This is a genomic window from Pseudomonadales bacterium, from assembly GCA_024234615.1.
GTDB lineage: Bacteria > Pseudomonadota > Gammaproteobacteria > Pseudomonadales > IMCC2047 > JAJFKB01.
This window is the reverse complement of sequence record JACKNY010000001.1, coordinates 115,344-173,014: the sequence shown is the minus strand read 5'-3', so window position 1 is coordinate 173,014 and position 57,671 is coordinate 115,344. Positions and strand designations below refer to the sequence as shown.

The following is a 57,671-nucleotide window of genomic DNA, read 5'->3' as shown; positions in this document are numbered from 1 at the left end:
CGATGATATGCACTTGATGCGCAAGTGCCCTTGCCCAGTTTGGTTAATTAAGCCGCAGGCGCCGGATTCTTACCAACGCATTCTAGCGGCAGTCGATGTCGATGATGCCTATCCCGCCAAAGAGCTTGCGGCACGCCATCAACAGAGCATCCAAATACTTGAAATGGCAACTTCTCTGGCTCTATCAGATTCAGCCGAACTACATGTAGCCCACGCCTGGGAAGCCATCGGCGAACAATCCCTGCGTAATGCCCTCGCCCATACGCCAGAAGACAAAATTGCCGCCTATGTGGCGCAGGTAAAACAACATCGCAAAGAGGGTTTAGCTAAACTGCTAAACGAGGTAACCAAAAATCTCGGCAAAGATGCGCTGGACTATTTAAAGCCACAAAAACATTTGGTCAAAGGTTGGGCGCGCAAGGAAATTCCGTTGCTCGCGAAACGCATCAAAGCTGACTTAGTCGTTATGGGTACTGTCGCGCGCACCGGTATTCCAGGATTTTTGATGGGCAATACGGCGGAAACCATACTCAATCAAATTGATTGCTCCGTTTTAGCGATTAAGCCACCAGGATTTGTGACGCCAGTTACAGTGAGGAGTTGAACGTGAACTCTGTCTATCGCAATGGCGTTATTACTTCTGTTAGGTCTACGCGCAGCAAGCTTGGCTAGCAGCACCTCCCTGGTAAATCTATACACACGATTACGCTAAAAACATGTTCAAATCACTAAATATTGAAAGCAAGATTTGCGTCGTTCCTTAGATGGATATCCACATAGATCCGCTATATTTTTAGATGTAATAGATCAGCACGTAGACACTCAGCAATAACGCAATCCAAATTGCAGCAACACCTATCGGCCAAGGTCTTGCAAATATTCCATTCATACCTAAGCACTGTTTAAGCCAACCATGTAACATTCCAAGCAGACAATCCATACTGCGCTGGAGAATTTTTCCACTGCGTGCGAACGTTTCAAACAGGCTACCCCCTAGTCGAATGAAGCACACCCGCCAAAACCAATCAAAATCCAGCGTAATCGTTAGCGTGCGTTTCATCGCTGGCAATAAAAGGAAAAAGGCAAGTCCTGAGAACAAGAGTAACTGTAAATAAAAGACCACTTTACCGGGTACATAAGCATCATATTCCAATGGATAGGGTAAAAGCGCATGCAGCGGCTGCGGGTAGACGCCAATAAAAATGCAAAGGATCGCGAACAACATCATTGCCAACGCCATGTTCCAGGGTGCGTCTTTGGGCCGGAGACCCGAATCTTTCTGGAAATATACGAACCATGGAAATTTTATGCCCGCGTGCAAGAAAACCCCGGCGGATGCGGCTGCCAACAGAAAATAGATCAGCGCAAAGCCTTCGACGATAGCTGCTTCTGAGATCAGCGTCTTTGTGGTAAATCCAGAGGTCAATGGAAAGCTAGAGATGGATAACGCGCCAACAATACCGCAGGCACAAGACAAGGGCATGGTGCGAAAAAGGCCACCAAGATCAGTGCACTTTCGCTTACCCGTTCGGTAAAGCACAACTCCTGCGCTCATGAACAACAGCGCCTTGTAAACGATATGAGCCACAGCATGGGCAGCAGCGCCATTAAGCGCAAGCTCGGTGCCGATACCAATGGCACACACCATGAACCCAACTTGATTTACAATCGAATAAGCAAGAATACGCCGCGCGTCATTTTCCAGTAGCGCATAGATAATCCCATAGAAAATCATGTAGATTCCAACGCCGATTAATATCGGGTCACCGGGAAAAAGCAAAATTAGCGCTAATACCGCCGTCTTGGTGGTAAACGCAGATAAGAACACCGCCCCCGAGGGAGTTGCCTCCGGATAGGCGTCCGCAAGCCATGCCGAAACTGGAGGCGCCGCCGCATTGACCAGCAAACCAATTAAAATCAGCCAGGTGGAAAAGTCCTCGGCCTGGAGGGCTCGAATGTCGATGGAACCCGTTTGAATGGCTACTCCTGCGATACCTGCCATCAGGATAACACCGCCCAGGACATGCATAATGGCATAACGCATGCCTGCCCGAGATGACGAAAGCGTGCCACCGCACCAGACGATAACTGTGGAGAAAATGGCCATCATTTCCCAGAACAGGAACAGCGTTATGAGATCACCGGCAAACGCCACCCCGATTGCCCCGGCAGCATAGGCGTACGCCGCGCTCAGCTCAAGGCGACTGGCCTGGCGGAACGCATAAATTCCGCCCACAAACGCCATCGTCGAAAATATGAGGGCAAACAACCTTCGTACCGCATTACCCTCGATTGGCTCGATCTGATAGTTGATGAAACTCATGGACAATGTAACGCCTTCTGGAACTTGCCACACAGCCCAGATAGTGATCAGTGGCGCCAGCAGTACGATCGCATCACGAAGGTAACCACGGGTAAGGCCGACCAACCCTGCCCCAACCAATAATATGATAGCCGGTGGCAATATCTCAATCATCGTAGTAGTACTCCCGACGTTTCAAGAGCCAGCCGAGGACTTTAGAGATTAATACCATTGCAAGACAGGCGAGGAATCCAAAGGCAGCACCGAAACCAAACCAACCATCAACGCCAAAATAGCCCTTAATAGGGATCACCTGTTGGAGCAAAACCGTTAGAGCCAGCACAATACCAAATACAATCCATAACCACCGGATCGTGCGCGGGCGTACCAACCAGTGATTAGGTTTGTCCTTAGTCGCCATATGCGGCCCCAACTAGTTGTAAAGCGAGATCGAGTACCGATTGATTCATAATAAAAAACAGCAGCGTGAGGACCGACGTCACTGTCAGCGCAATCACAATCGCGCGCGGAGCTTCACCGTGATCGGTAGAGGTAGTGACATCAACCTCTCGTAACCAAGCCGCAAACACAATGGGTAGAAAATACATCGCGTTAAGCAGTGTGCTCGCAAGAATTGTGAAGATTACCACATAATTAGTGGACTGAAAGGCGCCGGTCAAGATGAACCATTTGGATACAAAACCGGCGGTAGGTGGCATGCCGATCATGCTTAAGGCACCGATCGTAAACGCTGTCATAGTCCATGGCATGCGTCGACCGATACCGCGAAGCTGATCGACTTCTGTCAATTTTGCCGCCGTGTAGAGGCTTCCTGCGGCAAAAAATAGAGTGATCTTGCCAAGCGCATGCGTCACCATGTGAACCACGGCACCGACTTCAGCTAATGGTTTGAGGATTGCCGCTGCCATAACAATATAAGCAAGTTGCGCGATCGTTGAATAGGCCAACAACCGTTTGAGATTTTTCTGGCGTAATGCCACCACGCTTGCCGCCAGAACGGTGAATGCAGCGGCGTAGAGCAGCCAGTCAGCACTCGGCTCAGCGAATAAAAAGTCGATACCAAAAATGTACACAACGACTTTCATTATCGTAAATACACCCGCTTTCACCACCGCAACCGCATGCAGCAAAGCACTCACGGGGGTGGGGGCCACCATCGCCGCCGGTAACCAGCGATGTACGGGCATTAGCGCCGCCTTACCCACACCAAATACGTACAGTGCCAGCAATAAACCAACGGCTGGCCCCGCGAGCTTGCCCTCCAGTATTCCACCTGACGTAAACTCCAGTGTCCCCGTGACCCAGTAGGTCCAAATAATGGCTGGTAGCAGTAGCCCAATCGACGTGCCTAATAAAACGCCAAGATAAACCCGTGCGGAAACAACTGCCTTTCGATTACCTTTGTGTGCAACGAGAGGATAAGTAGAGAGCGTCAACACTTCGTAAAAGATAAAAAGAGTCAATAAATTAGCGGCAAAGGCAATGCCCATCGCCGCCGATAGCGCTACAGCAAACAACACGTAAAAACGGGTTTGATGCTGTTCGTTGTTGGCGCGCATATAGCCGAAGGAATAGAGCGAGTTTACGATCCACAACAATGACGCTAGCGAAGCAAACAATATACCGATCGGTTCCACCCGAAATTCGATCGCCAACCCAGGCATCAGGTCGGCTATGAGCACCGATGGGCGATCCCCGGCGGCTACGTCCGGCAGCAGGGTCCAAACTAATACTGCCAAAACGACGGAAGTCACGAGGGTGACCGCTTCTCGACCGTTGGCGTGACGTTGTCCGAGTAGTGCGATACCTATCGCGCCGAGTAATGGCCAAAAGATGGCGCAAAGAATGTGCAATTCGATAGTCATGGTAAATGTTGCAACAATGCCGACGCGGCTTCACTGGAAAGCGTCATCGGCAATGAAGGGTTGACCCCAAACACGACATTTGCGAGCGCTGAGACCCAGAGCACCAGTAGCATCCACACAGGTGCTTCGCTAAATTTCTCGTGAGCCGGTGCATCCCCAAAATAAGCCACCTCGACAACGCGCCAGATGTAAACAACTGCCATCAGCGAACTCACCAGTATGGTGCCAACCAGCAAAAAGCCTAAGCCCCCTTCCTCCAGAGCAGCTGTGATCAACAGCCACTTACTAATAAAACCCGCCGTACCCGGCACCCCAATTAAACTCAATCCAGCCAGCACAAAAGCGGCCATAGTCCAGGGCATCTGCCTACCAGCGCCAGCAAGGTTCTCAAGTCGCAATCGCGAAAAACGCATGGCGAACGCCGCTACCGCTAAGAACAATGTTCCTTTCGCCAGCGCGTGGTTGAACATATGCAGTATCCCGGCTGTCAAGCCCGATACGCTAACCAAGCTGGCACCGAGCAGAATATATCCCACTTGGGCAATTGATGAGTATGCAAGCATTCGCTTCAAGTTCCTCTCAAACAGCGCAACACCCGATGCCACCAAGATCGCTATTACAGCCAGAGGCATGAGGAAAAGAGCAAACTGCACGTCGTGCGCCAACAAATTTTGTTGAAACACCAGAAAATCGAAACGTAAAAGAACATATAACGCGACTTTTGTTGAGCAGGCGGCAAGAAAGGCAGTAACCATGTGCGGAGCGTAGGTGTAACTCATCGGTAACCACAGGTGCAACGGAAATACTGCAGCTTTGAGCGCCAATCCGAGAGTAATGAAGCCCGCAGCCACCAGAATAGGCCTCAGTTCACCTACCTCATGAATGCGTGCCTCCATATCCGCGAGGTTAAGTGTGCCCGTCATCATGTAGATCAAGCCAACACCGATCAGGTAGAAAGTCGCGCCAATGGTACCCATGATTAGGTAATTGAACACCGCGGGCAAGGCTCGCCGGTTGGGGCCCGCCGCAATCAGCACATAACTTGCGAGAGAGGCGATCTCCATAAACACAAAAATGTTGAATGCATCACCCGCGACCACTATGCCCGTGAGTCCCGCAAGAGCCAGCAGCCATGCCGCGTAAAACAAGGATTGGCGTTCCTGGTCAATTTCCGAATTGATGCTGTGTCTAGCAGCCAACAGAGTGAGCGACGACGACGCTGTCACGATCAACAACAGTAACGCGCTAAATGCAGTAACCTGTAATTCTATGCCGTAGGGTGCAGGCCAAGATCCTAACAGGTAGCTAATACTGCCGCGGTCAAGAACCGATTGAGTGAGGCCAACCGCGATGGCAAATGCAAAGAGGCTTGAGGCTGTTGCTGCAGCCCACGGTAACCCACGCACACGCAAGAGAATTACCAGCGGCGCAGTCAGCATGGGCACCACAACTTGCAACACGGGTAGATGAGGGATGAGGGTCATGAGTCATGATCCAGGTTTTGGATCTCGTGCTCTTCAATTGTGCCGTAAGATTCTTTAATGCGTACTATAATCGCCAGACCTAGTGCTGTAGTAGAAATGCCGACAACGATCGCAGTGAGAATGAGCACCTGCGGTAACGGATTGGAGAAAACCTGATCGATCACGCCTTTTTGGATGATTGGTGCGGTGCCACCGTCCACCTTATCCATCGTGATGTATAGCAGAAAGACTGCAGACTGAAAAATCGATAGGCCAATGAGCTTCTTAATAAGGTTGCCCTTGGCGATAACCGCATAATAGCCAATCATCAAAATGATGGCGAATACCCAGTAATTATAGAGGCCAAACAACTCCATTAGCGATATTCACGAGCGGCAAACGCATAAAAAATTAGTAACAGCGCACCGCACACCGTCATGCCCACACCTACTTCGATCAGCAAAATACCCAGCTGCTGCCCTGAAACCGAGTTTTTGAGGAGCACAGAATAGTCAAGAAAATTCCCTCCAAACGCAATTCCGGCGATACCCATAGCGCCATAGAGCATTGTTCCCCCGACGAGCAACCCCAGGAGGGCTGACCTTGGAACAGCAGACATAGCCTGAGTTTCTCCTTCTAGGAGCGCGTACAGAATAATACCTGCGGCAATAATTGCGCCGGCTTGAAAACCGCCCCCGGGCCCATATTCACCGTGAAACTGTACATAGAGTCCAAACAATACGATGAAGGGTATGAGGAGGCGCCCAACTACGCGCGGAATAAGGTGATGGCGCAAACCCTGAGTCTTGCGAGGAGGACTGCTCGTGGAAACCGATGAATGCTCACCAGACCTAGCGCCCAAGATAAACAGTACACCGATACAGGCCGTAAAAACCACAAACACCTCTCCCAAAGTGTCATAACCACGAAAGCTTGCGAGTACAGCCGTAACGACGTTGGGAATATCAATTAACTCAGGCGTTTTCTCCAAATACCACGGCGCTACGTGTTGGTGAACTGGCGCATCGGGATCGCCAAGTCTCGGTTTATCAAACGTTGCATAAATCAAGACTAGGGTCGTCAAGACAACAACACTGATCGAAACCCACCGTCCGGCCGGAACTGCTTGCTCGTGCTCGGCAGTCAAAGCCAGTGCGCCAAGAAACAACACTGTGGTGATCCCTGCGCCAACAGCAGCTTCCGTTAACGCCACATCTGCCGCGTCTAGGATAAAGAAGTTAGCGGCCATTAGCAGGCTAAAAATGCCGCTTAGCATGACCGCAACGAATAGATTCTTCGTGCGCACGATCGCAACTGCGGTGAGAACCAGCAACGTCAAAAGAAACACAGCAAAAAAAATGACCACGAATTAGCTCCTTCGTAGTATCTGCGGTACTTCCGGTTTAAGCCCCGACAATAACGCGGCGTTGGCCAGTGCATACGACGCAGTTGGCCCCGTCAGGAGCAGAAACCCGAGGATAGCTGCCAGTTTAACGGTGGCGAGTGACAATCCGGCTTGTAGCATTATTCCTACAAGTATAAGGATCGTGCCCATGGTATCGGTGAGACTTGCAGCATGCATGCGGGTGTAGAAGCTGGGCAGACGCAACGCCCCAAGTCCACCAATAAATACGAAGGCTCCTCCAGCCACCAGCAAAGTCCAACTGAGCGCATCAACAACGGTTTCCATCATCTAGGCTTCATCCAACGGATCAGGTGTTTCATGAGTCGCACGATTTTGAAAAAATTCGAGTACAGCCAACACCCCAACAAAGTTGATTAAGGCGTAAGCCAGCGCCAAATCGAGAAAGTCTGGCCGACCGAACAGTAACGCAATCACCGACAACAGTAACGCCGTCTTCGTACCAAACATATTTACAGCCAACACGCGGTCATACACGGTCGGACCACGAAACGCTCGAATGAGCGCAAGACCCATGGTGACTAATATGGCGATTGAGACGATATAGTACACAGTTAGTCCTTCATCAGCTCGGTGACACGGCGGTTAAATTCGCCACCCAATAGCGCATCAGCGCCTTGTTTGGTCAAACAGTGTACCTGCACCCGGCCGTCGTGCACGTCCAAGGTGACAGTCCCAGGCGTCAACGTAATTGAGTTACCAAGTATCGCTTGCCCCACGGAATCAGAGGTTGAGGCATCAAACTCCACCAGAGTGGGACTGATCGGAAGTCGGCGATGGAGGATGATGCGGGCGACGTCCAGGCTCGACTTGACAACTTCAACACCCAACCACCCCCAATATCGGAGTAACCGAGGTATCAGGTGCAACGAAAACACATCGCGATCAAAAAAACCAATGCGTTGTGCTAGATGAACACTTAACGCGCATGACACCGCTCCAAGGCTGATTAGTAGCGGCGTATAGATTCCCGACCACAACAACCAAGCGGCAACCAAAACAACAAGCAATGCGATCATGCGACGCCAAGGCTTAGGCATGCTGCGCACCATCCTCAGTGAATACATTCATGACGGATTCCATGCTCCACCGCCAAGCTCTTCGCAACACATGGTCACCGGGCCGCTTTGTTACACGGATAGTGTTTACGCAAGGAGGCGTAAACGAATTCTCGTGCCGCAAGCTTAGGTGCAATGCGTTCACGCCCAGTCAAATCCGCTACCACTTTCTCGACCACTTCTAATAGGGGTAAAGGATCGCCTAGACAGAACTCGGCATAGCCCGCCGCTCGCTGAAGATCAGGACCCCGAACCCGCATGGCACGCTCACTGAAAGTTTCTTTGTGTGCTAATTCCGCCTCAAGGTTCATCATGACGCGAACATCGGTTGCAACCGCCCCATCAATAAAACCTTGTATATAGCGAGTGCAATACTGTCCATCCGCGCTCTCGCGGTCAACCGACAGAACTTTGCAGTGCAGCGCTAGTTCTTGAGCAGTCAAGACTTCCACAGCTCGAACTCCGTTGAAAGGAAACCATGCGGTGACGATAATTAAACTGAGCAAAATTTGATGACGTATCATACAATCCTTCCTCGACCATCAGGTCATGTCACAGCTTAAAATGCTATCATTTTCAAAAAATTAAATATATGAAAACTGGTGGACAGCGATTTTTGCCAACTGCTAGTTCTGAAAAAACCCAAGGCTATCAAAAAAGGCAGTTAATGCTGTTTCCGGTCTTTGCCATTACCATCGAACGCTACGTTAAGGCTTACGCAGCTTTGTTTTTCCAGTAAAGCGACTGCCCCATGGCGCGTTATTTTTCCTGAGCAACACCCACACAGCGATACACAGCGAAACTCTGCTTACCGTTAACGATCTTTGAGGTCGCCACTATGGTATCCCCACCCAGATCGGCTGCGCTATTGCGCGCCAGAGTCTCCAGTTCCTTTTTCACTTTTTGCGGTTTTCGCTTTATGCCGACAACCTTGTCTGCGAGTGTCGCGGTGGTTGAGCCGAGGCTCTTACAGCTGGCGACTTCCTTGGCCTCCAAAACGCGAACTTTTTCTCCCTCGGCGGTTGGCTTGACCCAGGTACAACCAGCCAATATCAACAGACTGAAGGCTAGGAAAAATACCATTTTTTGGCTCATTGTTGACCCTCTTAAAATAACTGTTTGAAAAGCCAAATTGTAAGCAACAACCTGGCGTCAGTGATACTCATTTTTAATCTCTAGCTGAAAGCTTTGCTAATCCGCGATTTACCTCAACACATTCACTTTGCCTTTACCGGCGATAGCACCCATTTCATCCATTGTCAGCACAGTATCCAATGCGGTCTTTGCCAGCACATCACAGCTTTCTTGGACGATATGCGCCCAGGTTTGCTGATTGGCAAACTGCATACCAAAAACATCCAGTGTGCCGCCGCGATTGCGATAGCCCATAAAGCGGGTGTCTTGCGGCCCGGTATCCAAGCGCCTGAGTACGCCAGCCATGACTTCGGCATGGGTATGGCAGACGATCACGCGATGCGGCACCCTTGGAATAATTGTCTCTATTGCTTCAGCAGTATGCGCATACACCGATTCAAGTTCATCTCTGGCACCGCGAAAGCGCCCCGGTTCTAACATCGCCACCACCGAGCAGCGAATACCTTTTTCACGTAATCGTACAGCGGCGCGTAGCACCGCTTGTAGCTGATAGGCTCCGATTGCAATCAATTGTATTTGTGCGTCGGTATCATGACTCAGCAACAGCGCCCCCTGTTCTGCCGCCAGCTTGGCTTGCGCTTTGCTACAGACAACTTCCACCTTACCCTTAGCAATTACCGCTGTTGCCACTCTTCCCCTCTCGGCGTATAGCTTGGCCAAAACTGCCACCGCTGTATTGGCGTCAAAGGGAAAAACTACCGGGGCGACATCGGCCATTTCCTGTATCCAAGCTTCGCTCAGCGTCGGGTCTTGGTGAGATTGCTCATTTTTACCGTTTTCCCAGGTATGGGAAGTCACGATAATCGGTACGCTGAGCCACTCGACGCGGCGACCCGTTTCTATAAAGTGGCGGGCAAAGATCGCTTCCTGGCGCATCGCTCCTAGCATTTTTACTGCAAAGGCCTCATAACTCACCGCCAAATTAATACCTTGCTTATTCGCCAGCGCAGCCGAAACCACTGCCTCCTCATTCAAGGCAGTGATAACACTACCGAATAACGATTCGGCAATCCCGGCTTCCGGCGCGGCAACCCGGTGTAGTAGCGCATCCAATGATTTATTCATGCGATTGCTGCGCATTTCGTCGGGATTACCCACTCTGAATCGATGGCCTGGATTTGCTTGCACCAGGGCACAGAACCAACGATCCAATTGTTCCATTGGCGAAACCACCTGACCGACCGCCGCTTCGGTGTCCTCTGGCAACTGCGGTGCAGGCACCTTAAACTCGCGTAGGCAATGCGCTTTTTCCGCTCGGCGTCCGCACTCGTGATGGTTATTTAACAGTGCCACGCCTGCTTGCAACTCCTCGAGCGGCACATATAGCTGCTGCGCCCCCTGATTGAACAGGGCACGAATATCTTCCTGACTGGAGGGATTGCCAATGAGAGGGAGGTTATGTGCGGCATTGGTTCCGGCACCGAAAAACCCATAACCCTTGGTTGTTTCGGCGATGGCGTAGGGCAGTTCCAACGGATAGTGCAGTAGCCCTTGCTGTAAACTTTCATGCTTTTGCTTGAGATTATCCGCCATGTTGATAATAGCCCAGGCGAACGCTGCCGGATCTCTCCCGTCAATGTCGACCGGGGCAAAACCGTTCAGTTTCAAGTGGTCTCTGAACCATTGCACGCCGCCGGTCTGCGCCATGGTGGAACGCTGGTCAATACGGCGACCATTGGCAATCATGATTGGCATCACTAGCCCGGTATCCTCGCCGCGCCACCAACGCGGTGCCCAGTCGCTACCGCGCTGCTCTTCAAATGCGCCGTCACTTAAAAAGGTCACCAGTTGCTGTCCGGGCAATGGCATGTGCATGTATTGCAGCTCAGCAAAACCAAGATACCCGCCTTCGCTGATACCGCCGGCCGTATATGGATTAACGTGACTGCCTAGGGGAGCTGCTGGACGGCCATCGGCAGCAATCTCGTAGCTGTAAAAATCCTGGCAGAGCCGACTTAAACCCTGATCCGACAGTGGATAACGCTCTGCTTGTTCCAGCTCAAGATTGCCTATCAAAATGTTGGCCGCATCAATTGCCGCAACGCAGTGACCTTGCCCCATCATCCAGGCACGCGTATTCCCACTAAGTGCATTGGCAAGCAAATAGCCCACATAGGCAGGTACCATGTTCAGGGCACCACCGGTATGGCCTTCCGGACTGGTTTTAAAATCTTCAGCCGCGAGTGCGCGGCCGTCCAAATAGACATTTTTTGCGTAAGTCATGTGCACGGTGAGCCACATCGCCATATTGCAGAGCGAATCCGCAGCCCGCAACAGTGCGACGGCACGTTCTGACGTGCAGACACCCTCGGCTTCCAGCTTTTGAATCAACCCTAACACGCGTTGCCGGGTCACCTCCTGATGTTGAACTACCCCGCGACCCTTTGCCCATAACTCAAACCTAGCCGACATTTCCAACTCCCCTTTTTACTCTGTTCAAATAAGTAAACGCCTACCCTAATGGTTCTCGGGCTGACTTTTACGCGCCACGTGCTTTTCCATCACTTGCCAGGCTTGTTCTGCCGTTTCGACATAGGTAATGAGCTGCAAATCCTCAGGGTCGATCATACCCTCCTCAACCAGCAGCTCCAGGTTCAGCACTTTTTGCCAATAATCACGACCAAATAATAATATGGGGAAAGGTGCAATTTTTTCAGTCTGCACTAAGGTCAGAGTTTCGAATAATTCATCGAGCGTACCAAAGCCCCCTGGGAAAACCGCTAAGGCCCTGGCGCGCATTAAAAAATGCATTTTCCTCATGGCAAAATAATGGAAGCGAAAACAAAGTTCCGGCGTGATATAGGGGTTGGGATGTTGCTCTTTGGGCAAAACAATATTCAAACCAACCGACTTTCCGCCCACATCACTGGCACCACGGTTGGCCGCCTCCATGATACCGGGGCCACCACCAGTGATCACATGCAGACTCGGCACTTCATTACTCATGGATTTTTCAGTAATTATGCGCGCCAACGCTCTCGCCTCTTGGTAATAGCCGGCTTGCTTGAGCTGCCTTTTTGCCCGTATTTCTTGCTGCTGTAATTCAATGTCGTTTTTATTGCTCGACAACTGGGCTGCTATGGCGGATAACTCGCGCTGCGCCGTTTCCAGGTCAAGGGTACGGGCACTGCCAAACATCACCACCGTATTCCTGATATTGTTTTCGTTCAGTACTAACTCCGGCTTACTGAGTTCCAACAGTAGCCTTACCGGACGATTCTCATCGCGTAAAATAAACTCCTCGTCATCGTAGGCCAACTTATAGGCGGAGGAGTCGGTATAAGGGCTGCGCACGCCCGCTTTTTTTGCGTGTTTAACGTCATCCGCAGCGCTCGGAAAAATTCTTCGGTCAAATTCATCAAACTTTGGCATAAGCTGCTCGCTCCATGAAGTTGGTATTGTTCTTAATCATGCCCAGTTTAACCCGATAACCTTGCTAGTTTACTATGACATCTCTAGAATTTGGACTTTTGCCGCCCTCAAGCAATATCAGGAATCGTCATGAAACGTATTTTAGTGGTCTGGGAAAATAGCCGCAGTAGCGATAAAGCATTGCGTAAAGCGAACCTCCTCGCCAAGCATGCCAATGCTACAGTGAAGGTCGTCAGTTTTATCGGTACGACGACTGATGCCTCAACTGATGAACAGAAAATTACTGCGCTCAGTGAACAGCTTGAAAATAGCATTGACCATGTATTCGAACCTGGCATTGAGGTTTCCTGCAAGCTAGTGGACTGCGATGATATAGCCGATTGGATTTGTCAAACCTGCAAAAAAAGTGGTTTTGATCTCGTTATAAAATCCAAACACAAATCAAAATCCGTGCTGTATTCTCCCACCGACTGGAAACTGATCCGTCAACTGACCTGCTCACTGTTACTGATAGACTCTTCACCAAAAAAGAAAAGTAATCATCGGGTGCTGATCACACTTGATGTCAAAAGCACCAGTACGCTTCAGCAACAAATTAATACCAAGGTGCTGAGTACCGCGAAACAATGGGCGAATTATGATTACAGCCATTTGCACGCCACCTATATCATTCCAATTGCGAAAGCACTCGAAGAGCTCGTCATCGTCGAGGCGGGAGATGTTATTCACAAAAAAGGCGCTGCCGCCTATAAGAAAGTCCAAAATCTTCTACAAGAACATGCTATTAACGATGCTGAGATACATATTAGCGCTGGCAATCCGGCTATAGAAATCGCTAGCGTCGCCAGCAAAACCAAAGCAGACTTGGTGATCATGGGAAGTGTCGGCCGCAAAGGAATAAAAGGACTGCTTTTGGGTAATACGGCGGAGAAAATCATCAATAATCTGCATACAGATTTACTGGTGATAAAGCCTTAACAGGCAGCATTTAACTCCGGCGAGACCGAGCTCCCCGGTAGATGGCATAAATCATTGCAGCAATAAATACGACTAATGCCACGGCATTAAGCAACCCACCTAATGCGTAGAGCTTGGTCTGTAAACTCAACCCGCCAGTTACCCGCACCAAGAGCGTGCCATGCAGGAACACGAGCGGAATATAAAACAGAGGGGAATAAGGGATTTTCAATCGCGTTACGGCAGGAAAAATAATCAGCGCATGTCCCAGCACCATAGAAAACACAAAACCCAAAAACAGTGCGTGCAGAGGTGTATCGCGCACAACCACCATTACGCTAAGGTTGTTTAGCAGCAATAGCAGCGCGGCAACAAACAACCATCCGTAGCCCGCCAACATACAGAATGCGGTAAACCTTGGCAGACCACTCTGACGCACCGTGCGCCGGGCAATATCATAGCTAATTAACCAAAGCGCAATAGCTAAAATACCAACTGCAACAATTAGCTCTCCCAGCGAAAACCGCCAAATACCGATCAGCGCTCCTAGCCAAGGAAGTAAAGAGAGCACGGCTAACCCTTGCCGTTTTCTATCACTACGAATCGCCAAGCGACTCAGCTCAAGGCGCTCGCCAGCTATGGTCAGAACTAGATAGACCATCCACCATAACACTGATATCTGCATATGCACACCTAACAGCAACAGCAGGTTACCAACCACCAAACCGATAGCGCCACTCAGTAGAATCCAATTGTGAATCGCTGGCTGGATTTTCAATACCGCTACCGAGGCCGCCACAAAGATGACACTACCTAGCAGAATCAGACCAAAGCCGAGCTGTGGATCAAACCCCAACATTAAGCTGATGCCACCCAACCCGCTCAACAGGGGCGCGCTGTATGCCCAGCCTTTAGCAATGGCGACCGCGCGCTCCAAACCAATCACTGTGCCAAAAAAGGCGGCGACCATGAGCACCCCATGATGGGGTATCTGTGACAATCCAACCGGAGGCACTGACCAGCCCAGCCGGGCGATGCCGGCTAATGTGCCGACGACCAGCGATGCCATACCCAATACCAGTAATGGTACGCGTAAAAGATTGTGGAAATTCTGTTTCATCTCTCTTTCCTAACAGAAAACTGAATTCACCACCCCAGTATTTTCTTCGCTTCTGCTGACATCATGTCCGGTCGCCAGAAGGGTTCCCACACCAGCTCAATTGCTACCTCGGCACCCTGCGCAATTTTTTCTACCGCCTGCTGCGCCTCTTCAACGATCTGGTCACCCATAGGGCAACCTGCGGAGGTCAAGGTCAACGTAACGGATATTTTGGATCCCTCGCAAATCACGTTGTAGATCAGGCCAAGATCGACAATATTAACGCCTACTTCTGGATCGAAAACCTCCGATAGTGCATCGTAAACTGCCTTTATTTTAGGATTCTCTGTGCCGCTGTTCATAAAATACTCTCTGAATATCTATAAACCTGTTTAGGGAGGTTCTGATTAATTCTTTAGTTGTATCACGCCCACAGTTATATCATGGCCATGAACAGCATTGAACCCGGTTTAACTCAACCCGCTTGATCTAAATCATCTTGCTTCGTTTTGCCTGCCAATCAAGCCTGAGAACACATAGATCAAGATCCTTGAATGGGTAATAATGATTTTAAAGTAACTATCCAAAGGATTACTAAGTTAATGAGCTTCCTTAGAAAGCTGTTTGTTTTTTTCACTATTATTTTCGTACTTTTTGTTGGCGCAAACATTTACGTGGCCAACAAATCACAGACTTTTAAAACGCTACACCAACCTTTTGTTAACACCTTTATGCAGGATTTATCCCAAACTTGGCGCTTGCAAGATATCCAATCCCGCGTGGATGATGCCTTCTTAGAAAAAGCTTCAACCGATGAGGGCAAAGCCTATCTGGATCAATTCAGTACTCTGGGACTTTTCCAAGAGATGCAAGAAGTTGAAATGGGCAAATATTATTCCGGCTCCAAAGGCACCATGGGTGAATTTATTTTTAAGGCAAAGTTTGAACGCGAACTGGTACTGGCAAGGGTAACGATCAATGTGCTGGATGGCGACGTCCAAGTACTGGGTATCACCATCAACAGTATGGACGAAAAAGGTCACCCGATCGATTTTAAGCCCATCAATTGACGCCACGAATTAAAAACATGCTTCTCATTTTGCCTTGGACTGGCTGAGTTATGACAGCTTGGCAAGAGCGCCGCTACTATCCTATCAGCCAGTATTTTAAAAGCCGCTTTGGCGAGAAAGTCGGCAAGATTTCCGTGAGCGTCGCGGAAACCTGCCCTAACCGACAAAGCCCGAAAATGGCAGCCTGTATTTTCTGCGACGAATACGGTTCAGCAGCCTATCCCTTCGAGCGCGAAAACGACTTGGCGGAGCAAATCAGTAGTAATCGCAAACACGTTCAGCGACGTTTACGAGCGAACAAATTTCTGGTTTATTTTCAAGCCTACACCAACACGCTAGGCCGCATTTCAGCACTGGAGGAGCGATTCAAAATAGCTCTCGCAGAGCCCGATATCGTTGGGCTAGTGGTGGGTACGCGGCCTGATTGCTTGCCGGAGCGAATCTTTCCGTTATTCCGCGACACAGCAAAAAATAGCTATCTGATGGTTGAGCTCGGCGTACAGAGCTTTTTCGATGATCAGTTGGCCTTTTTACGTCGCGGTCATCATGCGGAATCATCACTCAAGGCAATTCAACGCTTGCATGAACAGACCACAGCGGATATCGGCATACATCTTATATTCGGCCTACCCAATGAAAGCGATGAGCGTTTGATTGCCACCGCGCGACAGATTAACCAACTGCCGATTGATAATGTCAAACTGCATAATCTGCATGTGTTAAAAAACACCCCGTTAGCAACGCTTTATCAGAACGGGGAATTTGCCACAATCGAACTCGATGAATATGCCCGCCGGGTGATTATTTTCTTGCGCCATCTCTCACCCCAGGTTGCCGTACAGCGGCTCGCCGCTGTCGCTAACCGCTGGGATGAATTGATTGCCCCGCAATGGACACGCGAGAAGATGCAACCGCTGATTTTTATTGAAGAGCAAATGGCACAAGCGGGATACTTTCAGGGCGATCTTTATGATGGGCAGGCTACTCAGGCTTAATTTAACTACCACTAGCCGCCATCAATGCCAGCGTATTATCCAACATCCGATTGGAGAACCCCCACTCATTGTCATACCAGGCCATCACCTTCACCATACGCCCTTTAACACGGGTATGGGCAGCATCAAAATTGGCGGATGCGGGATGGTGATTGAAATCCACAGATACCAATGGCTCATCACAGTAGGCGAGAATGCCTTGCAAAGGGCCTTGCATTGAAGCCTCCTTTATTAAGCGATTTACTTCATTCAGGCTGGTGTCACGAGCGGCGAGAAAATGAAAATCGACTAACGACACATTCGCGACAGGAACACGCACCGCCATGCCATCCAGTTTGCCCGCCAGCTCCGGTAACACCAACCCCACCGCCTGGGCCGCACCGGTTTTCGTCGGGATCATGGATTGCATTACCGCACGGGCACGATAAATATCGGCATGATAAACATCCTGTAACTTTTGATCATTGGTATAGGCATGTACTGTGGTCATTGAACCCTGTTCAATACCAATGGCGTCATTCAAAACCTTTGCCACCGGAGCCAAGCAATTCGTGGTACAGGACGCGTTCGAGATGATCTGACTGCTCGCTGTTAATACCTGGTGGTTTACACCGTACACCACAGTAGCATCCACATCATTCGCTGGAGCGGAAATAATCACTTTTCTCGCGCCAGCTTCAAGATGTCCAATGGCTGTTGCGCGTTGAGTAAAAAAGCCCGTACACTCGTAAACCACATCGATATTTAATCTACGCCACGGCAGATTTTTTGGTTCGCGTTCGCTCAGAATCTCAATCCTGTCACCATTCACAATCAATCCATCCTTGTCGTCGCTTAGCTCGCCAACAAAGCGACCATGCACAGAATCGTAACGCGTTAGGTGCGCGTTGAGTTGGGTATCACCCAAGTCATTCACCGCGACGATTTGAATCTGATCACGCTTACCGGACTCATACAATGCGCGCAATATGTTACGACCAATACGCCCATAGCCGTTGATTGCAACTCGAATAGGCATGCCGCCTCCTTGACCCTGTTATTGATTAGCTTTTGAAATGGCTCGCATGGTATCCAAGCCGGGGGAAAACCACCGCTGCTGATAGCTGCAAAAATAGCTCAAGACATAATTTTATACAGACTATCGAAGACTGGTTTTAACTGTTGGTAACTTTCACGATAGGAGCGATAAAGAGCGTCATTCCTATCCCGAGTGGTTGACTGCGGATGAAAGCTGCGATTAATCACCACACCCTTGGTGACGGCTTCTTGCAAACTGCTATAAATACCCACCCCCGTGGCCGCCAGCAACGCAGCACCAAAGGTTCCGGTATCAACGTTTTCGACCCGATCGAGGGTACGGTTCATGATATCGGCCTTAATCTGACACCATAGATCGCTACGCGACGCACCCCCGCTAATCACCAGCGTGTCACAACTAAAACCCGCCGCCTGCTCAAGATGCTCCATCAAATGCCGTGCCGAAAAGCCAACCCCCTGCATGACCGCACGCACCATAGAGTGCGAGTCATGATTCTTCGTCAAGCCGATAAACGCGCCCCTCGCCTTCGGATCCCAGATCGGCGCCCGCTCACCCATCAGGTAGGGCAAAAATAGTAACGGATCTTTGATTGGCTCTCTCGCCGCAACCTCAAGTAGCAGTTGATTAACATCCTTATCCAAACCACGGGCAAACCAGTCTAAGGCATCACCGCCCGCCTGGGTTGGCCCTGCGTGCAAATAGAGCCCCTGATAGGCCGGAAAAGTAACCACTCCCGACGCCGGGTGCGCTTGCTCAGATACCAAACCAAGAATTTCAGAAGTACCTGCCAGTTGAAAGCCTTGGCCATGTGAAAACGCACCAGAGCCGAACAGACTGGCCCAGCAATCCATGGTTCCCACCACCACCGGGCACCCTATTTTGATCCCACACCAGCCCTCTTTTAAGTGGCCAGCGATTTGATGAATCGACTTGATAGGCGGTAACCGTTGCTCTAGCCCAGCCACTAAGGCTAATGCCTGCTTCAGGTAACCGCCAGACTCAGCGACCAGCCCGACGGAACTTAAGGCATCGGTTACCCGCTCACCGGTCAACTGCAAAATACAATAATCCTTGGGCGAGAGAATCCAGCGGGTTTGCTGCCATACCTCCGGGTTATAATATTGCACCCACTGCGCCCGACTGATTAATGAAGAGCTGTCCAATAACCCAATTTTTTCATCCTGCTCGCGCTTAACGCATTGCTCAATGCAATGATTCAATTCTTCAGTCACTTCAGCACACCGTTGATCGTCCCAAACAATAGCGTCCATCAATGCCTGACCATGTTCGTCCACAAAAATATGGGTATTAACCTGGCTACAAATACCAATACCTACAATAGATTCAAGATCGAATTGCTGCGCTATCTGTGCAATGACATCGGTCATGCAATCCATCCAATCCTGCGGATTTTGCTCAACCCAGCCAGGCTGGGAGGAGCGTTTCCCATAGGCAATTCCCGTGCTAAACAGGCATTGGCCTCCAGCGGTATAAATCGCTCCTTTGACAGCGGTTGTTCCGACATCAAACGCCAATAACATCTTATCTTGAACCATTGAGCGCGCTCCTTATTGCCGCCAGGAAATCACGCAGTTGGGCTTCGCCCTCCAGCATTTTCGCCAAGCAGGCTGATCCGATAATCACACCATCGGCACCACATTCAATAGCCTGTCTCGCCTGTTCAGCATTGGAGATACCAACCCCCAACAAAATTGGCGCGACAACGCCATTGGCTCGTAATCTTTCAATTTTCATCTTATTACTCATATCGAATTCATTACGTAATCCGGTTTTCCCACTCGCCGCCTGCAACATCACATAACCAGAACAAAGGCGCGCTAAAGCAATCATTTCTTCAGGTAAATCATGGGGCACGAAAACAATAGGCCGGATGGCGGCAGCCTCAAGCTCACTTTCCTGTTTCGCGGCACCGACCTGAAGCAGGCCATCGAACTCAGCTTTCCCATTAATTAATAGCTGCTCCAAACACAGGTTTTGATAACCCATCATGACCACGGCTTTGTCCTGATGTTGTTGCCGTATTCGACTTGCACACTTGGCAATATCGCGTTGCTTAACCGCCGTGGCGAGCGCACGACTCATTGAGTTTTGCACCAGTTCGCCGTCAAAAAATGGCTCGCTACAGGGGATACCAATTTCAAACACATCAACACCCTGTTGGGCATAAATTTCCACCTGACTTGGCAGCGCCAGCGGATCTCCCACTGGCAAATAGCAGGTTAAAATAGGGCGAGTTATTGTCCTTAAACTATCCAATCGATTCATACAGCAATTTGCCCTTCAAATTTTTCAGTGGTAAGAGGTTAACTCATTTGTGGGTGCGTTCATTGCACGCCAAATATTCGTTCTAAAAAGATTACCTCAGAGCAAGTAACTTTAGGGCGAAGGGAACCAAATTAGAGCGCAGACTGGATATTTGATGCACGATTCGGATCGTCAACGTTGTGCTAACGGTTAAGGAATAATGCAGAAGTCTATTAAGAGACCCTCTAAAAAAAGGCCAAGCACTTTAATGCTTGGCCATAAGCAAGCAGAGTCGCCTGCGGAGGGAAACCATAACCGTTATCTCTATCTCATTTCCTGAACAGGGCTCACAGCGGGTAACGCTGAATCGGCCAAAATTTAAAGAAGTGGCAATAGATAAGAATCAATGGAAAGGTCATCGACAACATCGCATTCGCTAACCAAAGCTCCGCACTGTAAGTTGGTGCGCCACTGACAATATGAGCTAACACGCCATACATAATCCACTCGTAGCCTCGGCACATGAGCGCGCCAAGCATCATGCTTAGGGCAATCAACAGTAACCCTCGCCAAGGCTGGCGAATGGATAAAAACACTTGATTGCCCGTGGTATCCATCATGAGAAAAAGTCCAAACAGGAAGGATACCGGTGCCTTCACCATAAAAGTGACAGGGTCGATCTTGAAAAACTGCGTTGCCAGCCAAAAAGTCAGGAGCGAAAGTAGCAGCACTGTGCTCCCCAATAGCAACCCATGATATGGCTGTTTGGCACATAGATTTTGCTTGGATCTGAGGTTCGTGAAGGGCCTAAAATCTACCAACTGGAAGGCAAAGATAACACTCAAGGTTGTAATCAAATAAACTATCGCCGTCCAGGGCTCAAACAATCCCAGCGGCGCAATAGCGCGCCAGCTTTCGGGAATACCGGACAACAATGAAAAGTCAAAAAAGATTTGGTAAAGCAGATACGCCAGTACATAGGAAGAACACAGCATAGCCCAGCCTTTCATCGAGTTACTCAACCCATGAAACGGCCAGCCTTCGAACACCAGCAGTTGCCACATGACCGCAACCACCGACAATATAATGAACATCATTAAAAAGGGTGTGGGTGGTGCAATATTTAGCCCTACCCACTGCATGCTAAGGGCGGCAACAATTAACCCCAAAGCTATCGCCAACAGGGTAAAACTCAGGCCCCGCCAAGGCTGGCTATGAATACGCGCAAGTTTGTTCGGATAGTTAAACTGCCAAACAGCATTAATAATCACCAACGAAGGAATACAACTGATAGCGAGAAAGCCAAACCAGTTTTGATAAAAACCATCCTCCATCAGGAATATCAAAGATAACGCCAACAACAGTAAAAACAGTGAATGCACGAAAAAACGAGTCAGCAGGCTGACACCCCCTAGCCATAATTTACCCATCAAAAATTCCTCGTCCGCGAATTGGGATTTAAGCAATCATGGCATTGACTTACAGCGACATACAATCAGCAGTCCCCGCCGGGATCGATAAAACACAGGATTAGGATAGCGGAAGTACTAACTGGATAAGCCGAGATTAACAAGGACTCATCAAGAATCCCTCAATACTTAAGGAACCTCTGAATAATTCCTTAAGAAAAACGCAGTGTATCCGAGGGTTTTTCGTTATAGCGTTGTATGTACTCGGCGGAAAATCGGCCCATATGGGTGAAGCCATTTTGGTAGGCGATTTCAGAAACTTTGCCTTTGTTGCCTGCCTGCTGCAAGCCGGCACGAACATTTTCGAAACGTACATTCTTTAGGTAATTCAACGGAGTAATACCAAGGAACTGCTTAAAGGCTGAGTAGAGTGCTCGTTCACTGCAGCCAGAAGCTTCCACAATATCTTCCAGCGTAACGCATTCAGCAAAATTATCTTCAATGAATTTCTGAGCCCGACTGACAATTTTAGGAACAATAGGTCTTTCCGCTATTGCCAGTTGCTGACGATAATTATGATCCAGGTTATTTAAGATTAGTGCTGAAAATACTCTTTCAAGCTCTATTGCTACCTGTTTTCGTGCAATCAAATCAGGGCAGCTATCAGCCTGTTTTAACAACATCAGGATAAAGTCTTTGATTAACTCACCTTTGGCACTGGTGAAATCAATTAACGGCTCAAACTCCAAAGGCTCGGTAAGGATAATTTTAGCCTCCTGACTCAGATAACCCTCAAGAGATTTACGATCAATCTTAACCATCACCTGCTCGCAATCGGCAGACCAACGCGAACGCACCGCCTCATGCGGAGAGATCAGGGTCCCCAGGCCCGGCTGGGTTTTATAGCGGGACTGACCATACTCAAGACTAACCGAGCCAGACAGCGGGAATTCCAGCATGTAAAACGCCTGGAAGGTACCCGGCACTATCTCTATATCAGCGCCATAGGAGAGAAAATTAAGCGACATCCCCCGCAAGCGAAAACTGTTGTAATGGGCCTTTAGGCGATTATCGAAGCGCGCCAGCTCTAAGTCATGCGGGCAATATGAATGGGTAACAACCTTCCTCACCTCTTCAACCCGAGAGGAGCTAAAACAATTATAGCGTTCTAATGGAATAGGCTTGCTATACATACGCGTATGTTGTGCTGTCACCATAATTAGATCGTATTATAACAACATTAATTGCTCTCAGGCACAATGGCTTTGCCTGAAAATAAAGGCGAACCGAAGGGTTTCAGTTCGCCACAAGTCCCTGTTGATAAATCAATTAAAAACTGTATTTAGCCGATAGCGCCCATTCCCTTTCCTTTGCGTACACAGCTTCCGCATAGCCAAACCCCGGTAGTTCCTCGTTACCGGTGATGATATAGGTTTCATCGCTCAAATTACGGCCGGAAAAGGCAAATTGCCAGTGCTCACCCGTACGATAAATCAGAGCGGCGTTAAACAGGTTCAGGGCATCCTGTTCAATTTGGGGTGAATTGATCGTATTGTTCTGCACCTCGTCGCGGTAAGACCAATCCGTATGCAGTGTCAGTTCACCCGCTGCCAGCTCCCAAGTGTAGTCAACACCGACAAAGGCCGTAAATTCAGGGGTATTAGGGAATTTATCATTTTTATTAATGGTGCGCGCACCGGGAATAGCTCCTGGCGCTTTAGTATACTCAGCGTCGATATAAGCGATATTTGCACTGATACTCAACGCCTCGATAGGATTCGCTAATAACTCAATTTCATAGCCCTGAATTTCCGCTTCTACCGCATTCAGGGTGGTGGGTGCGACTCCCGCAAAGACATTCACCTGCAAATCCTCATACTCGGTAAAATAGTAGCTCCCGTTAATACGCAACGTGCTGGCCTGGTTCGTCCATTTCCACCCCAACTCATAGGTCGCGGAGGTTTCCGGCTCATAGTTGATCGGCTCCAGCACACCCGGTGGTGGTATACGCTGATTAAAGCCACCACTCTTAAAGCCAGTGGCATAGGATGCATAAATAAGCAGATCTTGCGTGGCTTTAAAATCGACACTCAATAACCCCGTGGTCTCATCGAAATCTCGCTCAAATTTTTGATTCGGCACTAAATCGAACTCAGCAACTGTGGGTAACTGGCCACGAACTACCTTGGCGAACTGCAGGGTATTATCCAGAAATGTCATCGCCAAATTACCACTGGGATCGACGGTCACAAATTGATCCGGGGTAAAACTCTTGGTTTCGTCGGTTTTACGTAAACCAGCGGTAACCGACCAGCGATCGTTAATATCAAAGGTGACCTGACCAAAGAAAGCATCGCTGTCGTTGTCAATGTCGCCACCGCTCTTGAGGTAGAAAGTAGAGGTAATCACATCATTACGATTATTTCCCTCTTCTTCAAAATGATAGTATCCGAGCAACCAGTTCAGGCGATCATTGAACCCCGTACCGCTGAGCTGAAATTCCTGGCTAAACTGTTCTTGATCCATGGTATCGATCGTCTCAACCAATACGTAGGGCGAGTTATCGGTATCACGCGCAAACAGTGCATCAAACTCTCGGTACCCTGTCACCGATTTAAAAGTGACCACACCAAAATCATAGGCGAAAGTGAATGAGGTGCCTTTTACCTCAGCATCTGAAGGCGTGTTGGAACCTGAACGGGTCACGAAAGGACTATTACAATCATCCGCCGTCAGCGCCTGGGCCGCGGCACTGGTGCCCAAACAGGTATAGTCGCCGATATCAAAGCCCGGAACGACCGCAGCGACGGCATCGTTCAGGGCAACACCGACTAAATCGGCGGTCGGCTCAAAGGACAACAAACGTTGCGCCTGTGCCTGTTCATCACGATCTGTCCAATCGGCCGTTAGCATCATGGACAACGATTCCGTCGGCTCAAAATCCAAACGCGCATGAAAAACCTGAGCATCGGTGTCGTTCAGGTCCTTGCCGCCATTTAAATTCTTTACATTGCCATCCTGGTTGAGGTTGGCATAGGAAAACTTACCACGAAAATTCGTGGTAAAGGGAATATCCACTGTGGCTTTAAAATCAAAACGATCATCGGTTCCGGTTTTTATCTCGACCTCACCGGCAAATTCTTCTCCAGCACGTTGTGATGTAATGTTGATCGCACCACCAATAGTGTTTTTACCAAAAAGTGTGCCTTGCGGCCCCCGCAACACTTCTACTCGCTCAACATCGACGACATCCAGCACTCCGCCCACTGAACGAGCGATATAGACACCGTCCAGATAGAGACCAACACCCGGGTCACTGACTAGTGTGAAATCGGTTTGCCCAATACCGCGTATGAATATGGAAGAAGAAACCCGGCTACCGGAAATTGGTGTACTTGAATCAAAGGTCAGCCCCGGTGTTGCGTTGGATATTTGTGAGATATTATCCACCTGCAATGCTTCCAGCGACCGCGAAGTGAAGGCGGTGATGGAGATGGGGGTTTCCTGTAAATTTTCTTCCCGTTTGCGGGCAGTGACGACTATTTCTTCGATGGCACTGGATTTTCCGTCAGCATAGAGCAAAGGAGCAGCAAACTGTCCCGATGCCAAACAACAGACCATCACAGCTAAATGTGATCGCTGCCATTGAGCGATTGACTCGCTTTTAGATTTTTTGGTAAACATCAATTCCTCCCGATTCACGGCATTTATTGCATTTTGTCTTCGCCATGATACCCAAACAAGAAAGGAGGCCTTATCCAGTTACCGTTACTATTATCCAGCTATTGCCGTTAAAACCTAGGATTCGGGCTATCTGATGGGTCTGGGGGGATCGGAGAAAGCTTGAAACCGTCATTTGAAGCCGTTTGCTGCACCATGACAAGGTTGCAATTGGCACATTTGTGCGCTGCATTGACACGCGCTCTATTTAATAAATCGAATCGTTAAAGGATAGCGATAGTATTCACCCTGGCTGGCTTTAATGAGCCCGATAATGGTTACCACCAGCGCAAAAACCCCAAGCGCTGCGAGCAAGAAAATTCCGATAACAACAACTACCAGCAACCAGCTAATAAGTACAGCGATCAACAAGGTAAGCTGAAAATTAAGGACTTCTTTGCCGTTATAGTCGACGAAAGGCATTTCATCCTTTTTCATTAACCATAAAACCAGCGGGGCGATCAGGTTTCCAAAGGGGAAAACGAAACCGGCAAAGACCGCCATATGACAAAACATGCCCCAGTTTTTTTCATCTTTCGTCATCGACAGTACCACTGGTTATATTGGTTTTTCATCTTGCTTAGTCATCTCCCGTAGCCTTCCATCGCTACCATCTTTAACAGCATCATTGACCATAATCTATTCATTTGACTTAACTTCAGCTTCAGCTTCTGCAGCCGCCTCTTCCATTTTCCTTTTCACATCTTCAGGCATCGCTTCCGACATCCCCTTTAAAAACTCACCAAGCGCTTTGCCCGCTTCTTCAGGTGTCATGTCTTCGCCTTTTTTGGCCATTTTTTCAAAGGTTTTACTAGCCTCTTCAGCGCTCTTTTGCCATTTCTCGCCGACAGCTTCCATTTTTGCCTGATAATTACGCGCGTTATATTCACCCGAAAGCTGCATCAGCAAAAGTACCGCCGCCAAAATACCTATCGCCGTTTGTGCAGTTTGCTGTTTAATCCCATGCACTTCCATCGTTGCGATATACATCAGGTACATGCCCAGGCCCAAACTAACGATGGTACCGAGGTAGGGAATCCAGCCGACCAGAGGCATGATAAGGTAGATGACACTGGCATAAGAAACACAGCGATAGGCCGCTTCATAGTCCTTGGTCGAACCCATCAGTTTCCAAATGACAAACATAATCAATGCGCCGATAAAACTACCGATCAGCGCCATAATGGGGAATAGGAATAATGAGCTAAAGCCGATTGCCATTGCACCGATATGGCCAAGCCCGAACAAAGATAGCACCGCTGTCATAGCACCCATCAACACGGCCATGACCGCCAAGAATATACAGGGTTCAGTAAAGCCTCCAATTTGTGGCATGGCGCGGTAAAACTCTACCGGTTGCGTAATGACCGATTTCGCATCCTCAATCACCCTCGACAAATCAAAACCTTTTGCTTCTTCTTTTTCGTTCTCGTTCTGTGCCATTACCCTTTCCCCCCTTACAGGTTAAATATTTTTAATTTTTCAGCTTCAATCTGAATATCTTCAAAAATCTTAGGTGAGTGGCCCAGTAATTTAAGCCGGTAATTACCTGGCAACAATTTGATTGGCGGACCACCAACAATACCTGCGCCAACCAAGTGGTTATCCTGATCAATAACTTCATAGGATAATTCCATCGACTGCCGCAAGCTCTCCGCTAATTGCGCTGCATTAGGCGCATCGAAGTAGCGCCCATTACCCAACCGGGCCCACTCTTGAAAGGTTTCGCGCAACATCAGTTCATCAATAGCAAAACCCACAATGTTCACCTGCACTTTGTAACCCGCGTCATTGATGCTTTTTATCGCTTGCGCAGGGTCACCATCACAGGTTTCCTCGCCGTCCGTAATGAGCAGAATAATTCTTTCTTTCGTGGCTTGTGCCAGATCAGCAACCGCCTTTTGAAGCGCATCAGCGATAGGCGTCTTCGCCAAATTCATCGCATTGATAGAGGCTATTTTTTGTTTGACCGAAGCTTTATTCAGCGGGCCAAGTGGAATTTCCAAGTCTGTACGACAGCTGTCCTTCTCACGATGACCAAATACGCGCAGCGCAAAAGGCGTATTGTCCGGTAATACCTCTTGTGTCAATTGCAGCAAAGCTTCACGAGCAACGTCAATGCGACGCTTGCCTTCTATGCGCTGTAGCATACTGCCAGAGGCATCCAGAATCACGGCGATTGCAGACATACTGTTAACCTCGTCGCCAGACTCCTGGGCAGGTAAAACCTGCAGCGTCCCTGGAGCGCTAGAGGGCGTCACCCGCAAACTCGAACGCGCCAGCGTGTGCTTCAGTTCACCCGTCACATAACGAACTTCATAGTCCCCCGGCTGCGCAGGCGAAGCGATACGTAAATGTTTGCCTCGACGCACATAAGCATAAGGGCCGTCTCGGTTAGTCGCACTGCCTGCCGTTACGATCATTAGGAAATCTTGATTATTGCCTGGACCTTCCCAGCTCACTGGCACAGGCTGACCGAGTTCAATACTCGCTGGTACTTTTAAGCTAGCACTCGCGGGCAACACCTTCACGGCACGCTGTGCCAAAGTGATATAAGACCCCCCTGTCAAATACCGAAACTCATAGTCACCCGGCGTTTCGGGTACCTGTATTGCAACAGGGTTTCCACGATGAGTATAACGATAGACACCGTACTTTTTTTCGTCAGCAGCGCGCTCAACGATAGTAATAAAATCCTGCTGGTTATTCGGTCCTTGCCAGCCCACCTTAACGCTAGCACCAGCAACGACTTCCTCCGGTGCACTCAGGCTAGCGCTGGTAGTAATGACCTGAATTTCATCGCTGGCCAGCGTGTAACTCGACGCACCCGTTAAGTAACGAACCTCATAAGCACCGGGTTGATCCGGCGCAACAAGTACGACCGGATTGCCGGATTTAGTGTATTTGTACCGCTTGTAGGTCTTGTCTGGCGCACCTTGCTCAACCAACGTAATAAAGTCCTGCGCATTATTGGGGCCATCCCAGGCAACGGAAAATTCAGATCCCGCCGTTACCTGACTGGGGGCACTTACTTTTGCACGGGTGGCCATCACTTCAATTGGTGTCTTCGCGATACTCCTGAGCGAACTTCCCAGCAAATAACGCAGTTCATAATGGCCCGGTTCGTCAGGCGCGCGCAGTTTAAGTTGGCTGCCTTTTTTGGTGTACTGATAATTTTTATATTTTTTATCTGGGGTATTACTCGGCACCAGCGTTACAAAGTCTTGCGGATTGTCCGGGCCAGTCCAGCTAAAGCTAAATTCAGAGCCCGCAACGGCTGTGACAGGCGCACTAATTGTCGCCGTCACTTCAATGACTCTTAAAGCGCTACGGCCCAAGGTAGTATAGGGGCTGCTCGCACTCAGATAGCGGACTTCATATTCACCGGGTTTATCTGGCGCAATCAAAGTGATAGCGCCAGCTTTGCGGACATACTGGTATTTTTTATATTTGCCTTCCGCTTCACCCTTCGGAACGATAGTGACAAAATCTCTTTCATCGCTTAAGCCTTGCCAGGATACGGCCACCGCCGAACTCGCTCCCACTTCTGAAGGAGCCTGCAGCTGAATCTCGGCAAAGAGAAGGGTACTGTTGAGCAACAGTACCAGGAGAAGGGTTTGGCGAAGCTGTATTATGTTCATATTACAGCACTCCCTGCTGCGCTACTTTAGATTAACATCAGCAACTGCAAAGCGCTTTTGTAGCAAAGTTGTTCAGCTTATGCAAGTACACCCATATTCGCCAAACCCCTTAACTTCACAAGAATTTCACACGAGATAATTGGCACCATCTCAGCTCAACACACTATAATCGCGTATGATTATCGATAGCTGGAAGGACACCCTGATTATTAGCACTACAAATTGCCGCCAATTATCTTCTTTCACAGCATCGCTATGAAACAGCCCAAGCCACTGAGCGGCAAAGGTAACGCCTATCGTATTTTCTTCGCAGCCGCTGCTCTGCAGGCCATCATTTCTCCTTTGCTCCTACTTTTCTTTCGTTATGGTTTATTGGAGCCACCGAGATTATTGACTCTCGGACTTTGGCACGCTCAAGAGATGATTTTTGGCTATGTCCTACTCGTCATTGCAGGCTATCTGGTCACCCAGATTTCTCCAGCCAGATTATTTGGCCTCTTGCTGCTTTGGCTAATGGGGCGTTTGATCTGGCTCATGGATGCAGGGCTGCCAGCGGCGATGGTAGCGCTAGTCGCAGCAGCTTTTCCACTGGCGCTGAGCTGGCTAGTCAGTACCAAATTTAAGGCGGCAAAACGCCTTCGCAACCAAATGTTTAGTATTATTTTTTGGTGTCTCGGCTCCTTGGCAACTATTTTTTATGCACTTATTTATATTCAAAATTTCGTTGCCGCCTATCAAATGATCTATATCCTGATTTACCTGGTCACTCTATTTATCATCATTATGGGTGGTCGCCTGATTCCTCCGGCCACCATTGGTGCATTGCGCGAGCAGGGCAAGGATGTCAGAATTCCTTTTCAACCTACTTACGAAACCATCTGTATGGCACTCGCTCTTCTGCTGATGTTATTTGAGCTGCTGCCCATCGCACCATTTTGGCAAGCAATTCCTGCGCTGGCATTATCTGTGGTTCTGTTATTGCGACTATCACTTTGGCGCAGCTTGGAGATTCGCCACGCACTTACTTTATGGCCACTGCACTTAGGCTATTTTTGGCTAGCGGCAGGGTTCGCTTTACTGGCCTGCGCCAGACTCGACATTGTGCTCAGCTCGCAGGATGCACTACATGCCATTACCCTGGGCGGTATTGGCGTTATCACCTTAACTATGCTGATTAGAGTAAGCGGAATACGGGGCACTCAAGATCAGGTCAATCAGGCTGTATTATGGGGAATTCAAAGTGCGCTGTTCATTGCTTTAGCGTTTAGGTTAGCAGCCTATTCAGCACAAGCCTATAGTGAATATTTACTCTGGTTGTCGGCGATTTCCTGGGCGCTGGCATTTACACTTTTTCTCTACAGCTTTTATCCCGCGTGTCAGCTCATTCCAGATTCAGCGGGGCGAAAAACCACTAAACCGAAAGAATAATTTTGCCAATGTGAGCGCCGGATTCCATACGTTGATGCGCCTCAGGCGCTGCCAATAATGGGTACACTGAATCAATCACTGGCTTGATTTGGGCGGTTTCAAGCAGAGGCCAAATACGTGATTCCAGTTCTTGCGCGATACTCGCCTTAATGACTACAGATTGCGATCTCAGCGTTGAACCCATTAGCGTTAAGCGCTTCAATAACAAGGGATTAAAGTTAACCTCCGCCTTGGCACCTGAGAGAAACGCTATGGAGACGATTCTTCCTTCCAGTGCTGCCGCCTTCATATTACGTTGGATATAATCACCACCGACCATATCCAGAATCACGTCCATTTTTAAATCTTGGGCTTTTAATGCTGCGACAAAATCCTGCTCACGATAGTTGATAGCAAGTGTTGCGCCAAGCTGTATACAGGTAGCGCACTTCTCCGCACTACCTGCTGTCGTGTATACTTTGGCACCCATCCTGCTCGCTATTTGAATTGCAGCTGTGCCAATGCCGCTGCTGCCGCCGTGAATCAAACAGGTTTCTCCGGGTTTTAAACCAGCGCGCTGAAACAGATTGTGCCAAACCGTAAAAAAAGTTTCCGGCAATCCGGCCGCTTCGTTAAAACTAAAACCTTTTGGCACTGGTAATGTCAGCCGTTCGTGTGCATTCACGTACTCCGCATAACCACCACCCGTCACCAATGCACAAACCCGGTCGCCAATACGATAACGCTCGACCTTCGGGCCAAGCGCCACCACCTCACCTGCTACTTCCAAGCCCGGTATATCGCTAGCGCCTGGCGGTGGCGGGTAATGTCCCATTCGTTGCACCACATCCGGCCTGTTCACTCCGGAAGCATGCACTTTAATCAAGACTTCCTGCTGATCTAGCTCAGGAACAGCTCTCGTTCCGAGCTGCAATACCTCGGCAGCGCCCGGTTCGCGTATTTCAATCACTTGCATGGTTTTGGTAGGCTGGGAAGACATATAGCTCTTAGAAGGTTATTGCGAAAAAATTAATGAATCGGGCTTTAGCAAAGCTAGCTACTCACAGTATTTCTTGATTTGCGCCTCTAACTCCTGCGCTTTCTGTGCTCTTTCAGCCTCGCTAACTTTAATTTCATTATTATTTTTATCGTAGAAGATGACGCGGCCCTGAATAACCTTTAGATGTTTTCGTGCCGTTTGGCATTGTTCATTACGTTGCCTCTTAGCAGCGGAAGAATACTCTTCGCTCTGTTTTTTCTCGGTGCGTTTAGCCGCCTTATTACGCTCATAGTGTTGTAATTGCTGCTTTACATCACCGCCACCAAAATCGGTATTAGTCGGTTTTATTGAATCCGAAATATCTTCTGCTTTAGCGTCTTTAGGCTTTTTATCGCTGAAATGGACTTTACCCTCAACATCAACCCAACGGTACATCTGTGCTTGCACCGCAGGCGCGCTAAGCAGTATAAAGACAAGAATAAGTGATGGGCGCATAATTAATCCTTAACGTCTCACTTATAATACAGGATTTTTTTACTCCTATCCCCTTCATCAGTACGATGAAATGAGAGGTTTATGTGCGAATTCTTTTCACTGGCGGCACAGGATTTATCGGCACTGAGCTCCAGCACAAGTTACTGGCGGATAAACATCAACTGATTATGCTGACACGCAAGCCGGAACAGTTTGCCAGTCATCCTGCCGAGGCAATAGCTGCCATCAGCTCTTTGGACGAACTAGCCAATAATGACCAGTTTGATGCCATCATCAATTTGGCGGGAGAAGCCATCGCTACTCAGCGCTGGTCACCAAAACGTAAAGAAATTCTACTCAATAGCCGTCTGGACACCACCCAGGCTTTACTGGACTTTATTGCTCGAACAGAGCACAAGCCCGGATGCCTGATCAACGCCTCTGCCGTGGGCTTTTATGGCGATCAGGGCGATGCGGAGGTTGATGAATCGACCCTACCGAATCCTGACTTCGGTCATCGGCTCTGCGCAAGCTGGGAAGCTCTTGCGCAACAGGCTGAACAACATGGTGTACGCGTTTGTATTGTCCGTATTGGTTTGGTGGTCGGTGCCGATGGCGGTTTTCTGCAGCGTCTGCTATTTCCTTTTAAACTGGGATTAGGTGGCCCTATCGGAAATGGTCGGCAATGGATGTCCTGGGTGCATCTCGACGACCTCACTGAACTGATGTTATGGCTACTTCGCAATCATAAAACACAGGGAATCTACAACGGTGTTGCGCCAACGCCCGTGACCAACAATGAATTTACCCGAATACTAGCCAATTGCCTTCATCGACCTGCCTTTTTACCTGTCCCTGCCACAGTATTGCGTCTAGCCTTGGGGGAAATGGCCGGCTTGCTGTTGACGGGTCAGCGGGTACTCCCCAGACATGCACTTGATCAGGGGTTTCAATTTCGCTTCTCTCAGTTAGAGGACGCTTTGCTCGACATCATCTAGTTCGTTAGAACAGGACTCGCGTGCGAATAGATCCTTCAATTTCTCTCAATGCTTGTAGCGCTTTTTCGCTATGATCGGCATGAATGTCCATTACTACATAACCCAGCGTGGCATTAGTTTGCAGGTATTGGCCGCTGATATTGATGCCATTATCCGAGAATACGCTGTTAATTTGTGACAGTATTCCCGGCACGTTACGGTGCACATTTAACAACCGATGCTCGTCAGGGTGGGCGGGTAATGCAACCTCTGGAAAATTAACACTGGAAAGGCTAGTGCCGTTATCACTATATTTAACCAGTTTTTGCGCCACCTCCACGCCGATATTTTCTTGTGCTTCGATCGTGCTGCCACCAATATGAGGAGATAAAATGACGTTATCAAATTCACGCAGCGGAGAAACAAAATCCTCCTCATTAGATTTCGGCTCGACCGGAAACACATCCAGCGCCGCACCCAGTATAGCTTTCGCTTTTAGGCTTTCTACCAGGGCATCAATATCGACCACTGTTCCCCGCGAAGCATTGATCAGAACACTTTGCGACTTCATTTTTTTCAACTGCGCGGCGCCGATCATATATTTTGTTGCCGGTGTTTCCGGCACATGCAGACTGACTATATCAGACTCTGCCAACAGCGCATCCAGACTGGGCGCTTGCACAGCGTTACCCAAGGGCAATTTAGTAACGATGTCATAAAACTTAACCTGCATACCCAACGATTCCGCCATTACGCTCAACTGCGCGCCAATATTACCGTAACCCACAATACCGAGCGTTTTTCCACGAATTTCATAAGAATCCTTAGCCGTTTTCTGCCATTCGCCGCGGTGCGCCTTTGCACTTTTTTCAGGAATACCGCGCATCAATAATATCGCTTCTGCTAACACTAACTCAGCGACGCTACGCGTGTTCGAAAAAGGCGCGTTAAACACCGCCACACCATGTTCAGTGGCCGCCTTGAGATCGACCTGGTTGGTGCCGATACAAAAGCAACCTACGCCCACAAGCTTCTCCGCCGCCGCAAAAACTTTGGCAGTTAGCTGAGTACGTGAACGAATACCGACAAAATGTACATCTTTGATTTTATTGATTAAATCATCTTCGTTTAATGACGTCTTGAGGTTTTCAACCTGGCTATAACCGGCAAGGTTAAAAGTCTCGATGGCGCGTTGGTGAATACCCTCCAAAAGGAGTATTTTAATCTTCTGTTTTGTTAAGGATAAGCTGATGTCGGACATGAGAATAGTTTCGCGATAACCTCTAATTTGAAGGCGCGCTATGTTAACATAATCCGCCTTTAAACTGATCGAAATATTTCACTCCGAGAGCCTATAACGACAACATGAGTACGCCTGATTCTGCACCCCAAGCAACCATACTGGCAGCACTAACAAAAATACTAGTGCCTAAAGACATCGCCACTGATAGTGATACGCTCTCGAACTATGGCAAAGATTGGACACGGGTTTACCAACCGAATCCACTGGCTATTGTTTTTCCACGTGACACAGATCAAGTGCAATCACTGGTTAAAATAGCCAATGAGCAGGGCTTCGGCCTAGTGCCATCGGGCGGTCGCACCGGGCTCAGTGGTGGCGCTATGTCGACGAATCAGGAAGTGGTCGTGTCCTTTGACAAGATGAATCACATCGGTGAATTCAATGCCGTGGATCGCAGCGTCGTCTGCCAAGCCGGAGTAATTACCGAGCAGTTACAAGAGTTCGCCGCACAACAGGGCTTATTCTATCCGGTCGACTTTGCCTCTTCCGGATCAAGCCAAATCGGTGGCAATATCGCCACCAACGCGGGTGGCATCAAAGTCATTCGTTATGGGCTTACACGAGATTGGGTCGCGGGTCTAAAGGTAGTAACCGGCAAGGGCGATATCCTCGAACTGAATAACGGCTTGGTAAAAAACGCGACGGGTTATGATCTGCGTCACCTCTTTATTGGTTCAGAAGGGACGCTGGGATTTATCACCGAAGCGACCATTCGCCTAATGCGCCCACCAAAACATTTAGCCGTGTTAGTGTTAGGCGTGCCCGAGTTCGATGCGCTCATGAACGTATCGCGTAGTTTCCAGGAAAAAATAGACCTCACTGCTTTTGAATTTTTCTCCGACAAAGCCCTGCATTATGTCAGCGCACGCGGCGAAGTTGCCAAACCTTTTGCAACGGCAGCACCCTATTACGCACTGTTGGAATTCGAACTGATTTCGGAAGAAACCGCCGAACAGGCGATGGCACTATTTGAGCATTGTGTGGAGGAGGGCTGGGTGCTGGATGGCGTTATGAGCCAGAACGAAACCCAAGCCACCAACCTATGGCGCTTGCGTGAGGATATTTCCGAAACTCTCGCCGAGTTCACCCCCTATAAAAATGATCTATCTGTCACTGTCTCTCAAGTACCCGAATTTCTGCACAGCGTTAACGCAGTAGTTTCCAAGGAATACCCCGAATTTGAAATCGTCTGGTACGGCCATATCGGCGACGGCAATTTGCACCTGAATATACTTAAACCAGAGCAACTGGATAAGCAGGAGTTCTTCAAGAAGTGCGCTGATGTCAATCAACAGGTGTTCGATCAAGTGGCTAAATTGGGCGGCAGCATTTCCGCCGAACATGGCGTAGGACTACTAAAGAAACCCTACCTGCATTACAGCCGCAGCGAAACCGAAATTAGCTATATGCGAGCGTTAAAACAGGTGTTCGACCCTAACAATGTGATGAATCCCGGAAAACTGTTGGATTAAGCGCTGGCTGTGGCGGCACTTAGGAGTCAGCTCAAAAGAAGCTGCATACCTTTTATCGCTTGAGTACTGGCTTTAATAAAGCTCCATATCTCCCTATCCGACTCAATGATCGGCCTTCTTTCTGGCGGAATAGTGGCTTCCCAGGCAAGCGTATCGAACTCCAAATGCGACAACCCTGCTAAGTTGCAAAGTGACTTGGCAATGGTTGTCTTGCCTGAACCTGAATTCTCAAATATTAGAACTTTTCTCAACCTTTGATTCCTACTGACACATTAGCATGACGTTGTATGGCATTAAAATGGTCTTCCTTAAACGTGAAGGTATGCTTGTTGGACTTCTTTTTTGTACTATCTCCATTTATTAACTCTTCCTATATTGACTTGACTTACCTAGAGAAACTAAAGAAAAACCCGAATTAAATCAGATTTATCCCTGCAATTATTGTTTGTAGCGGCTATTAACATTTGTCTGCTCACTCACTTCCATTTGCTTTGAGTCTTCATGACGCCACCCTAAATCCTTTATTGCACTCTCGAACTCATTTCTCCGTACCGCATCAGTTTTTTTCGAATAATAGAATCATAAAAATAATCTACAAACTTAACTTGGTCACATAATCACTTGTATGTTTTTATACATGAAAAATTTTATAATACTCTCCCAGTCCTGCCAGGATATTGGTCGTGGCCACAGCGGATAAAATAAACCCCATTATCCGGCTAACAACGCTTGCACCACTGCTTCCGATTATTTTATTAATCCAGCCAGCCAGCAGCATCAAGATGTAAACCAACACTATGACGGAAAGCATAACCAGTACTGTTTGCGTTTGCTCCCATAGACTAAATAATGTGTTTTCCGTAAGAAGCACCGCAGCTAACATTGCCCCCGGACTTGCTATTGAAGGAACGGCAAGCGGAAAAATGGCTGTTTCACGATGATCTTTTTTCAAAAGTTTTATCTCTGCCTCTGGTTTACTATCACCAAAGATCATATTCAGCGCAAAAAGAAACAGAACAATTCCACCAGAGATTTGAAATGCGGAAAGCGGAATTGATAAGGCCTTTAATATCAGTTCACCGACCACTACGAAAAATATCAATATGCAAGCAGAGAAAATTGTTGCCAGTAATGCAATACGTCGCTTTGTTTTTTGATCAAATTGATCAGTTACTGCGATGAATACAGGTATAGTGCCTATTGGGTCTATAACAGCAAAAAATATTATAAAAGTAGCCAAAACATCAATCATTTACTTTAGTCCTAATCTCACCATTCACACCAGGGAAACACATCATATATGGTCTCTAACCCCACTCTCTTTTATCGGCTTAATGCCGCACTCACTGGTGGTGCAAAAACCGCAACAACTTACGGATTCAGCACAATGTATTGTTAGGCCTGAGTTGCAATATTATATCTCCTGACACTGGTCTCAGGCCAAAATTCACTCCTTCGATAGAACTCTTCTACTTTCGCAACGGTATCGCCCAGCTCTAGCCAAGATTGCTTGGTTGAAGTATAAATGTGAATATCTGGAGGACATAAATTCGGATTATCTAACGTGCCAACGCGCACAAATGCCACTTTTTCTTTAGCCGCGCCATAATAGCTCCACAACGCTACTTCACACTTAGGGCAACGTATAATTACTTGTCCAACACCACTATTTGAAGGAGTTTTAATCTTTTTTACAACACCCTTCCTGACGCTTAATTGTTCGCTTTCAATTAGCGCATTAACAGCAAAAGCTGAGCCAGTTTCGCGTTGACACCATGAGCAATGGCAGCAATGCACAAATAAGGGTTTACAGTTTAAAGTGTAATGGACTTCACCACATATACATCGGCCACTGGCAGGGCAGCTTTCATCATTCATAAATTCAAGTATCCGTATATTTCTTCATTGACATCACGCTTGCAACAACAGCGCCCCTTGCCTGCATTGGTAATGTTTTAGAGTGAATCCGTAACTTGGAATCCACGCTCAATCATTTCGAATAATTCCCCTTTATACCCCCCCTTTCAGCATTAAGAGGTCGCCCCTTTAGTCTTTGTTTTAATCCTTCAGTACGCCAAAGGTCATATGAATCAATTTACGCATTGCTGCGCCTAGCCCCCGGTCAGCGCCTGAAAAACGTATACCACCCCATCTTCAGGGACTCGGTCCGTGAGCGTCTTTCTATCAACCAATATCGTTTTATTGACGGCGACAAGGACATGCCGACGCAGCGCGCCACGCTCGTCAAGGACGTAGTCCGTAAATCCGGGAGCGATATCATTAACGGCACACAATACATCGGCAACCGAGCCCGCTGGCACAGTGATTTCGCGGCTCTGAAGTTCCGGGAAGAACCGGTAAAGATGCGATGTCATTGCAACAGTAACCATAGCCTCAGTGACCATAAGCCTTTAACTGAATCGTACCGAATAGATCGGTGGAAAATTGTTACCCAGACATTGCCAGGTTTCGCCACGATCTTCTGACAAGTAAAGATTGCCCGTCGTACTACCGAAACAAACGCAATCGTCCGCCGCATCCAAACCGTGCCGATAAACGATATCATAGGCATTATTCTGCGGCAGGCCGCTACGAAATGATTGCCAGGACTGGCCGCCATCTATGGTTCGTGCCACAAATAAACCGCCGTCAATGGTCATGCGCTCCGAATCTGCCCGCGCGGGTAACACCCAGGCAGTGCGCCCGTCTTGCGCGTCTGCCGCAATCGGGAAGCCAAAGTGTACGCCCGCTTCCGGTACGCTGACTTTTTTCCAGGATTGTGCACCGTCTGCACTGTAAAAGACGCCACAGTGGTTTTGCTGCCACAGGTGATCCGGTTGTCCAGGACAGGCAGTGACAAAGTGAGGATCATGGCCCCATTCGGCTTGTGGATCCGGTAGGTAGTCCATCAGCATACCTCTGTTACGGCCCGCCCAGGTCTTCCCGCCATCAGTGGTTTCGAGCACGCCCGCAGACGAGGCCGCGATATAAAGATGATCCGGGTTGCGCGGATCGATAACGATGGAGTGAATTCCCGGTTCGAACACACCGTAATCGATGCTCGCCGGTGTTCCGCCCCATTGATTCCTGCTGGTAGCCTCGCCGGCGAACAGATCGCCGCCACGACTTTCATGGTTCCAAAGAGACCGGTTGAGTTCCCAGGAATCGCCACCGTCATCGCTGACAAATAACCCACCCGGGATGGTGCCTGCATACAGCCGACCGGGCTGGCCGGAACTACCGAAGGTAATATTCCAGATCTTATACACGGTGGCATCCTTGTACTCGGGCTGACCCTGCGGTGCTTCCGGATCGAAATCCGGTGTCGGTAGGTATTGAACGATATGGCGTGCGCCGTCCGGATACTTGACAGACAATACATCCTGCCAAGTTACGCCCGCGTCACGCGAACGGGATAGCTTCGGCCCCCAATGGCCATGATCCAACGACGCCCATAATGTGCCGTCACGCGGGTCACGCGCTGCGTAACAGACAGGAATACCTTCGTGCCTAATCGGCTGTGGTTGCCATTGCGAATTTTTGCGCTCAAGAATAACAGTACCTTTGCGCGTACCCAGTAGAATGCTATTTGGCATGATTCAGGCCTCAGAATGGTAGATGGATTGATACACCTAAAGGAATGAGGTCTTGCGCTTTTTCGGCGCGAAGTAAGGTCTATCCCAATCCCTGTTGTTGCTAATTATAGAAGACACCGACACCCCCGCGCACGTCCTTGCCAAATGCCGCAATTAGCGGCGGCGGCTACCTTTAAGCTATATAATCGACTGGCTATTAATATAGAAGGCGTGGGGATATATTTTTCTAAATGCTACCAGCCGAGCGCGATACTGCGTGAAAATAGCATTTAGGCGACCCCTTGTCTTGCCTTTTAAGCAGCCGGTTTAGCTGTTTTACCGGATCTGGGCAGATCGAGTCTATTTGAATCTAGCCGCCAAAAAAACCCGGCTCGTCTGATCTACTTCATCTATTATTTGTATAGATTGCTCTAGAATATGATCTCTGGTTTGATCAATAAGTACACTCAGTTGAGTGGAAATATCTTCGGGAACTTCATCCTCATCCAGCACCCGACAAATTCCATCAGGGGTGATAAAAATATCCACTACTAGATCACGCCAATAAATGCGCGTTTCATCAATTTGCGTAGAATCGCTGATATTAAAATAAAAGCCTAATGTCTGCCCGGCTGTGGAGAGAAAATGGTAGATATTATAATTCCGTTCCTGCCAAAAATAGCCAAAGCTGATGGTCCCCGCTGGCATACAGGTTTCTTCGAGTACGACCTTATTTTGCAGTTGATAAATAACTACCGCTGCGGTTTCGGTAAATTCCACTAATTCACAGCGAAACTGTTTGGGCCTACCGACGAGAACATCTTTGTATTCTTCAATCCATTTAGCAGGTTTAGACATCATTTTATATCCAATATAGAAAAAACCAGCATTTATTATTCCATAAAAGTCTAAAAAGACATGGAAGTATAGTTGTTTTTTAACCAAAATGTGTAATAGTTACACGAATGTTACATTAAGTAACAATAAAAGTAACAAACGGCTCGCTAACAAGCTTTTTGTTACTTTACTCAAAAATCACGATGTAAATTAAGGAGATCCTAGCATGAAAAAGTTAACGGCCATACTGATCGCATTAGGTGCCTCAGCAGGCTTAGCGTTTGGCAAGATTGTCTATGAGGACAAGCTTGCAAGTTCAGTAGCACCGGTACAGACCGCGCAGGAAATTAGCTCTGTGGATGATCGCGCATCTGCGAACAGCCAAGCAGTCGCTGATAACCAGCTCGTAAATCAGCTCAATCATCGAGTCGCCTATCAACTCGAACAGATGACGCTTGAGCTAGACCATAAAATTGAAAAGCAAATGAAACCCTATGCCTTATAAACTTATGCTCTATAAACCAGAAGGGCGATGACCAAATCATCGCCCTTTTTGTTCCTTGGTATAAAACGTCAAAATAATTGCTCTCAGCTTTTCAATCAAACCCGGTAAAGACAGCAAGCCTATAAACACAACTCGAAGACACTGGAGTTACGCTGCCAGTTGTACAGCATTTGTTTGCCTTTGGGCAAAGAGGCCACCTCAGACTGCTCAAACCCCCTTTCCAAAAACCAATGCGCCGCCTGCGTGGTTAACACCACCAGTCGATTTAGTTTTTGCGTCTTGGCCTGTTTTGAAACGTGCGCTAATAGTTGGTCACCTCGACTTTTATTGCGGTAATCTGGATGCACAACAAAACAAGCCAGCTCGCCGGTTTTATCATGATCAAAAGGGTACAGTGCTGCACAGGCAATCACAGCCCCATCGCGCTCAATGACACAAAAGCGATCTATTTCCTTTTCCAACAATTCGCGTGACCGACGCACCAGTACACCCTGCTTTTCCAACGGACGAATCAATTCGATAATGCCACCAACATCATTAATATTGGCCTGACGTAATTGTTCATAACTTTTAACAGCCACCAGCGTGCCCGCACCATCGCGGGTATAAAGCTCGGTGATCAGCGCGCCATCTTCCTGATAACTCACCAGGTGGACCCGTGAAATGCCTGCGTGACAGGCATGGCAGGCCGCCGTTAAATACCTATTTATTTCATCCGTCTGCGTGGCCTCAACCAGTAGTTGTTCCGCCTCCTGAGTGTTCAGCTCACGAATCAAACTACCATCCGTCGACGCGCCTTTATCGGCACACATCAGAATCAACTTGTCAGCACCCAGCGCTATCGCGGTTTCTGTCGCTAAATCTTCGGCGGACAGGTCAAATACTTCTCCCGTCGGCGAGAAGCCTATAGGCGGCAACAGTACTATCGCCCCTTGATCTAACTGTTGCTTTATTGCCATACAATCTACCCGCCGCACTTCGCCGGTATGGCCAAAATTGACACCGTCACGAATCCCTACCGGTTTGGCGATGACGAAGTTACCACTACAAACGCGCAAACGCGCACCATGCATTGGCGAATTAGCCAAACCCATCGACAGCAATGCTTCAATTTCTGAACGTAGCGCACCTACCGCTTCTTTGACGCAAACCAGGGTTTGCTCGTCAGTAACGCGCAGACCCTGATGAAACTGGCTAACCACACCCCTTTCCTGAAGCCGTTGATCAATTTGACTGCGCGCGCCATGAACAATGACAAGCTTGACCCCCAGACTATTGAGCAACGCGATATCATGAATAATGGTTTTAAACTGCGCGTGCGCCGCCGCTTCACCACTCATCATCAAGACAACCGTTTTGTTGCGGTTGGCATTAATGTAAGGAGCCGAATTGCGGAACCACTCCACGTAGGATTTAGTGTTATTGTTCATCTGCGCTTTTTCTTTTTAAGTCTGAGGCTAAAGACAATAGTTTTTGATCAACTTTTGCAAAAGGTCAATTGTAGGCTGAATACGGTCGATTGATAAGTACTCATCGGGTTGATGTGCCTGCTCAATATCGCCCGGCCCCAGCACTACCGTCTCCATGCCGAGCTGACTTAAAAACGGTGCTTCGGTAGCAAAGTTAACGCTGCCCGCCCGGCATCCCGTTAATTTTTCCAGAGTTAGTACCAGGTCTGATGTTGCCGCCGTTTCATGCGCTGGAATCCCGTCAAACAGCGGGTCGACACTGATACTGACTTGATGCTTGGCCGCAACAGGCTGAATTCGATTATTTAACGTTTCGCGCAACACATCTAAATCCATGCCAGGAATAGGACGGATATCTATTTCAAGATCGCAGTGGCCGCAGATGCGGTTAGGGTTATCGCCCCCACGGATGCAGCCCAGATTCAAGGTAGGAAAAGCAATTTCGAAGTGGCTGTTTTGATAACCCTGCGCCAGTTGCCGTTGAAATTGCAACACTTCTCCCAGCACATCGTGCATAGCCGCAAGCGCGTTACGCCCTAGCGCGGGATTCGATGAGTGGCCCGATTGACCATGCACCCGTATCGCCTCCATCATCATACCTTTGTGTAGGCGTATCGGGCGCATGCCGGTGGGCTCGCCAATCACCGCATAGCGAGCTAATGGCTTGCCCAATTCCACCAAAGCTTTAGCGCCTGACATCGAACTCTCTTCATCAGCGGTCGCCAAAATGATCAGGGGTTGCTTTAATGGAGTTCCCAAATATTTTTTCGCCGCTTCAATGACAATAGGGAAAAAGCCTTTCATGTCGCTAGTCCCGAGACCGTATAAGCGACCATCACGCTCGGTTAGTGCTAGCGGATTATGTTGCCAAAGTTTGTCATCGTAGGGCACCGTGTCGGTATGGCCGGCAAGTACCAGACCGCCAGGTCCGGCTCCCAAAGTGGCAATAAGATTCGCCTTGCCAAGCTGATTGGCTAACGGCAATATCTCTACACAAAAGCCTAATTTCTCCAGCCAGTCCGCCAACAACTGGATCACTGACAAATTAGGTTGATCAAAATCTGGATTAGTACAGCTAACGGAAGGCAATGAGACCAGTTGATCCAGGGATGCAAATAAGCTAGGAAAGGATGGGCTAATCACCATAATTCTCTGGCGACAAGCGCCCGTTAACTAAACATTCCCTTAAACATAAAGAAGAACATAATTGAAAGTCCGGCTCCAGCTGGCAAAGTAACGATCCACGAAAGTACAATAGTACGGATCATCCGCAGGTTAAGAGCCGCCATGCCTCTCGCCAAGCCAACCCCTAACACCGCGCCCACTAGGGTATGAGTGGTAGAGACCGGTAAGCCTGTACCAGAAGCGATGACCACCGTGGTGGCCGCACCGAGTTCCGCCGCGAAACCACGACTAGGGGTTAAATGGGTTATCTTGCGACCGATGGTGGCAATTACTTTAAACCCATAGGTGGCTAAACCTACCACAATACCACCACCGCCAATCACCAAAATCCACCAGGGTATGGGAGATTTTTGTGCGATCTCACCGCCGGATGCGACGATACTGACAATCGCTGCAACTGGCCCTATCGCATTCGCCACATCATTGGAGCCGTGCGCAAAAGCCATACTACAGGCAGTAAACACCATTAAAACAGCAAAAACTTTTTCCACGTTGGCAAAACGATCCACGTTTTTGTAACCATAAGTATGGGTTACTTGTTCTTCAGCTTTCACCCTACTTAGCAGGAACTTACCAATGACCATGACGACCAAACCGCCTACTACCGCGAGTCCCAAACACTCCATGTAACTGAAGTGCAGCCCGATATTTTTTAAACCTTTGGTGAGGGTGACCATGCAAATCATGACGCCCACATAGAAAATGTAATAAGGAATATATTTTTTCGCATTTTCGTAGGGGTTTTCCGTACTGAGCACCAGCTTCTGTACACTCTTAAACAGCATATAGGAAATGGTTCCCGCCATGACTGGCGAGACTACCCAGCTCGCCACGATGGTCATCACCTTATCCCATTTGACGGCGTCGACCGAAATACCCACCATGGCAAAGCCAACAATAGCGCCGACAATTGAATGCGTAGTTGAAACCGGCCAACCTAGCACGCTGGCAATCATCAACCAGAATCCAGCAGCCAGCAAAGCCGACAGCATGCCATACACCAATAACTCTGGACTCCCCATTAACAAATCTGTGTCAATAATACCTTTACGGATCGTCGAGGTTACTTCACCTCCCGCCAAATAAGCCCCCGCAAATTCAAACACCATAGCGATAAAGATTGCCTGTTTAATCGTAATCGCTTTAGAGCCGACAGAAGTCCCCATGGCGTTAGCCACGTCATTTGCCCCAACACCCCAAGCCATGAAAAGGCCAAATGCGCAGGCCAATAAAATAAAGGTATTCGCGTGCTCAATTATTATGCTCATAGGCTTTCTTCTATATTCTTATCATTATTGGAGTAGGTCTGTTAACGCGCAATCAGCAGCTGCAAACGGCTTCCAACCTTTTGCGCACAGTCTGCCAAATCACCTATCCATTCGATGATTTTGTATAGAAACATGACATCCACTGGCGGCAAATTTTTCTCGATTGAGAACAGCTTTGCCCGAATGGTAACTTCAATCTTATCGGTCTCATGCTCAATCTCATTGAGCTCAGTGATCATTTTCTCGACCAGCCTGATTTCACGCCCCCCAAAAGCCGTTTCAACCAATTCATCCAGCTCATTAATGGCGCTAACCGCCTGCTCAGATGCCGCTAATGAGCGCTTTAAATATTCGAATACGGGTTCATGCAACTGTGCCGGGATAGACATTTTCCGACCCAGCATCAGGCCCGCAATATCCTTCGCACGATTGGCAATTTGATCCTGCTTAGCCAAGAGCGCCACCAAATCCGAACGCGGCACAGGTAAAAATAAGCTTTTTGGCAAGTGTAAGCTGATTGATTTCTGAATCTCATCCGCTTCATTTTCAAGCTCAGCAATTTTGGCTTGAGCCCGAGCAGCCTGCTCCCAATCATCATGGAAAACTGCCTGAAAAAAAGTAGTGAGCTCTACTGCACATTGATGAGCTGTCGCAATATGTCGCTGTAACGGTTCTACCGGTGAACGACCAAACAGGTCGGCAAAAAACTTACCCGTAGCCATAAAATATTTCCCATTATTTGTGAGATGAGGGACAGGAATTATATGAGCATATTGGCACGAGGCCAACCTACCCACACAAAATCACTAGCTAAACCCAATTCAATGGTGGATGAATTGATCTAGGTCGTTGACTTTAATAATTTTATAAATAAGAATAATTCTTATTTACCGAAATATTAGCCCCAAGGAGTTTCGACCTATGTTGTTCACCAAAGGATTATATCGCTTTTTTACATTCACTTTGCTGTTATTTGCAGTTTCCGGTTTCACCCAGGCGGCGGAGGAAGTCAATATATACTCTGCCCGCCAGGCGTTCTTAATTAAGCCCATGCTGGATGCCTTTACTCAGGAAACCGGCATTAAGACGAATGTAATTTTTGCCAAAAACGGTCTTATCGAGCGTATTGAACATGAAGGCCGCAACACTCCCGCAGACTTGTTTTTAACACCCGACATTGGCCCACTCCACGACATAGTCACACGTGGGCTCACGCAAGCTGTTGACAGCGCCACTTTGCAGAAGAATATCCCCAGCCAATATCGAGACCCCAATAACCATTGGTTCGGCCTCACAACACGTTCACGTATTATCTATACCGCCAAGGATCGGGTAAAAACTGGTGACATTCTCCGCTATGAAGATCTCGCCGACCCCAAATGGAAGGGTAAAATTTGTACCCGCAGCGGAAAACACTCCTACAATCTCTCCCTGATCGGCAGCATGATCGCCATTCATGGAGAAGCAGAAGCACAAAAGTGGTTACAGGGCGTTAAAGCCAACCTAGCCAGGAAACCCCAAGGGGATGATCGCGGTCAGGTAAAAGCTGTTAAAGAAGGCATCTGCGATATTTCACTGGGTAACAGCTATTATTTCGGTAATATGATTACCAATGCGGAACATCCAGAGCAGATCGAATGGGCAAAATCGGTCAACCTGTTATTCCCCAACCAAGCGGACCGCGGCGCCCATATGAACATTAGCGGCGCAGCACTGACCAAACACGCAAAAAATAAAACCAACGCCATCAAATTACTGGAATTTCTTAGCGGCCAGATGGCGCAATATATGTACGCACAGGAAAATTTTGAATTTCCGGTTCGTCCTGGTACGCCAAAGTCATCCTTAGTCCAGCAATATATGGGTGACTTTAAAGCAGACAAACTCAGCCTTGCTACCATTGCTGAAAATCGTTCGAAGGCATCTAAACTGGTTGACAAGGTCGGCTTTGACAATTGAAGCTAATCCCTGCTTGACTTGCCAAAGCCGTTAAGCAGCCGCACAAAACGGCAGTCATAATGACTGCCGTTTATATTTGAGAGATTTGTAAGCCCCGACCAATGAGCACTGTTTCTGCACCACCAATAACAGGAACAATCCTGTTGAAAGCCAATGGCTTGCATCGTCGCTGGCTAACCAGCGCCTGGATAATTGCTGTACTGGTAGCATTGCCTGTCGTTTCAATATTTTACTTGGCACTTTTCCCCAGCGAAAACATCTGGAGCCACCTAGCGGCAACTGTATTACCTACCTATGTTATGACTACCCTAATACTGATGCTTGGTGTTGGCGCTCTATCCACCCTGATTGGCGTCAGTAGCGCTTGGCTGGTCACCATGTGCCGTTTCCCCGGCCGCAGTTTTTTCGAATGGGCGCTATTGCTTCCCTTTGCGATCCCCGCCTATGTCATCGCCTATGTCTATACCAATATTCTGGAATATGCCGGGCCGGTACAGATCGCCCTCCGCAGCACCTTTGGTTGGCAATCCTATCAGGATTACTGGTTCCCTGATATTCGCACCACCGCTGGTGCAATTTTAATGCTCGCGCTAGTACTTTATCCCTATGTTTATATGCTCGCACGGGCTGCTTTTTTAGAGCACTCAGCAAATATCCACGCTGCCAGCCGTACGCTAGGTTGTACTGCCTGGCAAAGCTTTATTCGGGTTTCACTACCGATGGCACGACCGGCTATCGCGGTTGGCTTATCTCTTGTCTCAATGGAAACTATCAATGATTTTGGGACAGTGGATTTTTTTGCCGTCAAAAGCCTGAGCGCTGGCATTTATGATACTTGGCTGAACATGAATAACCTGGGCGGAGCCGCGCAAATCGCCAGCATGATGCTTATCTTTGTCGTCGTACTTATTACTTTGGAACGCATGGGTCGCGCCAAACAAAAGCAGTTTAATAGCGCAGATCGTTTCAACACCACCGAAAGTTACCCGCTCAGAGGCTGGCGCAGTGGGGCTGCTGTAGCAATTTGTTTGCTCCCATTCCTCGCTGGCTTTGCCATACCCTTCAGTCTTTTATGTTTATATAGCATTGAAAATTTCAGCCATAATTGGAACGAGCAATTTCTTGGTATCGCGGCGAATAGTTTTCTGCTATCACTCTCCGCCGCCGCTACAGCCTGCATAATTGGACTTTTGCTGGCATACAGCAAACGGCTAAATCCTGGCCGAAGACTAACAGCGGCAGTGCATTTTGCCAACTTGGGTTATGCGCTACCGGGCGCTGTCTTAGCCATCGGTGTGATTATCCCCTTTGCCGCCTTTGATAACAGCCTCGACGCCATCATGCGAGAACAGTTTGGTATTTCCACTGGCCTGCTGCTCAGCGGCACAGTCGCTGCCATTATCTTCGCCTATGTCGTCAGATTTCTTGCGGTCGCACACGGGTCGATAGAATCCAGTCTTGGCAAAATAACGCCGACGATGGATATGGCTTCCCGATCACTTGGCTACAACACCTGGCAGACCTTATTTAAGGTGCATTTACCCCTGATTCGTGGCGGTATCTTGACTGGCGCACTCATCGTCTTCGTCGACTGCATGAAGGAGCTACCCGCTACCTTGATTTTACGTCCCTTCAATTTTGATACGCTAGCGACCTACCTCTATCAATTCGCTTCTGACGAAATGATAGAGGAATCAGCACTGGGAGCACTACTGATTGTACTCGTTGGATTAGTTCCGGTGATTTTATTGAGCCGTTCAATTTCTGCTGCGCGTAAAGTTTAACCCTCAGTTAGCTCACCCGAAACACCACCAGTTGTTCGGCCTCCAAGCGCAGACCAACAACATCGCCGACCTGATAATCATGATCGGCCATTAACGATGACTCGACTAAGCTCCCACTTGGGAGTTTAAGAGTATAGAGCGTAGAGGTTCCAAGAAACTCCTTGGTGACCACCTCACTATTGACGCAGCCTTCATTGTCGCCTGGAATCACCTCGTGCGGACGCACAAAGACATCCACCTGATCACCAACTGCGCCGTTAAAACCAAGCGCCTCGACTAAGCCGATATCGGTTTCGATCATGGCATTAGCAACCAGTTTACCGCGCAGAAATTTACCTTCGCCAACAAAGTTAGCCACCAACGGGCTGACGGGATGATGATATATCTCGAAAGGTGTACCCCACTGTTGTAAACGCCCATTGGCAATCACACCCAGTTTATCACTCACGGTAAAGGCTTCATTCTGATCGTGAGTAACCAGGATCGCAGATATTTTTTCTTCTTTGAGGATATTCCTTACCTGCACAGCCAGCTGGCGGCGTAACTCCGTGTCCAGGTTAGAAAACGGTTCGTCCATCAAGAGTAACTGAGGCTTGGGAGCCAATGCTCGCGCCAGCGCTACTCGCTGTTGTTGTCCGCCCGAGAGTTCGTGAGGAAAGCGCTCCGCCATATCGGTAAGCTCCACCAGCTCAAGAAGATGCTGCACAGTGGCTCTTTGTTCTTTCGCCGATAATTTTTTTAAACCAAAATTAATATTATTCTTGACGCTGAGATGAGGAAAAAGGGCATAGTCCTGAAACACCATACCAATATTGCGTAGTTCTGGCGCAACCACCATGGTTGACGTCGCTATCAAGTTCCCAGCTAATACTAACTTACCACTATAGATCGGATTAAACCCAGCGATTGCTCGTAACACCGTGGTTTTACCGCAACCGCTTGGACCGAGCAGACAGGCAATTTCCCCTTGCAACACCTCAAAGGAAAGCTGTTCGACAATTTTTTTGTTCTGATAGCGACACTCTATGTCGTCGACTTGCAGCAGTGCTGTCGTCATGTTAAGGCACGCCTTTCCGGCAAGTGAATAGTGGTTCAATACATCTCCAAAATTTCTGCATAGCCATTCATATTCGCTGCATAAAGATTAGGGATTATAAAAGCATATGAACGACGGGGCCAAGCGCGCTTCAACAAATGGGGGCATTTATTCTATTAATGCTAAAGATGGGGCTATAATTGAGCAGCAAGCACTCCAACTCTAAGGTCAACTGTGAGCCACTATGTCAGTCACCACCAGCGTTAAAGAAAAAAAACAGCAAGGCCACCCGATACTGCTACGCAACCTGCTCACCGATCTGGTAGCGGATGGGCGTTTAAATCAGGATGACGTGGAAAAGTTGTTTATTGCCCAACGCAGCCCTACCCAACTGGGCAAACATCCGATCGATCAAATTGCCGCCTTCGGCTTTGTCGACCAAAAAAATTCAAAACGCAACCTAGATCAATATGCCATTTCCGATTGGCTCGCCAAACGCGCTGGCCAGGATTACTACCACATTGATCCACTTAAAATTGCCGTAAAAAAAATTACCGATGTCATGTCCTATGCCTTTGCCGAGCGCCATCGCATTCTGGCGGTTGAAGTCAATGACAAAGAAGTGGTCATTGCTAGCGCAGAGCCTTATATCTCGTCTTGGGAGACAGACCTTAAACACGTACTACGCAAAAACATTCGCCGGGTAGTTGCCGCGCCGAGCGATATCCAACGCTATACCCTGGAGTTCTACACTCTCGCTAAATCCGTTAGCGGTGCGGTCGGCGATGGCGGCAAAAATTCAGATATCACCAATTTCGAACAGATGCTGGAGCTGGGCAATATGCAATCGCCCGATGCCAACGACCAGCATATTGTCAATATTGTGGATTGGTTATTGCAATACGCTTTCTCGCAACGCGCCAGTGATATCCATATTGAACCACGCAGAGAGCAGGGTAATGTACGCTTTCGAATTGATGGGGTGCTACACCTGGTTTACCAGCTCCCTGCACAGGTCATGACCGCAGTAACCAGCCGTCTGAAAATATTGGGCCGTATGAACGTTGCCGAAAAAAGACACCCTCAGGATGGCCGCTTGAAAACCAAAAGTCCACAGGGCAATGAAGTTGAATTACGCCTATCGACGCTGCCAACCGCCTTCGGTGAAAAAATGGTGATGCGGATTTTTGATCCCGACGTTTTGCTCAGAGGCTTTGATGAACTGGGTTTAGCCAACGCTGATTATGCTCATTGGCAGCAAATGACTTCTCAACCCAACGGTATTGTCTTGGTCACCGGCCCTACCGGATCGGGCAAGACCACCACGCTTTATTCAACCTTGAAACAGCTAGCGACGCCAGAAGTAAACGTCAGCACCATCGAAGACCCCATCGAAATGGTGGAGCCTAGCTTTAACCAAATGCAGGTACAGTCTAACATTGACCTGAGCTTTGCCGATGGCGTTCGAGCGCTACTTCGACAAGACCCAGACATCATTATGGTTGGCGAGATTCGCGATTTGGAAACAGCCGAAATGGCTATTCAGGCTGCCCTCACCGGCCACCTGGTGCTTTCCACCCTCCATACCAACGATGCGCCATCGGCCATCACCCGCTTGCTGGAATTGGGTGTCCCACACTATCTAATCAAAGCTACTGTGCTCGGCGTTATGGCACAACGTTTAGTGAGAACCCTATGCCCGAACTGCAAACAACCACAGCCGATTGACGAGGAAGCCTGGACGCTACTGACCAAGCCTTGGATATCAAAACTACCAAAATCCGTATGCGGCCCCGCGGGTTGCTTAGAGTGTCGCGATACTGGCTACAAGGGTCGCTCAGGTCTCTATGAGGTTATGCCGCTAAGTAATAATCTCAAAAGTTTGATAAGCCAAAATTGTGATATTGATCAGTTGCGTCAGCAGGGTATTAAAGAAGGTATGCAGACACTGCGTTTGAGCGGTGCACAAAAAGTGGCCGCCGGTCTGACCACCATTGAGGAAGTGCTGCGCGTTACACCGGTAGTACAGGATTAAATTCGCCGCTAGAATAGCGGTGCGTGCGTAACACTTCGCGTCTGAACCCGATACAGCTCGTGAACCCATCAATTATCTAAAGAATTATCATGCTAGACACACCCTCATGCGACATCAAATTATCCGAACCCTTAAGCCAGCTGTTCGCCCATCAATGGGATAGATTTCGTTTCAGCCTTGATGAAAGCCAAGCCCAGACGGTTGCGCTAAATCTTCAACAACGCCCAGATTACACTGAACAACTTATACGTACCTGGATTGCCAGCGACTTTGTGTTCGAGCAATGCCTGCGTCGCCCTGACCTTCTCATCGAGCTGTTACAGAGTGGTGATCTGGAGCGTCACTACCCACCCACTTATTACAAGGATAAACTTTCTCAGCAGTTCGATCAGATCTCATCTGAAGAAGATTTGATGCAAACGTTACGACGCTTTCGCCAACGCGAACAAGTGCGCATCATCTGGCGGGATGTGCAAGCCCAAGGCAGCATGATAGAAACGACACAGGATGTGTCTGATATGGCAGACGCCTGTATCGACTGCTCACTGAACTGGCTTTACCAGCAGGCTTGCACCAAATTGGGCACCCCCATCTCTATCGTCAAAGGTCGTCCGATTCCACAGAAAATGGTGGTACTCGGGATGGGCAAACTGGGCGCGCATGAGCTTAACCTTTCATCGGATATTGATCTCATTTTCGCCTACGAAGGTAAAGGTCAAACGGAAGGCGGAAACAAGCCTTTGGATAACCAGGAATTTTTTATCCGCCTCGGCCAGCGTTTGATTCACGCCTTAGACACCCGCACCGCTGACGGTTTTGTATTTCGTACGGATATGCGGTTACGTCCCTATGGCGACAGCGGCGCTCTAGTGCTGAATTTTGACGCCATGTCGGAATACTACCAATCACAAGGGCGCGACTGGGAGCGCTACGCCATGATTAAAGCCCGTGTCGTCGCCGGAGACCAAGCTGCCGGGCAGCGCCTAATGGAGGAGCTACGCCCCTTTGTGTATCGTCGCTACATCGACTTCAGTGTCATCGATTCGCTGCGTTCGATGAAAGAACTGATCCGCCGAGAGGAGCAGCGGCGCGGGCTGGAACATGACGTAAAACTTGGTTCCGGCGGTATTCGTGAAGTTGAATTTATTGCTCAGGTTTTTCAGTTGATCCGCGGCGGGCGTGATATTCGATTACAGCAACGCAGTTTGCTTAAAACATTACAAATCATTGCCGAACTAGACCTCCTTCCCCAAGAGGTCTCCGCTGGCCTTAGCCGGGCCTATTGTTTTCTGCGCGATACCGAGCATGCGTTACAGGCACAAAGAGACGAACAAACCCAGAAGCTGCCAAAAGACCCATTGGCCAGGCAGCGCGTGGCATTTTGTCTGGGCTATGAAGACTGGCCATCTTTCTTTGCGTATCTAACTCAACATCGCGAATTTGTGTTAGAACAGTTCAATCATTTAATTGCCGCACCCGAGGATGAAGAAACCAGTGAGGTCGCAAAAGAACTAACCCTTTGGCAGACACTCTGGCGCCAAGAGTTAGACACAACACAGGCAAAAACCAGCTTGTCTAAACATGGCTTTGACAATGCCGAAGAGGTGTTGGATATCCTCTCGCAACTGTTTCATAGCCGTAAAGTTCAATCGTTGCAGCCAATACCGCAGCAACGTTTGGATGAGTTTATGTCGAGGATGCTGGCCGCTCTCAGCAAAGACAAGCAGCCCCAGCAAACCCTGAAACGTTTAATGGCATTGGTCGAATCGGTGTTACGGCGTACTGCTTATTTAGTGCTGCTGGTCGAAAATCCTAACGCACTTCATCAATTAATCCGGCTTTGCTCCGCCAGCCCCTGGATTGCCGAAGAGCTGGCACGCCATCCCATTTTACTGGACGAGCTATTGGATGTCCGCGAGCTTTATCATCCGGCTGATCCCGATGCACTCAAGGATGAACTTCGACAGCAGTTATTGCGCATCCCTCCGGATGATGTCGAGCAGCAGATGGAATCCCTGCGCTATTTTAAAAGAGCTCATGTTTTACGGGTTGCCGCCAGCGAAGTCAGCAACATGCTGCCGCTCATGAAGGTCAGTGATTACCTCACCTTTATTGCCGAAGCGGTGTTGAACGAAGTATTGCAGCTCGCTTGGTCTCACCTGACGACCAAATACGGCACACCACAGATGGCACCCGGCATACGTTGCGACCCAAACTTTATTATCATTGCCTATGGCAAGCTCGGTGGACTCGAACTCAGTTACGGTTCAGATCTCGACCTTGTGTTTCTGGATGACTCACCGGCAAACCTGTCAACCGATGGCGAAAAACCGGTCGAGAATTCAGTTTTCTTCACGCGTCTGGCACAGCGCATCATACACCTGCTGACCACCTTCACCGCTTCCGGTCAGCTCTACGATGTCGATATGCGTTTGCGGCCCTCTGGCGCCTCGGGGCTCTTGGTAACCTCACTCGAGGGCTTTGAGCGTTATCAGTGCGATCAGGCCTGGACTTGGGAGCACCAGGCACTAACCAGAGCCCGTGTAATTGCAGGCTCACCGGCATTACAGGAAAAATTCGAACAGCTGCGTGCGCAAATTTTATCCCAGCCTCGAAACGAGTCCGATTTAAAGCAACAAGTCATCGAAATGCGCAAAAAAATTAGAGATGCCCATGGCACCAACAGCGACTCTGAATCGGATCAGGGTCTGTTCGACCTTAAGTATGATCCTGGTGGTATCATTGATATTGAGTTTATCGCGCAATTTGCCGTACTTGCATGGTCACAAAAGCATTCAAAACTATTACAATACACCGACAATATACGCATTCTGGAAAACTTAGAGCAACTGGCACTAATGACCTCTCAAGATGCGGAGTCACTACGAGAGGCATACAAAGCATTCCGTTCTGTTATTCATCGCCTGACGCTTGATCAACAGCCTGCTCGATTATCGGTGACTGAATTAAGAAAAGCCGATTTAGATTCGCATCGTCTTGTCGTCATTAATATCTGGCAACAGGTAATGGCGACAGCAGTGTAATTTTGTTTTAATTTTCTGTGCTTGTATTAAAAGTGCAATAAAGTTTGTGAACAGTAGGAGTACGAGTATGACGCCGGCAGCAATGGCCGACCGAGATGGTCTGATTTGGTTTGATGGTGAAATGGTTGATTGGCGCGAAGCCAAAACCCATGTCCTCACCCACACGCTACACTATGGTGTCGGCGTATTTGAAGGTGTGCGTGCCTATCACGGAGAGCAAGGCACCAATATTTTTCGGCTAAATGATCATACTGACCGACTGTTCCGATCTGCCCATATTCTCGGTATGGACATGCCCTTCAGTAAAGAACAACTCAACCAGGCCCAAATTGATGTGGTGCGAGCAAACAACCTTCACTCTGCGTATTTGCGCCCACTTTGTTTCCTCGGTTCAGAAGGTATGGGATTGCGTGCAGATCAGCTCCGTACTCACGTCGCCATCGCGGCATGGGATTGGCCCTCTTACGTTTCCCCGGAAACCCAGGAAAAAGGGCTCAAAGTGCGCACCTCTTCCTATACGCGCCATCATGTTAACGTCACCATGTGCAAAGCGAAAGCAGTTGGCAATTACACCAACTCCATTCTGGCGCTACGTGATGCGCTGGACAGCGGTGCCGAAGAGGCGCTGTTACTTGATCCAGAAGGCTATGTCGCCGAAGGCAGCGGTGAAAACTTCTTTTTAGTGCGCAATGGCGAAGTACATACACCGGAGCTAACCTCATGCCTGGAAGGCATCACCCGAGACACCATCATGCGCTTCGTCCGTGACCTCGGGTTAACCATTAAAGAACGCCGAATTACCCGCGATGAAGTTTATATTGCCGATGAAGCCTTCTTTACTGGTACTGCCGCCGAAGTACTGCCATTGCGTTCATTGGATAAACGTGTGATTGGCAGCGGTAGCCGTGGCCCAATTACTGAAAAATTACAAAAAATGTATTTTGATCAGGTCATGGGGCGTCGCTCGCAGTATCCGGAGTGGCTCACACAGGTGAGCTAATGCTTGCGCCATTGCAGACCAACGGGAAAACCTAGCGGGTGAAAATTCTGGTCATTGGCCCTTCATGGGTAGGGGATATGGTGATGGCGCAAAGCCTCTTCATCTCCCTCAAGACGAAGCATCCGCAAGCAATAATTGATGTGCTGGCACCCGACTGGAGCCGCCCGATATTACAACGTATGCCGGAAGTGAATCGTGCGATTGTCATGCCGATTGGTCATGGTGCAATAAATTTGTTGGCACGTCGCGAGATAGGTCGCTCATTAAAGTCTGCGAACTACGATCAGGCGATTATATTACCTAACTCACTCAAGTCTGCCATTATTCCCTGTTTTGCGGGCATTCCAAAACGCACTGGCTGGCGCGGCGAGATGCGTTATGCGCTGCTTAACGATATTCGACTGCTCAACAAAAATAGATACCCATTGATGGTGCAACGCTTTGTCGCTCTTGCCTATCAGCCTATGGCAACGCTACCGGAAAAACTACCGACACCACACCTAGCCGTTGATCAGACAAATGTTCTTGACGCACTCACCCGATTTGAACTGAACAGCGAACGACCAATCCTGGCGCTCTGTCCCGGTGCAGAATTTGGCGAAGCCAAACGCTGGCCAGCCAACCATTACGCTGAAGTTGCCCAGCACAAAATCAATGATGGCTGGCAGGTATGGCTATTCGGCTCCGCAAAGGACGCTGTCGTCACCGATCAAATTCAATCACGGCTTAGTCCCGAGTCGGCCCAATACTGTCTTAATCTGGCCGGCGAAACCAGCCTCGGCGACGCTGTTGATCTGATGTCTTTGGCCAGCGCCGTAGTCACGAATGACTCAGGTCTAATGCATATCGCCGCAGCGCTTGACCGTCCGTTGGTAGTACTCTACGGTTCATCTTCGCCGGCCTTCACGCCGCCCCTCAGCAAACAAGTTAAAATACTCAAAACCAGTATTGAGTGCAGTCCCTGCTTTAAGCGGGAGTGTCCGCTTGGACATCTAAAGTGTCTAAAAGAGCTCCCGGTTGACTGGGTATTACAGGGCTTGAACGAACTGGTAACTCCGCCATCAATAACCTGCGAATAGGGCTACTCGGTTGCGCGTACTGATCATCAAAACATCATCGCTTGGCGATGTCATCCATACGCTACCAGCAATTACCGATGCATCGACGCAGGCGGATATTCGCTTTGATTGGGTGGTGGAGCAGTCCTTTGCTGAAGTGCCCACTTGGCACACCAGTATCGAGCGCACCATCCCGGTTGCGTTGAGACGCTGGCGTAAGTCGCCCTTTTCGGTTTGGCGATCGTCAGAATGGCGCGAGTTCAAGCAGCAGTTACAGCAATACCCCTACGACGCCATCATTGATGCACAGGGACTGATAAAAAGCGCCTGGATCACCCGCTATGCAGAAGGCCCAAGCTATGGGCTGGACAAAAAATCTGCACGGGAACCTTTAGCCAGCCAGTTTTATCAACATCGAATTGCGGTTGCCAAGCACCAACATGCCGTGGAACGGGTTCGCCAATTATTAGCAGCGGCTTTGGGCTACGAAGTTCCGCAGAATACTGGCAACTATGGCATCGATCGATCACGGCTCGGCGACACCCCCTACACTGGTGATTATCTCGTTTTCATCCATGGCACCACCTGGCCCACCAAACATTGGCCAGATAACTATTGGCAGGAACTGGCGCAAAGTGCTGGGCAGCAGGGGTTGAAGGTGTTAGTTCCCTGGGGCAATGATACGGAGAAAAACCGTGCTGAAAGCATCGCCGCTAGCGCTACTAATGTTGAGGTCTTACCTCGGCTTGGACTGAGCGCACTGGCAGCAATATTGGCGGATGCAAGGGCGGTGGTATCCGTAGATACCGGTCTCGCTCACCTAACCGCTGCGCTTGATATTCCTAACCTAACCCTATATGGCCCAACGCAACCGAAATTGGTTGGCACCTATGGTGAAAACCAACACCATTTAGAGGCTCGTTTTTATAGCACAGAAGCCAACCCTAATAAGAAGCACAATCTAATGCAGGCATTGACACCGGCTATCGTTTTAAAACAATTACAGAATTTAATTTCTTTGGGCCGCGCTTAATGGTTTTTGGCTTCTGTTTATTCAAATATTTCCCTTTTGGGGGGTTACAACGTGATTTTCTCCGTATAGCCTTGGAATGCCAAAAACGCGGCCATAGGATTCGTGTTTACGTTTCAACCTGGGAAAGTGAGCAGCCGGACGGATTTGACATCATTTATGTCCCGCAAAAAGGAATCAATAGCCCGGCAAGAAACCGTGCCTATGTAAGCTTTGTACAAAAACACCTAAAAAGTCATCCATTGGACTATCTGGTCGGGTTTAACAAAATTCCTGGTCTCGATTGTTATTATGCTGCTGACGGCTGCTTTTTGGCGAAAGCAAAACAACAACGGGGTGTTATTTATCGGCTTAGTTCTCGGTTCAGACACTTCGTGAACAATGAAAGTGCCATTTTCA

General features: G+C 48.7%; 54 protein-coding genes (2 of these 54 cut by a window edge). 16 read left to right on the top strand and 38 right to left on the bottom strand.

Annotated elements, in window-relative coordinates:
• Positions 1-604, top strand: partial view of a universal stress protein gene (locus H6995_00795; protein MCP5213534.1) — the 3' portion only. It extends 377 nt beyond the left edge of the window; only the last 604 of its 981 coding nucleotides appear in the window; its start codon lies off the left edge, out of view; its stop codon occupies positions 602-604.
• A gap of 189 nt (positions 605-793) precedes the next feature.
• Here the strand turns inward: H6995_00795 and H6995_00790 are convergent, their stop codons facing one another.
• The 13 genes from H6995_00790 to H6995_00730 all read right to left on the bottom strand — a co-directional run bounded on the left by H6995_00790 (position 794) and on the right by H6995_00730 (position 12,659).
• A complete protein-coding gene (locus tag H6995_00790; GenBank protein ID MCP5213533.1) occupies positions 794-2,476 on the bottom strand; it encodes a Na(+)/H(+) antiporter subunit D in 1,683 nt (560 codons plus the stop codon).
• Complete coding sequence (locus H6995_00785; protein ID MCP5213532.1) at positions 2,469-2,723, bottom strand: hypothetical protein; 255 nt, start codon at positions 2,721-2,723, stop codon at positions 2,469-2,471. The genes H6995_00790 and H6995_00785 overlap by 8 nt, the downstream gene beginning before the upstream one ends.
• The gene (locus H6995_00780) at positions 2,713-4,188 is read right to left on the bottom strand and encodes a monovalent cation/H+ antiporter subunit D family protein (GenBank protein ID MCP5213531.1); all 1,476 of its coding nucleotides are present in this window, start codon (positions 4,186-4,188) and stop codon (positions 2,713-2,715) included. The genes H6995_00785 and H6995_00780 overlap by 11 nt, the downstream gene beginning before the upstream one ends.
• The gene (locus H6995_00775; GenBank protein MCP5213530.1) at positions 4,185-5,672 is read right to left on the bottom strand and encodes a monovalent cation/H+ antiporter subunit D family protein; all 1,488 of its coding nucleotides are present in this window, start codon (positions 5,670-5,672) and stop codon (positions 4,185-4,187) included. Before H6995_00775 ends, H6995_00780 begins: the two co-directional genes overlap by 4 nt.
• The gene (locus tag H6995_00770; protein ID MCP5213529.1) at positions 5,669-6,028 is read right to left on the bottom strand and encodes a cation:proton antiporter subunit C; all 360 of its coding nucleotides are present in this window, start codon (positions 6,026-6,028) and stop codon (positions 5,669-5,671) included. The genes H6995_00775 and H6995_00770 overlap by 4 nt, the downstream gene beginning before the upstream one ends.
• Positions 6,028-7,017 carry a DUF4040 domain-containing protein gene (locus tag H6995_00765; protein MCP5213528.1) on the bottom strand — a complete coding sequence of 330 codons (990 nt, stop codon included), beginning with the start codon at positions 7,015-7,017 and terminating at the stop codon, positions 6,028-6,030. The genes H6995_00770 and H6995_00765 overlap by 1 nt, the downstream gene beginning before the upstream one ends.
• Positions 7,018-7,020: 3 nt before the next feature.
• Positions 7,021-7,344, bottom strand: coding sequence for a monovalent cation/H(+) antiporter subunit G (locus H6995_00760; protein ID MCP5213527.1), 324 nt, complete (start codon positions 7,342-7,344; stop codon positions 7,021-7,023).
• Entirely contained in the window at positions 7,345-7,590 is a 246-nt protein-coding gene (locus H6995_00755; GenBank protein MCP5213526.1) for a pH regulation protein F, read from the bottom strand.
• A 38-nt stretch (positions 7,591-7,628) separates the two neighbouring features.
• A complete protein-coding gene (locus H6995_00750) occupies positions 7,629-8,093 on the bottom strand; it encodes a Na+/H+ antiporter subunit E (GenBank protein MCP5213525.1) in 465 nt (154 codons plus the stop codon).
• Positions 8,094-8,188: 95 nt separating this feature from the next.
• Positions 8,189-8,623 (bottom strand): hypothetical protein, encoded by a 435-nt coding sequence (locus tag H6995_00745; GenBank protein ID MCP5213524.1) that lies wholly within the window; start codon positions 8,621-8,623, stop codon positions 8,189-8,191.
• Positions 8,624-8,891: 268 nt separating this feature from the next.
• Positions 8,892-9,215, bottom strand: coding sequence for a DUF4156 domain-containing protein (locus H6995_00740; protein MCP5213523.1), 324 nt, complete (start codon positions 9,213-9,215; stop codon positions 8,892-8,894).
• Between the two features lie 120 nt (positions 9,216-9,335).
• Positions 9,336-11,699, bottom strand: a complete 2,364-nt coding sequence (locus H6995_00735) for a xylulose 5-phosphate 3-epimerase (GenBank protein MCP5213522.1) — start codon at positions 11,697-11,699, stop codon at positions 9,336-9,338.
• Between the two features lie 45 nt (positions 11,700-11,744).
• The gene (locus H6995_00730) at positions 11,745-12,659 is read right to left on the bottom strand and encodes an LOG family protein (GenBank protein MCP5213521.1); all 915 of its coding nucleotides are present in this window, start codon (positions 12,657-12,659) and stop codon (positions 11,745-11,747) included.
• A 129-nt stretch (positions 12,660-12,788) separates the two neighbouring features.
• Here H6995_00730 and H6995_00725 point away from each other — a divergent pair, with 129 nt between their 5' ends.
• Positions 12,789-13,637 carry a universal stress protein gene (locus H6995_00725; protein ID MCP5213520.1) on the top strand — a complete coding sequence of 283 codons (849 nt, stop codon included), beginning with the start codon at positions 12,789-12,791 and terminating at the stop codon, positions 13,635-13,637.
• 10 nt (positions 13,638-13,647) lie between these two features.
• On the opposite strand, the gene H6995_00720 is transcribed toward H6995_00725, so the two are convergent.
• Together H6995_00720 and H6995_00715 are read right to left on the bottom strand one after the other, a co-directional pair.
• Positions 13,648-14,736 (bottom strand): hypothetical protein, encoded by a 1,089-nt coding sequence (locus tag H6995_00720; GenBank protein ID MCP5213519.1) that lies wholly within the window; start codon positions 14,734-14,736, stop codon positions 13,648-13,650.
• A 26-nt stretch (positions 14,737-14,762) separates the two neighbouring features.
• A complete protein-coding gene (locus H6995_00715; GenBank protein MCP5213518.1) occupies positions 14,763-15,077 on the bottom strand; it encodes a metal-sulfur cluster assembly factor in 315 nt (104 codons plus the stop codon).
• A gap of 240 nt (positions 15,078-15,317) precedes the next feature.
• Here H6995_00715 and H6995_00710 point away from each other — a divergent pair, with 240 nt between their 5' ends.
• Together H6995_00710 and H6995_00705 are read left to right on the top strand one after the other, a co-directional pair.
• Positions 15,318-15,785, top strand: a complete 468-nt coding sequence (locus H6995_00710; GenBank protein ID MCP5213517.1) for a hypothetical protein — start codon at positions 15,318-15,320, stop codon at positions 15,783-15,785.
• Between the two features lie 50 nt (positions 15,786-15,835).
• Positions 15,836-16,780 (top strand): TIGR01212 family radical SAM protein, encoded by a 945-nt coding sequence (locus H6995_00705; GenBank protein MCP5213516.1) that lies wholly within the window; start codon positions 15,836-15,838, stop codon positions 16,778-16,780.
• A gap of 1 nt (position 16,781) precedes the next feature.
• Here the strand turns inward: H6995_00705 and gap are convergent, their stop codons facing one another.
• The 9 genes from gap to H6995_00660 all read right to left on the bottom strand — a co-directional run bounded on the left by gap (position 16,782) and on the right by H6995_00660 (position 28,854).
• Positions 16,782-17,798 carry a type I glyceraldehyde-3-phosphate dehydrogenase gene (gene gap / locus H6995_00700; GenBank protein ID MCP5213515.1) on the bottom strand — a complete coding sequence of 339 codons (1,017 nt, stop codon included), beginning with the start codon at positions 17,796-17,798 and terminating at the stop codon, positions 16,782-16,784.
• Between the two features lie 98 nt (positions 17,799-17,896).
• Positions 17,897-19,375: a carbohydrate kinase gene (locus H6995_00695; GenBank protein ID MCP5213514.1), complete on the bottom strand. Its 1,479-nt coding sequence runs from the start codon at positions 19,373-19,375 to the stop codon at positions 17,897-17,899.
• On the bottom strand, positions 19,362-20,105 hold the full coding sequence (gene trpA, locus H6995_00690; protein ID MCP5213513.1) for a tryptophan synthase subunit alpha: 744 nt from the start codon (positions 20,103-20,105) through the stop codon (positions 19,362-19,364). Before trpA ends, H6995_00695 begins: the two co-directional genes overlap by 14 nt.
• A 326-nt stretch (positions 20,106-20,431) precedes the next feature.
• A complete protein-coding gene (locus H6995_00685) occupies positions 20,432-21,514 on the bottom strand; it encodes a hypothetical protein (protein MCP5213512.1) in 1,083 nt (360 codons plus the stop codon).
• 191 nt (positions 21,515-21,705) lie between these two features.
• Entirely contained in the window at positions 21,706-22,710 is a 1,005-nt protein-coding gene (locus H6995_00680) for an AraC family transcriptional regulator (protein ID MCP5213511.1), read from the bottom strand.
• A 112-nt stretch (positions 22,711-22,822) separates the two neighbouring features.
• Positions 22,823-25,177 carry a TonB-dependent receptor gene (locus H6995_00675; protein MCP5213510.1) on the bottom strand — a complete coding sequence of 785 codons (2,355 nt, stop codon included), beginning with the start codon at positions 25,175-25,177 and terminating at the stop codon, positions 22,823-22,825.
• A 240-nt stretch (positions 25,178-25,417) separates the two neighbouring features.
• Positions 25,418-25,756 (bottom strand): DUF4870 domain-containing protein, encoded by a 339-nt coding sequence (locus H6995_00670; protein ID MCP5213509.1) that lies wholly within the window; start codon positions 25,754-25,756, stop codon positions 25,418-25,420.
• Between the two features lie 96 nt (positions 25,757-25,852).
• Entirely contained in the window at positions 25,853-26,656 is an 804-nt protein-coding gene (locus tag H6995_00665) for a YIP1 family protein (protein MCP5213508.1), read from the bottom strand.
• A 14-nt stretch (positions 26,657-26,670) separates the two neighbouring features.
• Positions 26,671-28,854 (bottom strand): VWA domain-containing protein, encoded by a 2,184-nt coding sequence (locus tag H6995_00660; GenBank protein MCP5213507.1) that lies wholly within the window; start codon positions 28,852-28,854, stop codon positions 26,671-26,673.
• Positions 28,855-29,109: 255 nt separating this feature from the next.
• Between H6995_00660 and H6995_00655 the strand changes: the two genes are divergently transcribed.
• Positions 29,110-30,282 carry an NnrS family protein gene (locus tag H6995_00655; protein MCP5213506.1) on the top strand — a complete coding sequence of 391 codons (1,173 nt, stop codon included), beginning with the start codon at positions 29,110-29,112 and terminating at the stop codon, positions 30,280-30,282.
• Here the strand turns inward: H6995_00655 and H6995_00650 are convergent.
• Entirely contained in the window at positions 30,266-31,261 is a 996-nt protein-coding gene (locus tag H6995_00650; protein ID MCP5213505.1) for an NAD(P)H-quinone oxidoreductase, read from the bottom strand. The genes H6995_00655 and H6995_00650 overlap by 17 nt on opposite strands.
• A 57-nt stretch (positions 31,262-31,318) precedes the next feature.
• A complete protein-coding gene (locus tag H6995_00645) occupies positions 31,319-31,756 on the bottom strand; it encodes a DUF4124 domain-containing protein (GenBank protein MCP5213504.1) in 438 nt (145 codons plus the stop codon).
• Positions 31,757-31,839: 83 nt separating this feature from the next.
• Between H6995_00645 and H6995_00640 the strand changes: the two genes are divergently transcribed.
• Positions 31,840-32,733 carry a TIGR01777 family protein gene (locus tag H6995_00640; GenBank protein MCP5213503.1) on the top strand — a complete coding sequence of 298 codons (894 nt, stop codon included), beginning with the start codon at positions 31,840-31,842 and terminating at the stop codon, positions 32,731-32,733.
• 4 nt (positions 32,734-32,737) lie between these two features.
• On the opposite strand, the gene serA is transcribed toward H6995_00640, so the two are convergent.
• A complete protein-coding gene (serA, locus tag H6995_00635; protein ID MCP5213502.1) occupies positions 32,738-33,973 on the bottom strand; it encodes a phosphoglycerate dehydrogenase in 1,236 nt (411 codons plus the stop codon).
• 104 nt (positions 33,974-34,077) lie between these two features.
• Here serA and H6995_00630 point away from each other — a divergent pair, with 104 nt between their 5' ends.
• A complete protein-coding gene (locus tag H6995_00630) occupies positions 34,078-35,487 on the top strand; it encodes an FAD-binding oxidoreductase (protein ID MCP5213501.1) in 1,410 nt (469 codons plus the stop codon).
• Between the two features lie 26 nt (positions 35,488-35,513).
• Here H6995_00630 and H6995_00625 read toward each other — a convergent pair whose 3' ends face one another.
• From H6995_00625 to H6995_00600, 6 genes are all read right to left on the bottom strand, one after another.
• On the bottom strand, positions 35,514-35,738 hold the full coding sequence (locus H6995_00625; GenBank protein ID MCP5213500.1) for a hypothetical protein: 225 nt from the start codon (positions 35,736-35,738) through the stop codon (positions 35,514-35,516).
• A 380-nt stretch (positions 35,739-36,118) separates the two neighbouring features.
• Positions 36,119-36,739, bottom strand: coding sequence for a MarC family protein (locus H6995_00620; protein MCP5213499.1), 621 nt, complete (start codon positions 36,737-36,739; stop codon positions 36,119-36,121).
• 143 nt (positions 36,740-36,882) lie between these two features.
• On the bottom strand, positions 36,883-37,365 hold the full coding sequence (locus H6995_00615) for a GFA family protein (GenBank protein ID MCP5213498.1): 483 nt from the start codon (positions 37,363-37,365) through the stop codon (positions 36,883-36,885).
• A gap of 233 nt (positions 37,366-37,598) precedes the next feature.
• Positions 37,599-37,862 (bottom strand): MoaD/ThiS family protein, encoded by a 264-nt coding sequence (locus H6995_00610; GenBank protein ID MCP5213497.1) that lies wholly within the window; start codon positions 37,860-37,862, stop codon positions 37,599-37,601.
• A 36-nt stretch (positions 37,863-37,898) separates the two neighbouring features.
• Positions 37,899-39,083: a hypothetical protein gene (locus tag H6995_00605; protein ID MCP5213496.1), complete on the bottom strand. Its 1,185-nt coding sequence runs from the start codon at positions 39,081-39,083 to the stop codon at positions 37,899-37,901.
• Between the two features lie 339 nt (positions 39,084-39,422).
• Entirely contained in the window at positions 39,423-39,923 is a 501-nt protein-coding gene (locus tag H6995_00600) for a DUF402 domain-containing protein (GenBank protein ID MCP5213495.1), read from the bottom strand.
• A gap of 202 nt (positions 39,924-40,125) precedes the next feature.
• Between H6995_00600 and H6995_00595 the strand changes: the two genes are divergently transcribed.
• Positions 40,126-40,404, top strand: coding sequence for a hypothetical protein (locus H6995_00595; protein ID MCP5213494.1), 279 nt, complete (start codon positions 40,126-40,128; stop codon positions 40,402-40,404).
• 119 nt (positions 40,405-40,523) lie between these two features.
• On the opposite strand, the gene argA is transcribed toward H6995_00595, so the two are convergent.
• The 4 genes from argA to H6995_00575 are packed head-to-tail and all read right to left on the bottom strand — an operon-like array spanning position 40,524 to position 45,048.
• Positions 40,524-41,834, bottom strand: a complete 1,311-nt coding sequence (argA, locus tag H6995_00590; protein ID MCP5213493.1) for an amino-acid N-acetyltransferase — start codon at positions 41,832-41,834, stop codon at positions 40,524-40,526.
• 27 nt (positions 41,835-41,861) lie between these two features.
• Positions 41,862-43,019, bottom strand: coding sequence for an acetylornithine deacetylase (gene argE / locus H6995_00585; protein ID MCP5213492.1), 1,158 nt, complete (start codon positions 43,017-43,019; stop codon positions 41,862-41,864).
• Positions 43,020-43,042: 23 nt separating this feature from the next.
• On the bottom strand, positions 43,043-44,326 hold the full coding sequence (locus H6995_00580; protein ID MCP5213491.1) for an inorganic phosphate transporter: 1,284 nt from the start codon (positions 44,324-44,326) through the stop codon (positions 43,043-43,045).
• A gap of 41 nt (positions 44,327-44,367) precedes the next feature.
• Complete coding sequence (locus tag H6995_00575; GenBank protein MCP5213490.1) at positions 44,368-45,048, bottom strand: TIGR00153 family protein; 681 nt, start codon at positions 45,046-45,048, stop codon at positions 44,368-44,370.
• Positions 45,049-45,247: 199 nt separating this feature from the next.
• Between H6995_00575 and H6995_00570 the strand changes: the two genes are divergently transcribed.
• Both H6995_00570 and H6995_00565 read left to right on the top strand, forming a co-directional pair.
• Entirely contained in the window at positions 45,248-46,285 is a 1,038-nt protein-coding gene (locus H6995_00570; GenBank protein MCP5213489.1) for a Fe(3+) ABC transporter substrate-binding protein, read from the top strand.
• Positions 46,286-46,386: 101 nt separating this feature from the next.
• Positions 46,387-48,069, top strand: a complete 1,683-nt coding sequence (locus tag H6995_00565; GenBank protein ID MCP5213488.1) for an iron ABC transporter permease — start codon at positions 46,387-46,389, stop codon at positions 48,067-48,069.
• Between the two features lie 7 nt (positions 48,070-48,076).
• Here the strand turns inward: H6995_00565 and H6995_00560 are convergent, their stop codons facing one another.
• On the bottom strand, positions 48,077-49,126 hold the full coding sequence (locus tag H6995_00560) for an ABC transporter ATP-binding protein (GenBank protein ID MCP5213487.1): 1,050 nt from the start codon (positions 49,124-49,126) through the stop codon (positions 48,077-48,079).
• Between the two features lie 223 nt (positions 49,127-49,349).
• Here H6995_00560 and H6995_00555 point away from each other — a divergent pair, with 223 nt between their 5' ends.
• The 6 genes from H6995_00555 to H6995_00530 all read left to right on the top strand — a co-directional run.
• Entirely contained in the window at positions 49,350-51,140 is a 1,791-nt protein-coding gene (locus tag H6995_00555) for a type II/IV secretion system protein (protein ID MCP5213486.1), read from the top strand.
• An 89-nt stretch (positions 51,141-51,229) separates the two neighbouring features.
• A complete protein-coding gene (gene glnE / locus H6995_00550; protein ID MCP5213485.1) occupies positions 51,230-54,184 on the top strand; it encodes a bifunctional [glutamate--ammonia ligase]-adenylyl-L-tyrosine phosphorylase/[glutamate--ammonia-ligase] adenylyltransferase in 2,955 nt (984 codons plus the stop codon).
• Positions 54,185-54,266: 82 nt separating this feature from the next.
• On the top strand, positions 54,267-55,184 hold the full coding sequence (locus H6995_00545) for a branched-chain amino acid transaminase (protein ID MCP5213484.1): 918 nt from the start codon (positions 54,267-54,269) through the stop codon (positions 55,182-55,184).
• 38 nt (positions 55,185-55,222) lie between these two features.
• Positions 55,223-56,263: a lipopolysaccharide heptosyltransferase II gene (gene waaF / locus H6995_00540; protein ID MCP5213483.1), complete on the top strand. Its 1,041-nt coding sequence runs from the start codon at positions 55,223-55,225 to the stop codon at positions 56,261-56,263.
• 10 nt (positions 56,264-56,273) lie between these two features.
• The gene (waaC, locus tag H6995_00535; GenBank protein ID MCP5213482.1) at positions 56,274-57,275 is read left to right on the top strand and encodes a lipopolysaccharide heptosyltransferase I; all 1,002 of its coding nucleotides are present in this window, start codon (positions 56,274-56,276) and stop codon (positions 57,273-57,275) included.
• Positions 57,275-57,671: the beginning of a glycosyltransferase family 4 protein gene (locus tag H6995_00530; protein MCP5213481.1), read on the top strand. Its footprint extends 749 nt past the window's final position; only the first 397 of its 1,146 coding nucleotides appear in the window; the start codon lies at positions 57,275-57,277; its stop codon lies beyond the right edge, outside the window. Before waaC ends, H6995_00530 begins: the two co-directional genes overlap by 1 nt.

Bases quoted from the DNA above. Each gene is read 5' to 3' on its own strand.
- H6995_00790 (MCP5213533.1), bottom strand. From the start codon at position 2,476: ATGATTGAGATATTGCCACCGGCTATCATATTATTGGTTGGGGCAGGG.
- H6995_00785 (MCP5213532.1), bottom strand. From the start codon at position 2,723: ATGGCGACTAAGGACAAACCTAATCACTGGTTGGTACGCCCGCGCACG.
- H6995_00780 (MCP5213531.1), bottom strand. From the start codon at position 4,188: ATGACTATCGAATTGCACATTCTTTGCGCCATCTTTTGGCCATTACTC.
- H6995_00775 (MCP5213530.1), bottom strand. From the start codon at position 5,672: ATGACCCTCATCCCTCATCTACCCGTGTTGCAAGTTGTGGTGCCCATG.
- H6995_00770 (MCP5213529.1), bottom strand. From the start codon at position 6,028: ATGGAGTTGTTTGGCCTCTATAATTACTGGGTATTCGCCATCATTTTG.
- H6995_00760 (MCP5213527.1), bottom strand. From the start codon at position 7,344: ATGATGGAAACCGTTGTTGATGCGCTCAGTTGGACTTTGCTGGTGGCT.
- H6995_00755 (MCP5213526.1), bottom strand. From the start codon at position 7,590: ATGGGTCTTGCGCTCATTCGAGCGTTTCGTGGTCCGACCGTGTATGAC.
- H6995_00750 (MCP5213525.1), bottom strand. From the start codon at position 8,093: ATGATCGCATTGCTTGTTGTTTTGGTTGCCGCTTGGTTGTTGTGGTCG.
- H6995_00740 (MCP5213523.1), bottom strand. From the start codon at position 9,215: ATGGTATTTTTCCTAGCCTTCAGTCTGTTGATATTGGCTGGTTGTACC.
- H6995_00735 (MCP5213522.1), bottom strand. From the start codon at position 11,699: ATGTCGGCTAGGTTTGAGTTATGGGCAAAGGGTCGCGGGGTAGTTCAA.
- H6995_00730 (MCP5213521.1), bottom strand. From the start codon at position 12,659: ATGCCAAAGTTTGATGAATTTGACCGAAGAATTTTTCCGAGCGCTGCG.
- H6995_00725 (MCP5213520.1), top strand. From the start codon at position 12,789: ATGAAACGTATTTTAGTGGTCTGGGAAAATAGCCGCAGTAGCGATAAA.
- H6995_00720 (MCP5213519.1), bottom strand. From the start codon at position 14,736: ATGAAACAGAATTTCCACAATCTTTTACGCGTACCATTACTGGTATTG.
- H6995_00715 (MCP5213518.1), bottom strand. From the start codon at position 15,077: ATGAACAGCGGCACAGAGAATCCTAAAATAAAGGCAGTTTACGATGCA.
- H6995_00710 (MCP5213517.1), top strand. From the start codon at position 15,318: ATGAGCTTCCTTAGAAAGCTGTTTGTTTTTTTCACTATTATTTTCGTA.
- H6995_00705 (MCP5213516.1), top strand. From the start codon at position 15,836: ATGACAGCTTGGCAAGAGCGCCGCTACTATCCTATCAGCCAGTATTTT.
- gap (MCP5213515.1), bottom strand. From the start codon at position 17,798: ATGCCTATTCGAGTTGCAATCAACGGCTATGGGCGTATTGGTCGTAAC.
- H6995_00695 (MCP5213514.1), bottom strand. From the start codon at position 19,375: ATGGTTCAAGATAAGATGTTATTGGCGTTTGATGTCGGAACAACCGCT.
- trpA (MCP5213513.1), bottom strand. From the start codon at position 20,105: ATGAATCGATTGGATAGTTTAAGGACAATAACTCGCCCTATTTTAACC.
- H6995_00685 (MCP5213512.1), bottom strand. From the start codon at position 21,514: ATGGGTAAATTATGGCTAGGGGGTGTCAGCCTGCTGACTCGTTTTTTC.
- H6995_00680 (MCP5213511.1), bottom strand. From the start codon at position 22,710: ATGGTGACAGCACAACATACGCGTATGTATAGCAAGCCTATTCCATTA.
- H6995_00675 (MCP5213510.1), bottom strand. From the start codon at position 25,177: ATGTTTACCAAAAAATCTAAAAGCGAGTCAATCGCTCAATGGCAGCGA.
- H6995_00670 (MCP5213509.1), bottom strand. From the start codon at position 25,756: ATGACGAAAGATGAAAAAAACTGGGGCATGTTTTGTCATATGGCGGTC.
- H6995_00665 (MCP5213508.1), bottom strand. From the start codon at position 26,656: ATGGCACAGAACGAGAACGAAAAAGAAGAAGCAAAAGGTTTTGATTTG.
- H6995_00660 (MCP5213507.1), bottom strand. From the start codon at position 28,854: ATGAACATAATACAGCTTCGCCAAACCCTTCTCCTGGTACTGTTGCTC.
- H6995_00655 (MCP5213506.1), top strand. From the start codon at position 29,110: ATGAAACAGCCCAAGCCACTGAGCGGCAAAGGTAACGCCTATCGTATT.
- H6995_00650 (MCP5213505.1), bottom strand. From the start codon at position 31,261: ATGTCTTCCCAGCCTACCAAAACCATGCAAGTGATTGAAATACGCGAA.
- H6995_00645 (MCP5213504.1), bottom strand. From the start codon at position 31,756: ATGCGCCCATCACTTATTCTTGTCTTTATACTGCTTAGCGCGCCTGCG.
- serA (MCP5213502.1), bottom strand. From the start codon at position 33,973: ATGTCCGACATCAGCTTATCCTTAACAAAACAGAAGATTAAAATACTC.
- H6995_00630 (MCP5213501.1), top strand. From the start codon at position 34,078: ATGAGTACGCCTGATTCTGCACCCCAAGCAACCATACTGGCAGCACTA.
- H6995_00620 (MCP5213499.1), bottom strand. From the start codon at position 36,739: ATGATTGATGTTTTGGCTACTTTTATAATATTTTTTGCTGTTATAGAC.
- H6995_00615 (MCP5213498.1), bottom strand. From the start codon at position 37,365: ATGAATGATGAAAGCTGCCCTGCCAGTGGCCGATGTATATGTGGTGAA.
- H6995_00610 (MCP5213497.1), bottom strand. From the start codon at position 37,862: ATGACATCGCATCTTTACCGGTTCTTCCCGGAACTTCAGAGCCGCGAA.
- H6995_00605 (MCP5213496.1), bottom strand. From the start codon at position 39,083: ATGCCAAATAGCATTCTACTGGGTACGCGCAAAGGTACTGTTATTCTT.
- H6995_00600 (MCP5213495.1), bottom strand. From the start codon at position 39,923: ATGATGTCTAAACCTGCTAAATGGATTGAAGAATACAAAGATGTTCTC.
- H6995_00595 (MCP5213494.1), top strand. From the start codon at position 40,126: ATGAAAAAGTTAACGGCCATACTGATCGCATTAGGTGCCTCAGCAGGC.
- argA (MCP5213493.1), bottom strand. From the start codon at position 41,834: ATGAACAATAACACTAAATCCTACGTGGAGTGGTTCCGCAATTCGGCT.
- argE (MCP5213492.1), bottom strand. From the start codon at position 43,019: ATGGTGATTAGCCCATCCTTTCCTAGCTTATTTGCATCCCTGGATCAA.
- H6995_00580 (MCP5213491.1), bottom strand. From the start codon at position 44,326: ATGAGCATAATAATTGAGCACGCGAATACCTTTATTTTATTGGCCTGC.
- H6995_00575 (MCP5213490.1), bottom strand. From the start codon at position 45,048: ATGGCTACGGGTAAGTTTTTTGCCGACCTGTTTGGTCGTTCACCGGTA.
- H6995_00570 (MCP5213489.1), top strand. From the start codon at position 45,248: ATGTTGTTCACCAAAGGATTATATCGCTTTTTTACATTCACTTTGCTG.
- H6995_00565 (MCP5213488.1), top strand. From the start codon at position 46,387: ATGAGCACTGTTTCTGCACCACCAATAACAGGAACAATCCTGTTGAAA.
- H6995_00560 (MCP5213487.1), bottom strand. From the start codon at position 49,126: ATGACGACAGCACTGCTGCAAGTCGACGACATAGAGTGTCGCTATCAG.
- H6995_00555 (MCP5213486.1), top strand. From the start codon at position 49,350: ATGTCAGTCACCACCAGCGTTAAAGAAAAAAAACAGCAAGGCCACCCG.
- glnE (MCP5213485.1), top strand. From the start codon at position 51,230: ATGCTAGACACACCCTCATGCGACATCAAATTATCCGAACCCTTAAGC.
- H6995_00545 (MCP5213484.1), top strand. From the start codon at position 54,267: ATGGCCGACCGAGATGGTCTGATTTGGTTTGATGGTGAAATGGTTGAT.